Raw genomic sequence first — 49,426 nt, forward strand, 5'->3', positions numbered from 1 at the left:
GCGCCGAACTCGGTGATGTTGGCCAGGATTGGCGCTTTCACGCGCGAAGCGAACAACTTGTACATCTCAAGCTCGGTAATGGCTTCGGGGAAGACCATGTCGGCACCGGCCTCGATGCACGCGGCGGCACGCTCCAGCGCGGACTCCAGGCCTTCCACGGCCAGGGCGTCGGTGCGCGCCATGATCACGAAGCTGTCATCGGTACGGGCATCCACGGCGGCCTTGATGCGGTCGACCATTTCCTGCTGGGACACGATTTCTTTGTTCGGGCGATGACCGCAGCGCTTGGCGCCCACCTGGTCCTCGATATGGATCGCGGCAGCACCGAACTTGATCATCGACTTGACGGTGCGCGCCACGTTGAAGGCCGAGGAACCGAAACCGGTGTCCACATCCACCAGCAGCGGCAGGTCGCACACGTCGGTAATACGGCGCACATCGGTCAACACATCGTCCAGGCCGGTGATGCCCAGGTCCGGCACACCGAGGGAGCCCGCAGCAACACCGCCACCGGACAGGTAAATGGCCTTGAAACCGGCGCGTTTGGCCAGCAGGGCATGGTTGGCGTTGATCGCGCCAACCACTTGCAACGGCTGTTCGCTGGCGACCGCGTCACGAAAACGCTGGCCTGGGGTGCTCTTGTTTGTGGAACTCATGACTCACCTCTTTTATTGGGGAGTGCCGTCCGGGAAGTGACGGGCGATGTTGCGTTTGGAAGCGCCGATGTGCCGGCGCATCAACAACTCGGCCAGTTCGCCGTCGCGATCGGCAATCGCGTCGAGAATGCGCTGGTGCTCGGCAAACGTCTGGTGCGGGCGATTGGGGGTGGCGGAGAACTGGATGCGGTACAGGCGCACCAATTGGTACAGCTCGCCGCAGAGCATTTGGGTCAAGGTGCGGTTACGGGCGCCTTGAATGATCCGGCAATGAAAAGCGAAGTCGCCTCCCTGCTGGTAGTAGCCGACACCGGCCTGGAACGCTTCGTCGCGCTCGTGGGTGTGCAATACCTCGCGCAGTTCCTGGATTTCGGCATCGGTCATGCGCTCGGCGGCCAGGCGGCAGGCCATGCCTTCCAGGGGCTCGCGGATTTCGTAGAGCGCGATCAGCTCGGTATAGCTCAGGGACACCACCTGCGCCTCGACATGGGGCGCCCGCATCAGCAGGTGGATCGCCTCGCGCAGCGGGCCTCGGCGGATGCCGTAGGTACGCGCCAGTTCCGGCTCGCACATCTTGCTGCCTGGGGCGCTTTCCCCCTTGACGATGGCCGCTGGAATGTATCTGAAGACGTTTTCGAACAAGGTTTGCGAATCGTCCTGCATCACGGTGGGAGGATCGAACTGATTCGGCATATTGTCGACACCTTTAAGTGTAAGTCGACAAAAACTAGCCAATACCACTCTTTTAGTCAAAGAAAAAATCTATATTGTCGACAATGCGCTGATGGTTTCTGTTTTCGAATAGCGCGTGGGAGTCCATCAAAACGTCAGCCATTGGCCAGGGAGATGGAGAGGGCTGCTGGATGAACTGCGCTAATTGGAAAGGGGGGCGGGTGTTCTCAGTCTCTGAAGGTTGTTGGGCTGTGGGTAAAAAAGGCTCTTTACGGATTCCCAGAGAAGGCGACCTTGATTCTTAGACAGCAGTAGGCCCGCACGCCACAAACCATGTGCTTGAAGACTTTGATACAGTCGTTAAGCTTCAACTGTTCATTGAAGGCAACCATCGCAGTGGGTCGCTCATCGTCAGCTATTTGCTGATGCGCGCGGGGCAGCCGTCGTTCGTGTTGACGCTCGACAACGCTGAGGGCTACTTCAACCCATCATTGGTCATACGTAATTCCGCCAAGCCTGGTGTAAGGGCGTTGTACGAATTGCCCAAGATCGAGAAAAGATATGCCGCCTTTTTGGAGTCACAGGCTCCAGACCCAATAGAGTTTTTTCTGAGCGGCAAACCATTGTCCGCCTATCAGGGGAGAGCATGATGGGAAGGCGTCCAGCGTTTGATATCGACGGCACGTTGGCCTGCCTCAGCCCAGGCCGGCTACCTGCATTTGTGCATCGTTGGCTGGGCGAACCGTTGCCCGAGAGTTACGCCGCCAGGGATGCAGTATCTGGGTCTACACGTCGTCGGGTCGGACACCGTCCTACATCAGGCATTGGTTATTACTCTACGGTATCCACGTTGATGGTGTCGGCAACAGTGTTCGGCATAACCAACCATGCCTTGACGGTGCATGGACTTTCGAAGATCCCCTCGAAATTTCCGCCTGCATTCGATATCGACTTGCACGTCGATGATTTCGAGGGTGTGCAGGTTGAAGGTAATGATTATGGTTTTCATGTTGTAGTGGTTCATCCGCAGGATGAGCACTGGGTGCAGAGAGTTCTTGAGGCAGTCGCAGCAGTCCAGGTGCAACTCGCGAGGCAACAATCGGTTAGGCAATAAGGAGCCAGTGCAACAACACTTAGACGCCTTTTCCTCCTGGCGCCTCTCTTTTGATGTTAAAGCGAAATCCCGGGGCTCTCGGTCAAAGGCGAATATCTTCAGGCCCCTGGATTAGTGCTTCAATACGCGTCCCGGTGGCGCGCTCTTCGTTGCTGAATCCGTCGTAATCGGCCAGGTTGCCGAAACGAATGCCGGTCAACCGTTCGATCTGAATCACACTGCGCTGGTAGGTTCTGAGCTGGCCAAACAACAGGTCAAGCTGCCCTAGTTCACGGCTTTGGTCTATCATGTAGGCACTGGCGGAGGGCTTGCCGTCGTCGCTGAGGTAGGCGACCACTTTCCAGAACGCCTTGGGGATTTTAACGCCACGGTAAATACGGTCATCTTCGGCGAACACCGGGCCGGTGAACACCGTTGCTCGGGCTTTCCAGCGTTGAGTGTTGCCGAGGATATAGTCTTCGAGTTCTAGCCAGGTTTTTTGGTTGAAGCCGCTCATCTGCGGCGAGCAATTGGTGAAATGGAACGTGTCGACGTTGGCGATTTCGGCCTCGTCACCCCAATTAGGATCCTGGCGTCGTACCAGGTGGCCACGATCCAGCCCATTGCTGGCATAGAGGTCTTCGCCCACCTGCGCGCTGGTGGGCAGGCGGCCATCGTAGGCCCACACGTCGTTGCCGCGGACAATATCCACAGGCCGGCCGCCGTCGATATTGACCCCTACATAAAGCGCCAATCGTCGCGAGCGCGACATCGTTATGGAGAAATGCGTGTAGTCCAGGCGCTCGCCGCCGCTCTTCAACGGCTGCACGTCAGCTGCCAGTGCTTCATCCACTGTGGGCCATGGCACCACGAAGCTGTTGAGAAAATCCTCAGCGTAGCCGTGCCGGTTTTTCAGGTCCTTGGCGGGAGTGACCCGCAGCGTCGCCGCTCGTGCCTCTATAAGGGCAGGGCTGGCCGCGAGTAACGGCCGCAGGTCGGCGAGCCGGGGGCGGTATGAAAGGTCGACTTTGGCTTTACGTGCTGGCATCGGACATTCCTCGCGGGCGTTGAATAAACATGACTGCAACATAGGTTGATGACAATTGATGTCGCGCTAATCCACGGCGGCGATCCTAAAACGGTCGCCCGGACGTTCACCACTCGCCAACTGGAGCCAGCCAATGTGTGTTCGCCAACATCATCGCAATCCGATTTTCTGCCTAATCCCACCGTACATGCTCGATCAGATTGTACGCCACGGCGATAAAACCCAGCGGGAAGTCGCGTTACGGACACGCGCCAAGGACAGTACGTTCCGTTCGTTGCGCATGCTTGCTGTGCCAACCCAAGGCCCTGCTCATATGGTTCGGGCGATGGGGGCCGAGAAACGGCGGTCGATCTACAGCGCCGAAGGCACCGACAGCCTGCCTGGGAAGCTGATCCGTGGCGAAGGGCAGCCCGCCAGCCGTGACGCGGCGGTGGACGAAGCCTACGACGGGTTGGGCGCGACGTTTGACTTTTTCGACCAGGTGTTCGACCGCAACTCCATTGATGATGCGGGCATGGCGCTGGACGCCACCGTTCACTTTGGCCAGGACTACAACAATGCGTTCTGGAATTCGACCCAGATGGTGTTTGGTGATGGCGATCAGCAGTTATTCAACCGGTTCACCGTGGCCCTCGACGTGATTGGCCATGAATTGGCCCATGGCGTGACCGAGGATGAGGCCAAGCTGATGTATTTCAATCAGTCCGGTGCGTTGAACGAGTCGCTGTCGGACGTGTTCGGCTCATTGATCAAGCAGTACGCGTTGCAGCAAACGGCGCAAGACGCCGACTGGTTGATCGGCAAAGGGCTATTCACCAAAAAGATCAAAGGCACTGCCCTGCGCTCTATGAAGGCGCCGGGGACCGCGTTTGACGACAAGCTGTTGGGCAAGGACCCTCAGCCGGGGCATATGGATGATTTTGTGCAAACCTATGACGACAATGGCGGGGTGCATATCAATTCCGGCATTCCCAATCATGCGTTCTATCAGGTGGCCACAAAGATAGGCGGGTTCGCCTGGGAGCGCGCAGGGCGTATATGGTACGACGCTTTACGGGATACGAGGCTGCGACCGAACTCAGGGTTCTTGCGTTTTGCGCGTATCACCTACGACATCGCCGGTCGGCTGTACGGTGTGAACAAGAATGAGCAGAAGGCGGTCAAAAAAGGTTGGGAAGCGGTGGGTATTAAGGTCTGACAGCACTGCCAGTGCAGTGAGGAAGAACCATGCGAATTTCGCTCAAGGAAAACGGCGGTCCGGCGTTTTTTCCGGGCTTGGTCAAACCTCGTAGCGTCGAACTGGACGCGCTGCCCGAGCAGGACCAACAAGAGTTGCGGCAACTGATTGAGGCGGCAGACTTCTTTCATTTGCCGCAAAGCACGCTTCCAGAAGCCAGCAATCGCGGCCAGGTGCATTACACCCTGACGGTGACGGAAGGCGAACGTAAGCATACGGTCTGCGTGTTGGCGCCTGTGAAGTCGCAGGCACTGGACGGGCTGGTGCAGTGTGTGCGTCGACATACTCGGTGCTAAGGCGAGCACGATTCAGGCCAGTAAGTTTTGGCTTGGCGAAGTCATACTGCTCCTGGCGCAGGTCCTCCGGACAGGCATAGGAGAGAGGCACTTCATTGTTTAACACCTCAACACCCCACGTTGCGATGGGGGAGGCGCAATCGGCCAGGTCTGTAGTGCTGTGAACCACATTTTTGATGAGGCGTCAGGATCAAAGTCTCGAGTTCAGTGCTCAGGCGCGCAATAGAATCGGTCTCGGTACCTCTGCGAGGAAGCGCCAACGGGCTTTGATTCTTTCGTAGCCGATTAGCGGGCATCCAGTGCAAGCCGTACAACATCATCGCGAGCAGGCTTGGCAGGAAGGGGGAGCTGCTGAGAGGGGTTCAGCCAGGGGGGGCAAAAAAATGCCCCGCAGTAAACGTGGGCCGATCTACAAAGTAATTGACAGCCGCCACCCCCTCAAAGTGGTGGATTGCTTGGTCGAGAGCCTGAAGACGTGACGACTTATACAGGTCTGCACACTCTCAGTGTCGCGGTGGGTACCTGAGTGCTTCGATGATTACGTCGCGTGCACAACACCTGTGCGCGCAGTCGAGGTCTTTATCGACGAACTCGATTGGGTCAATCTGAGTGTCGATGTAATTGATTGGCCTGCTTCAGTGCAATTCAAGCGGGGGGGCAGTACCGATGTCCGGCAGTCACGTTCGTTGAAAAATAGGCGGCGCCCTTGCTCTGAATCCTCGGGCTTGAAAGGTGCTTTTTCCACACGCTCAAGTTCGAGCTGCGGCGGGTAGGTCAGAATAAAAAGGCCTCACGCGGCGTCAACGAGTTTTTCAGTTCTGTTCACTGATCAACGCGATGCTCAGGTCTATAAACGCCTGGTTATGGGTGAGCGTTTCAAGCGCTCCGTGCGCGTTCCTGACAGTCTCTACAGCGCCGCGATCACCGACCCATTTGGTCAGTTCTTTGACCGCTGCGGCCAATGCTAGGTGGTTTTCGTTGAGCGCTTTGAGTAATGGGGGGAAGGAGATCGTCATGTGGTATGGCTAGATACCAGCGAGGGAGGGCTCATAGGCTGAAATAATCAGTGGCTGTATGGATTCAGCTTTATCGTCGAATGAGCGTGGTTCCTTCAGCCTTCGCAGGCTTCATTGCAAACGATTACTGATCAACTCGGTGGTGACGAAGTGTAAGGGGGGTAAACGCTTGTTTTGCTTGGTTTTTATGTGTCGCAAGTGCCTGATCTGAGTTTCGCCAAACCCTGCCTTATGTGCCCAGTATTTTCTCCGATCGTGTACAGCGCACCACGGGTGTTTTCACCAACGTTTGGGTGGCCCTCGCGTTCAATGGCAAGCGTCAGTTCCATGATCGCGGCCTCTAAAGCCAGCTGGTTTTCGTAGATTTTCTCGAGTACATCCGGGAGCGAATATTGGCTTGGCATGGTGTCGATTCCATTCGAGGATGGCGTCAGTTTAGCAGGCAAAGAAAAGCCCGCAATGGGGACGGCGAGCTTAAAAATTAACCAGTCCACGGCTTTCGAAGAGAGGGCAGAGAACGCCATCATACTGCCATTTACCACGCCGGCTTGCAGGCCATCATAAGGGGGACACACGTAAAAACGCGGCAGCATCTGATCAGGTGTTACCCAGCATGCCGACGGCGGCACAGATCTTGCTGGATTAGAACCGCGTCATAGAAAGCGGCAGCCTTATCAAGATTGATTGTGCCAACAGTTAGCTGGCTGAACATCTGGATCTGATTCTTTGAGGGACTGGGGAGTTGGTAGCACTGCAAGCAAAACACCGCGCTTTTGTTGGGCGTCCTAGCAAGAGCGCTCTTTGTGATCAGGATCAGGCATATGGGGCGTTCGCCCGACACGTTATTGCTTAATGATCATAGGCGTATCTGGCGCGTCGTCGATGTTATTCGGCTCGGTAGGACAGGGAACCTACGTACCGAATTACCTGCAATTTATACCGCAATATCGGAGCTTGTACTGGCCAAGCCCGGTTATACCAAGCCCCTACCGAAGACGCTGCATCGCAGATCGTATTGCACAAAAAAGCCCAGGGAAATGCACGCAAAGCATTTTCCTGGGCCTGGGTATGCCATCCTCGCCGAGGGGGCGGAACGTCTATTGAGAGCACTTTGATCGTGCAGTTAGCGGCTGGTGTCGGGCAGTTCAACGCCTAGCATGGGTACTCTCCGACCAACGCTATAAGTAACGCATCAGGCTGATCCTGCTCAAGGAGCAAGTGTAGGCTCAGTTGCAACCGCGGGGCGTGGTGTGAATGTGGGGCTTCGAACACCACATAGCGCTGGTGTGGAGAGGTCTGGTGAGCTTTGAAAGCTGCGCGCAAGACTTCACTCAGTTGACTGAGCTGCAGTGCCTCTGGATGAGGTGAGTGTTCGAGCCCTGTTGCGTATTGCCAAGCGCCCGGGGTGAACACAATGGGTAATTGACGGGGATTCAGTGCATCAGGGTTAAATGAGTCGGACATGGTATGGCTCCGTTTAAAACGCGAACAAACCTGTCCCCTGCGGGAAAGGGTTTCCCCGCAGTGGGTTGAAGAAAAACAGGATGGGTTACCTGGCGAGCAGCGCTCGATAGGTGCTCAACTGAGCAGTAGGCGTTCATCACCGCGAAAGCGGTTACCGTGCGAGCCACCGAACGCTTATCGCACTTGGGAAGCGCCATCACCGAAGTGACGTAGTCTTTAAGGCGCTGACTACCTGGGCTGGGTGCTGTTAATCACAGCGTTCCATACCTTGTATTTATCCGGCCGACTTGTCTGGGTCAACCGTTGTTGAGGGAGACTTTTGGAGGGTGAGTCCACTGGCTTCCACTGAGGTTTTTTCAGCCGGAAAAACTGATCAATGGTCATGCATGGATAGCTTTCAGTAGTAGGCTGTTATTTCTGTATCAACCATGAGTGTGCTTAAAAAGGGGTGAGATCATGCCAACGCAAAACCCTGGTCAGGTTTCCCGCGCTCATCGCTGGGCATACACCTGTGGCATGTCGATAAAACGTGGTTATCGTAAGGTGAAAGCTTTTGAATCCTACGTTGCTGAGCGGGCGGTTAAGGCCGGTATGCCTGCAGGTAAGTGGCTCGTGCGTGGGGGCTTTCTCGTTGCCAAGTTGATGGTCGCTACTGGGCTACTGATTGTTAGTTTATGGCTAGCGGTATCCGTGATGATTCTCATGGTTTTGTGTTGGGCAATTGCTAATGGTACTTTTATCAAGCCTAAGGACGCTCTTCGATATAAGGCATATGGCGATCCATATGGCGAGTATGAATTTGGTCGTGCGCCCGGTCAGCCTGACTTAAAAGATCTTTAGTCATATTGATCAGTCCTACTTCAAGGCTTTTCCAGCAGACAGCAGTGCCCCGGCACCTTTTGCCCCTGCGTCCTGAGCTTGAGCTACTCCTTTACTTAGCATTCCATCGGCTATTGAGCCGACACTAAATCCTGCCCAACTCATCGCAGCCAAAAATATCATTGGAAGCACGATAAACATTGCTCCCATCACATACTCGATTACTTGCGCGGTGACTGTACCCTCCATAAACCCGGATGTGGGAAGCGATAACAGCAACTGATTGGATGCTGAAACCTGGTTGTACAGGGTGTCGAGCATGCTTGAGTCGACCCAGCGGGCCAGTTCCCACCAGAAGGTCAGCATGTGCAGGGTGAACAGTGCAAATGTCACCGTCATAACCGTCTTCAGCTGGTAAGTACTGACCAACAGAATCAGTGGCAAGCTGATGATGGTGCCCATGATCAGGAACGCCTGGACCATCGGCAGGGCGGCGCGCAACGCATTCATCGCCGGAAAATTACTAAACGAGCCAAGGGCCAGCCCGGTATTGGTGGCCAGGTTGTTGAGTCCCTGATTGATCGAGCCACCGCGGGCACTTGAGCCATAGTCCTGGTACACCTGACCGGGCGACATGGACATTGATTGCTGACGCGGACTGACCAACTCACGCAGAGTGGCATCCTCAATCTCGTTGCTCGAACGGCCCGTCAGCCAACCGTGAAGCTGAGTCAGTAACGAAGGATCGAGCTGCTGGATCAAGCGTTCGCGCAATCCGATACCGCTGTCGCTCCACCATTGCTTGCAGGTAGGGTAGCCGGCCCCTGTCTCAAGTTGAGGCAAGGATACATCGCGGCGTTCGTTGTACGGCCAGCTGATACGCGGGGTGCGTGAGCGATCCGTGTCGTAATAGCCGGGGGTGTCGAGCAAGTAGCTTGAGCCAATCCAGGCCGCATCATGACTTTGTGATTTGCTCAGTTGCGGGCGCTGAGTGAACAGCCGAGAGCGCGAATAGCCGTAGCAGTCGCGGGTGAAATCGGCGACTTCCTGTAGCAATACCTGACTGTCGATGCGCGAGCTGTCGATCGCCATGCGCATCTGGCGGATATCCGGTGCGCAAGGGATAGACGCGGTGGCCGATGCGGTGACCCCTTTGCTCAAGGCGTGAACCAGAAACCACCAGATCGGGACATTGGCAGAGCGTTCTCCTATGGTATTGAAGGTTGTACCCCAGGCTGTTTCTGTCGGCTGGGCCACGCTGACCCCGCAGCGCTGGCTGGCGGCATCATCGAACACCATCGAGGTAAGGCTCACTGGAAAGACCGGTGCGCAGCCAAACAAGACAACGGTGTAGGCCAGCCACAGCCGGTTTTCGATCCGTGGCACCGACAACAGCCCTTTGTTGCCCTCATCTGCACCTTGCTGGCGGGCCGACAGCCACTCTTGGAGGATGATCGCACCGAAGGGCGCGGCGAACAGACCTGTGTCGCAAAGAACGCTCCAGAGGCCGTTGTTGATGATCCAGGCCAGTAAAGAAAGGTAAAACTCCAGGTAGCTGTTAGTGCTCATAAGCATGGTGCTTACCTCACAGTCGAGTGAGTTCGACGCAGATCACGAGCACAAGCCCTAAAACCCCGAGACGTTTTAGGTGATGCTGATCCTGTGAACGGTGTCGGTAGCGCTGTAGCAGGTCCCACCAGAGCACACAGAGGGTGCCATAGAGCAAGGCGCGCCATCCGCGCAGATAGGGCCGTGCGGATTCAAGTGTGTGTTGCCAGGAGCCAAGGCTGCCCGCCAGCGTGCCCCCCATCCAGGCCGATACCAGGGCGGTCAGGATCATCACCGTGGCAATCCCTAGACCTGAAAGCAGCCGGAACAACCCTAAGCGTTTCATAGGTCTATTTGCGCTCGGTGTTAGCGTCATGAAGCCGACCGAGTTCAGGATCGCCTTGTTCGATACTGCGCGATGCATCGGCGCCACCAGCATGCCGATCGAGCACCAGGCTTGCGGTGTTGGTGGCCAACATCTGCCGGATTTGAAGTTCGGTCTGCAGCAGGCGAATTTCGCGCTCAAGGGCGTCGATGTTTTTCGTCAAGGCGGTTTGGGCAGGTTCCGCGGAGGCGATGTTCGGTTCGTGACTGCCTGCCAGCAACGTGCGCAGTAGCAGCAGCGCCTTATCGAGTACGCTGGACAGGGCGGTCTCACTGGCCAGGCGCCGTGCTAGCAGCGCCTGGTCGGGATCATCGCGCAGGGCTTCGACCACGCCCCGGGTGACAGGCAGCATCGGGCTGGAGGCATTGACTAGATTATCGGGGGAGGGGGGAAGGGCACCTGACAGTAGCCCCTGCAGGGCCTTGAGCTGTTCGCTATAGGCTTCCTGGATCAACGGCGTCAGTCCGCTGCCGGCGGTGGCTCGTAGGGTCTCACAGGCGTCACAGGTGGCGACTTCGGTTTCGCCCAATACACGAACCGCCCATTCCGAGGCTGCTTGGGGTGATCCCCAGGTCTGGCAAATACCTCCGCCTAGGCATTCGCTGTTGGAGACTGAGGCACTGTCTTCCACCGAGCGGTTATGCAGCAAGTTGTAGCCTGCGCGTACCACGTCGGCCGTGACCCGAATCGGTGGCTGAGCATCGCCGCCGGCTTTGGTGCCGCCGACCCAGGACAGTCCCTGATTCCCGTTATGGGTTTCGGTGTTTTTCACCGCCGCCACCGCGTCACCGCCGGTGTGCTCCAGATTGCCCTGCATGGCTTGGTTCTTGGCCAGTGCCCCCCAGCCGGCTTGATCGACCTTATCGGCCATTTTCTCGGCCATGGCCTGGCAAGTCAGTTTGGAGCGATCAAAATCGATACGACCCTGCATCACCCCGTTGCTCAACAACTCATAGAGACCAGGGTTGGCGCGTTGGATGATCAAGGCCGGCAGCGACATCACCGCCTGGGTCGCGTTCTGCACAATGCTGCCCATGATTTGTTGGAAACCTTCGGTGACGCCGTTCAACTGGTTTTGCAGGGTGTTGCTGAGGCTCATGTTTCCACACAGCATGTTGGCTCGCCAGGACACGCCGGCGCCGAGGCCACTGGGACGGTAGAGCGAGCTGGGTGAACCGACCGCGGAGCCGCCACCGAGGGTATACATCACCCGGTCATCGAGTACTTCGCCTTGAGTGCCCAGACGGTAATCGTTATCCGCAGAGTGCACATGAGTAACCGACAGCAGCAGTGCGCAGAGCAGCAGGAACGCCTTGTTCCGTCGGGGGAGTGAGAAACGCCGAGTCATGACGCGCCTTCCTCGAAGTCGATACTGAACAAGAAGGTCTGCCCTTCACGTTTGCAGCAGCTGTAAGGTCGCCACAGTGACCAGGTATAGCCGCCATCTGCGCTCTGCACCGGATTACTGGGGAAAATCGAGCACGTGGTCTGAACCTCAGGGGCGAGCAATTGCCACGTGTGGGTTGAGGCGTCGTTTTCAACAATCGGGCCTGGCGGCCAGTAACCATCACGTTGGCTGGGCGTGAGCGCTAAATACACATGCGCCTGTCCGCTTCGGGTGATGACATCGCCGGCCCGTTGCGCCATGACGGCGGCGGCCTTGAAGTCATCAGGCTGTACCAGAAACCCCTGTCGGGGGTAAACGTTACCCCACATATTTGCTGAGGCTTGACTGCCGATTTCACGGACCCCTGGCATCAGCGCCTCAGGGTATAGGCTTTCCGGTAGTCCATGACGCCAGGCCAGTGAGTCCAGGGTGCTCAGGTAGTAGGGCACAAGCGCTGTCGCGCCGCTGGCGCACGCGTAACCGGATTGCGAGGCCAGTTGTGTGGCGGCCCAACCGCCTGGATGGCCAATGGCATCGACGTTCTTGAAACGGGGCAGGTTGTCGCGGTGCAGGTTCGGCGTGATCAGGTTGCCGCCACCTTCTGCACCGCTAAGAGGGCTTGAGAGAGGGGCCATCTCGGCCCATGGATTGCTGCCGGTGGTGGTGTAGCTCGACACCACCAGTTCAGGAATGAAATGGCGGACCTTGGTCGAGGTTTTGACCGTACAGCCAAAAGGCGTGCAGAGGCGCCAGAAGCAAATGCCGACAATCTGATAGGCAAGGCAATGGGGTGAAAGCACTGAGGCGGTGATACTGGTGGTATCCAGGGCCAGGCTAGGTCCGCACGCAAGCAGGATACTGAGTGTCAACGGTCGTAATTTCTGGGGGGGCGGGCATACGGCAGGCATGGTCCAGACTCTTTGGGGTAAGGCCCGGACAGGTTCAATGATGGCGTGCGCACCGTCAGTGATAAAACCGAATGTACTGTTGTCGGTTTACACGGATTTGCAGGGCAATAAGAGGGTTGAGGTTTAGGGTGGCTTGTCGTCCTGAGGCGATTTATTCGGGTCTTAGCGCTCTTAGGGAGGCTGGAGGCCAGGTCAGGGCAGTTTAGATTGGCTGTTACGCGGTAGTCGGGTTTGCTTCCAGTTTGTGGCCGCAGGCCTCTGACGGGGTTTGGGGCAAGTAGCCCATGTTCTTTACTGCGCCGTCGGTACGACTTTGCACGGGCGCTCCGTATCAACGTCTGTCAGACCACGGGCAATCGAACCCTCTCGTGCAGCTGAATTCGTTTCTCGGCCCTGAGTCAACCGCACACCCTTATGTCCAAACGGATTTTCAAGCTTGGCACTGCTCATGCTACATCGTCCAAATGACCATTTAATAACCTACCTCCTTCTGGTGACGAACGGCCAAAACCGTCACAATTTCGGCATCGACTCGATAACGCGCGACATAGCCGCTATCACCGAAGTCAATTAACAACTCGTGATATTCGTTCGGTAGGTTCTCGACGGGTCGGCCAATACGAGGTTGCACACTCAGTATCCGCAAACTCTGCTTAATAGTTTCAGCGGCACGCTTCGCGGCGTCAGAATTTTTTAGGTGCAAAAAATCCCGCAGCCGCTGCAAATCACAAATTGCAGCCGGTGAAAAAATCACTTGTGGCATACGGGCGCCGGCAGTTCGTTTTCAGTTCCCCAGCTTGAAAGCCACCTATCGACCTCTTCACTTGTGGCGTGCAAGCCTGTTGCCTGGTACTCATCCCATGCCTTAAGCGCATCTTGTCGAAATGCTTCGTGCTTTTCTTCACGTTCGACATACTGCTCAATAGCCTCGCGCATAATCCAATGTGCCGACCTGCGACGGGCTTGGGCCAAATGTTGGATCCGTCCTTTCAGCTCGTCGTCGATCTTGATAGACGTTGCATTTGCCATAAATAGCCTCGAATAGTTAAAGGTAATACCTTTAGCCACCATCATACTTCATCGGTCACCTGTGTCCATAAACAGTTCATTAAACCCTGCCAACTTCACGAACCCTCGGCATCAGCGCATTAGGGTAAAGACTTTCCGGTAGGCCATGGTGCCAGGCCAGTGAGCCCAGGGTGTTCAGGGTGTTCAGGGTGTTCAGGTAATAGGGCATAAGCGCTGTCGTGCGACTGGCGCACGCGTAGCCGGATTGCGAAGCCAGTTGTGTTGCAGCCCAGTCGCCTGGATGGCTGATGGCATCGACGTTCTTGAAACGGGGCAGGTTGTCGCGGTGCAGGTTCGGTGTGATCAGGTTGCCGCCACCTTCCGCGCCGACAAGAGGGCTTGAGAGGGGGGGCCATCTCGGCCCATGGATTGCTGCCGGCGGTGGCGTAGCTAGACGCCACCAGTTCAGAAATGAAATGGCGGACCTTGGTCGAGGTTTTGACCGTACAGCCAAAAGGCGTGCAGAGGCGCCAGAAGCAAATGCCGACAATCTGATATGCAAGGCAATGGGGTGAAAGCACTGAGGCGGTGATACTGGTGGTATCCAGGGCCAGGCTAGGCCCGCACGCAAGCAGGATACTGAGTGCTAACGGTCATAGTTTCTGGGGGGCGGGCATACGGCAGGCATGGTCCAGACTCTTTGGGATAACGGCCTGGACAGGTTCAACCATGGAGCGCACACCGTCAGTGATAAAGTCGAAGGTGCTGTTGTCGGTTTACACGGATTTGCATGGCAATGAGAGGGTTGCCTGAGACTCAGTGTGCTGGCTCGCAGACATCTCCCTGAAAAGGTGAATAAGGGTCGCCCCTGGCTCCAGTCTGTTAATGAGCGGGTAACGTGAGTCTGCCTTCGGGTCTTTTTTCACCTGTCACCACTGTCTAACTCGAAGGCAAGAAAATCACGAAACATAGCTTGTATATCCATAGAGGTGCAGCATGGAACAAGGTTCAGTATTTCTAAGTAATCGCTCTCAGGCCGTGCGCTTACCCAAGGCCGCTGCGTTCCCCGACGATGTTAAGCGTGTCGATGTGATCGTCATTGGCAGAGCCCGAACTCTTACCCCGGCGGGTGAGTCCTGGGACAGTTGGTTTGATGGTGAAGGTGTTACTGCGGATTTCATGGCAGATCGTGAGCAGTCCACCGATCAAGAGCGGGAATCGTTTTGATGTTCAAGTTTATGCTGGACACAAACATCTGCGATTGCGTAATTGCATGGACTTGACCACTCAGTTGTATAACCACTGACCAGCACGCACGGTAGTGACGATCGGCAAGGAACGGCCAATAGCAGTCATTCTGTGTCTCTACAAAAGTAGGGGCGATTCACAGTTCCATATGCTTCTTGCCGCTGACGGTCTTGAGCAGGTCCTGCCAGTGAGTAGTTGGCTGCCCATACTTTTTTTCAATTGAGGGGAAGTACGACGCAGGCTCCTTTGTTTTTGTGTCGTCGGTCATGATGCAAACTCCCTTTTGGCTCAGGTGATAGTGCTCAGAGTAATACGATAAGAATGATCTCACTCCGGCGGCATTCGGGATTCGAAGGCCGCCCAGGTAACGTTACCCATTTACCGACACTGGGTCCACCGTCCGCCCCGACCCCGTATGGGGTCGGGTGCAGGAGTCAGGATGCTTTCTGAGCCGCCATCGTGCCCTCAAGACTGTCGATCAAGAGGCCATAAGGTGGGTAGTGTTCGTGGAAAACCTTCACCATGTCCTGGCCTGTTGCCCATGTCCAATTGCGCTGCAGCTCGGCCGCAATGGTGGTCCAGTTAACGGGAATAATCCCATGGTCGAGCATCCGGGCGACGGCGTTTTCGCGAACGCTCACCTCATAACCCCCTGATGCATCAATCACGCCGTAGACGTTGTAGCCCGCATCAACCGCCTGCATGGCGGCGAAGGCCAGGCAAATGTCAACCGTGGTGCCGGCCATGATCAGGTTTTTGCGGCCAGTTTTTTCGATTGCTGCGACGAAGTTGGGATCGTCCCATGCGCTGATAATGCCGGGGCGATCGATCAGTGGTGCGTCCGGATGCATTTTCACGATTTCCGGCAAGAGCGGGCCATTGGGGCCTTGGCTGTAACTGGAGGTCAGGACGGTTGGCAGATTGAAGACCTTGCCGACTTTGGCCAGGGCCACCACGTTATTACGAAACTCAGCAGGGGTGTAGTCACGTACCAGTTGCATGATCCCCGATTGATGGTCAATCAGGACCAGTGCAGAATCGTCTGCGCTGAAGCGGGTTTGGGTATAGCTCTTCTTGCTCATGTCTTGATTCCTTCTGAAGGTGAACACTGGAAAGCACTCGGGCATGAACGGGTTCATGGCAAGGCTCTTCAGGGTGGGTTGGAACACCTTCAGATTAGAATTGGGACGGTCTTGAAACAATTAGGCAAAATGGGAACTATCGTCTACATAATGGGACGATGAGTCCGTGCAATACGCCGGCCTCTTGCAGCAGGGGGTTGGTGATGCTCGATCTTAATGACGTTTATTTCTACGTTCAGGTAGTCGAACACCGGGGCATTACGGCGGCGGCTCGGGCACTTGACGTACCAAAGTCCAGCATCAGCCGGCGCATTCTTGCGTTGGAGGCGTCGCTGGGAGTACGGCTGATTCAGCGTACGTCCCGACGTTTTGTCGTGACGGAGATTGGCGCCGAGTTCCATCGCCACGCACTGGCCATGCTGGTGGAGGCCGAGGCGGCGGAAAGCGTGGTTCGGCGTCGCGCCGCTGAGCCCAGCGGTACCATCCGCTTCACCTGCTCGGTGTCCTATGCGCAGTTGGTGCTGGCCAAACTGATTCCTCGCTTCATGGCCGCTTACCCGCGAGTCCGCATCGTGCAGCACGCCACGAATCGCTGTGTGGACCCCGTGCAGGAGGGTTTCGACCTTTGCCTACGGGCGCACACCGAACCCTTGCCGGACTCTTCGTTGGTTCAACGCTCGATTGCCCGGACGTCTTGGTATTTGTTCGCGAGTCCCACCTATGTGGACCGCAAGGGCATGCCTGGCGAACCCAATGCGTTGTCGGAACACGACGGGATTGCACTCGGCAGTGCGCAGGAGAGTTACGCATGGCGCCTGCGTGAGGGACATCCCGGTGCGCCTGTCGTCGTGCAGCCGTTTACGCCCAATCTTGTGAGCGATGACATGACGACACTCAAAACTGCTGCATGCGAAGGTTTGGGTATTGTCGCGTTACCCGGTTTTGTCGGAGCGGCTGAGGTAGAGCAGGGCCAGTTAGTTCGCGTGTTACCTCAGTGGATTGCCGACCTGTCGACGCTGACCGTGCTGATGCCGTCTCGTCGGGGCTTGCTTCCCTCAGTATCTGCGTTTGTTGGGTATCTCTCGGAGCATGTGCCGACGGTTGTTCAGTGAAGTGATAGGCCAAAAAGCGAGTGTCTGTTTTTGGTCGATTCTGTTGAAAAAGTAGCTCCCCTGTCTGGCCTACGGCAAAATCTCTGCATTGGCCAGTAGGGAAGCACGCAGCATGATGGGACAGTTATCGAGTGGGCACCCGCATAGAGCTTGGCATAGCGGGATCTTCTACGGCGGGCAAGACTACGTGACGACATTGGAGGCCCGGCGAGCTTAGCGCCTTCTGGCTCTTGCCCATGATTGCAATACCTTGCATGGCGTACTTTATTTTCCACGTTCTAAAACTTACCCAGCATAGATTTGCCTATGTCGGCTCTATTCCTCGCGCTCTATCGATCCGCTCAGCGATCCGGTAAGCCGCTTCCAGCTCTGAGCAGCCAGTGTCCTGCATCAGTGCCCAGCGCTCGGCTTTTTCCTCGGGCTCGGTCATGGCCAGGGCAAGGTAAAGGCTGGGGGGCACTGCTCGAAACAACGTTTCGAGCTTTTTCGACAGCACCACTCCCTCGGTGTATTTACCTGACTCCTTGCTTGCAGAGAGCAATAGAGCCTTTTGCGCCGGGGTGAGCCTCTTGAAGCGCGCGATCTCTTCGATTTCAGCCGGCGGCATGTTCAAGCAAATCCACCACTCGATCATGTTGAGCATGGTCTGTGCGCTAGCGGGAAAGTCGGCAAGGTTCTGCGTCGCCATCCAAAACCAGGCACCCAGTTTGCGCCACATTTTTGTGCCTTTGACCACGAACGGTGCCAACAGTGGGTTTTTGGTGATGATATGGCCCTCATCGGTGACCATGATGATAGGCCGCCCCAGGTATTGGTCGCGCTCGGCCAGGTTGTTCACGGTGTTCATCAGACTGATATAGCTGATGGACATCTGCGCCTCATAACCTTCGCGGGCGTAGGTGGCCAAATCGACGATAGTGACATCGCTTTCAGGCCAGGGTGTACCCTGGCGGTCGAAGAGTTCGCCTTCGAAACCCTGGCAGAATAGATCGATGGACTCGCCCATTTCCTGAGCGCGCTCGCGACGTTTTCCCGGCAAATGCGGGTCAGTGGCGACGCGCAATAAGGCGTTGCGCACATCGCGGGTCAGTACCTGACGACCTGCCGACGTGCAGGTCTGCGCGGCCTCAAGGATGCACTCGCGAATCAGGCTGCGATCGGCGCGGCTCAGACGGGCTTCTTCCTTGGATTCACCGCCAGTAATCATCAAGCGCGCGGTGATTTCCAATTCGCCGAGAATATCGCGCTGAGCCTCATCAGGCACTGTGCCTTCATCATCCCACTCATCGAGCGACAAACTACCCACCTGACCCGGTTGCTCAACCAGGCGTCGGGCCTCGACAAAGGGCGCGAGGCTGACCGAGGTGCCAGGTTTTAATGGGACCTTGTTAACCGAGAGTCCCAGTGTCGAAAAATAATCGCCCTGCAAGCCGAATGAATTGCCAGCCTCGACGATAAATAGCCGTGGGCGGTACACCGCCATGACCTGCATCAGCAGGGTAACCAGCGTGGCCGATTTGCCAGCACCGGTGGGTCCGAACAACAGCAAATGTCCGTTCATGGCCCGGTCCAGTGGGGACAACGGATCAAAGCTCAGTGGCGAGCCACCCCGGTTGAACACGGTGATGCCAGGCTGACCTGTGCCTGTGCTTCGGCCCCAGACAGGGGCCAGGTTCGCCAGGTGTTGCGCAAACATCAGCCGGGTGTACCAGTTGCGTGGGTCGCGGGCCGGGTTGTACGTCATGGGCAACCAACGTAGGTAGCTGTTGCAGGCGGCGACTTCATCGCCTTCACGGACCGGTTGCAGGCCGGCACCGAGCAATGCATTGGCCAGGCTGATCGAGTGTTGGTGCAATTGCGGCTCATCGCGACCGCGCAGGTAAAAGGCCAGGGCGCCTCGGTACAGCTTGTGTTGACGACCGATGATCGCACGCGCTTGTTCGACATCCTGGCGGGTTTGGGTTGAGGCCAGGTTTTCACCGATGGCTTTGCGGGTCAGGCGGTTTAATTGGTCTTCGAGTACATCCTGAGGCTTGACCACCAGGGTCAGGCTCATCACCGTACCTTCGGGCAACTGGTCGAACAGGGCGTTTATGGCATCGCCCTTACGGGTCTCGCCGGTGACTTGGCCAATCGTTGGTGCCCGTCGCAGCTTGTCCACCACCATGACCCGATGGGGCTGATCATCGAAATACCAGAGCCCGCGTTGCGTATCTGAACGCGGCTCATTGAAGAACAGGCGTTCGGCAAAGTCGTGATCAAAGGGCAACTCCAGCGAATCACCGTCACCTGACGCTGGGTAGGCCACTTGGCGGTAGAGCGTTTCGGGCGTGCCTTGGGTGAGCGTGGGGGCTGGATTGAACCAGGGCAATAACCAGGCATAAAAATCGCGACCATCGATACGCGCTGATTGCACGCCACACGCCTGTAACGATGCCGCGATTCGCTCGCACGCGTGTTGCAGGGCTTGCACCGGCGTGAGTCCCGTCTCCTCATGGTCAGACTCCAGCCAGCGATAAATCACCAGACGCACCCGCCGGTTATTGCCACGCCAGGGTAGGCGCGTCACCACTTGATCCTCGAACAGTCCGCCGGTCTTGGCGACGGCCCTCAGATGACGACGGCTGAGCGCCAAATACGCCTCGGTAAAGACGGTGCCTCGCGCGTTGTCTCGAATATAGCCAGTCAACCGGTTCAGGTAGGGGCTGAAGTCGTTGTCGTCCTGGCAGAAAAACTGCACCACCCAAGGCGCCTGATCCCGCTCATCAAAACTGTCCTGCAAGGCATCTTCGAGGGCATCGCGTGCAGCCATCAACCAATCGGGTTCGCGCCCCTCTGTGCCAATGGGCAGTAACTCGAATACGCCGGCCACCGAACGATTGTCATCGAGCAGAAAACACTGCTCGGTGTCGAGGTATTCGACCCAAGGCAAGTGGTCAGTGAAGCTTGGGTGATGGGCATAACCTGCGGCCTCATCAGCCAAGGTGGCGCGAGGGCGGAAGGGGTGGCGCCAGGCTCTCCACCTGGGTGGGCGTGAGTTCGAATCGCCGGTATGCATTACAAGTCGTCCTGGCGTTCGCCCGGCAATGCGTACTGCACGCGTTGGTAAAATGGGAAGACCGTTGAATACCCCGGCACCGGTGCTTGCTCGGTGCCGCTCAGGTGCGGGTACACGTACAGCACCAGATCAGGATTGGGCAGACGAGGGAATAGATTGTGGATCTCGTTGAGCGCAGTGCGTGTGTAGGGCTCCTGCACAGCGGCTAAGGCCTCTGGCTCAGCCAACGGACGGCGTAGCTGTTGGCGAGCCTGTAGCAACGGCTGAGTGCCTGGTGAGCCGGCAGCATTCCAGATGTCCAGCATGGTGTTTTCACCATGGGGTAGAAGGGCCTCCTTATCGGTGGAGCAGCCCGTCAGGACGCAGCAGAACGCGCTAATCCAGGTCAGGCAGTAAGAAGGGGTCTTTTTCATGGCGGACGCTCCGGCCGTTGGGTTCGTAGTCGAGGGTGATCTCATGGTCCAGGTGCAGGGCAACCTGCGCCGCCGGCGGCACGTACACGGCTGCAAAGGCTTCGCCATACAGCTTGTTGACCCACTCGCGGATATCACTGACGCCGCCACTGAGTATTGAGTTGAGGGCGCTATTGCCACGACTGTTGGTGACCCCAAGCGTGCTTGCGCCCGAACTGACCACACTGCTGTTGTTGCGCTCATCCCCAAGCAAGGCGGCGACGCCTGCGCCGACGGCGGTGATCAAGCTTTGGCTGGCCAGGTACTGCTGGGCGTTTGAGCGACGCTCACCGGCAATGCAAGGAATGCCATAGGGATCGGACAGGTAACCAAGGCCACCGCGAATCTTGTCGGTGTTCGAACGTTGGGGAGTGGAGGCATTACGGCTGGCAACGGTTTTGGGTTCAGGCATGGTGCGAATGGTGCCATCGGTAAACACAAAGGTAATGGACTCCACTTGCCCGCGCACGCAAGACAAGGTCCAGTCGCCTGAGGCGGTGCCGCTCATCACGGCGCCTGCGACGTCTGGCAAGTCGATGCCGTTGGCGGTCAGGTTTTCAGGCCCCACCAGTACTTTGAAGGGGTAGGGGTCGTTGACCGTGCCGTCCACTGGCACTCGGCCAATCAGGGCGGTCATGGCCACCGACCCCATCAACGTGGTGTTTTCAGGCAGGGTGTAGACCGGTTTAGCGCCCTCAGTACGATCACGGGGGGGCGTCAGTTTGCGCTCGCCCTGAACGGCGGCCTGTAGCGGATGCTGGCTGCGATCATTGGCCTGATCTTGTAGGTTTTTCAGGGAGTGAAAGGCGTTCGGCAGGCTCGACACGGAGGCGCCGCTGAGGGGGGAGCGGACGGTGGTGGAGGGTACATCTAAAGGTTCAATCCACTGCAGCGCATCATTGACCGCACGGCGCCCTTCAAACTGGGCCTCGTCGCCTGGCTCAAGCCCCAAGCCAATCGGCAGGTCTTTATCTTGGCGGGTCAGCCCCGATAGCTGTGCTTGTAATTGCGTCAACAGACCGCGGGCCTGTCGATTGTCTTGTTCTGTTTTGAGCCGCGCCTCGTCGGCGTGTCGACGGCCTTCGTCAACCTGCTGGGTCACGCTGCCCAGCGCTGTCCGAATACGTGAATCGACGCTGTTTTCTCGCTCGCGTAGGCGCTGGTTGTCGGTTTGCAGTGCGTCATTGTGTTTTTTCAAGCTGAGCATATCGCTGCGCATCGCCTTAACCTGACCGACCAGGGTCGCGACCGTGTCACGCGGCGTATCGCCGGCAATACCGAGGGACTTGGCTTGCTCAGCGGATAGCTGAATGCTGCCTGGATCCTCCGGGCTGTTGGGGGCTGGTGGGCTGGCACCGGTTACCCAGGTTTTCACAATGATCAACGCCACCACCAGCAACGCCGCCGGCACCAGCCATTTGAGCAAGGCATTGGCCTTCATCAATCATCCCCTTGTGCGACCGGCAGCAGCAAGGCGTGCTCAAGACCCGCGCCGCGGGTGACCAGGTAGGCGATTGTGGTGTCTTCAGCACTGCCAGCAGGCCCGAGAAACGCATGTTGGAAGCTTGCAGCGTACAGGTTGGCCTCAACTCTGCGCGGATCGAGGCGTACGGTTTCTGAGCCGCGATTACGCAATATCACCGCAGTCACCCAAAATTGATCGAGTCGCCAGCTCGCAAGCGGGGTGCTGCTCAGGTGTTCGGTGGGCAGCAGGTTGGGCAGTTCGGTGTGCAGTTTGAGCGTAACGCGGCGTACCCCGGGCAGGGACTCGACCGTACGCAGTGGTGCATACAGGTTTTGTGCGGCGTAACGCGTCAATGCAACAGGGATTGGCGTACGTTCAGCAGAGGCAGTCTGACCGGTATCCGACTCGTCAGTGTGGCGCTGAGCATGCTTGAGAATACGCACGGGTTCCAGTGGTTGATCGCCAGGGGTCGTGACAATATCCAGTAGGACAATGTCGCCTGTCGTGACCGATTGCAGTTGCAGCCGGGTCGGTGCAATGGCTTCCAACGCGCGCAGGTACAGCGCCCCGCCAGTTGATTGCACACGCAGCTTGCCGGCCAGGCTTGAGGGCACACCGACGCGAATCGCCTCATCGACAAAAATGACCCGCTCCTGATCAATTACCAACGAGAGGGTGAGGGGTAAGCGTTCCCAGCGCATCAACTCGATGGCTGGCGCCGTTGCTCCCCACAGCAACAGCGCTACGGCGAGTGTCAGGGTGGACAGGTATTTCATGGCGCTCCTTCAGGCAAGTCGATTTTTTGCGGCGTACCCTGATAACAGTCCAATGCCAGCCCCCACTTATTGCGCTCGGGGTCCAGGTCAAAACGTACGACGCGCAGTGGATAACGCACCACCACCCGCTTTACCGGTTCGGCGGCGTAGTACTCATCGGCGTTGAGGTCGAGCACGACCTGCCAACTGTTGCGGTCCAGTTGCTTGACCCTAAGCGGTGGATCTTCGCTGTAGCCTCGGCCCAAAATTTCATAGACGCCCCGCACCCGCTGGCGCAGTTCGCCGGCGGCCTTGCGGTAGGCGTAGTCGCCGTCGAGAAAGGCCTGGCAGGCGGGGGTCAGGTAAGCCTGCAAACCATAGATGGCGCGGCGATAGTCCTGTTCGCCATCCGAGGGCCAGCGGTTCAGTTGGCCAAAGATGTACAAGGCGAAGGCATAGACATTTTCTGGGGGGATGTCCCACCATTTGCGGGTGCTGCCTGAGCGCAAATCCGGGGGGACATGCACCGTCAGCTCGCTGGGGGCTGCGTGCCAGCCATACCAGAGCCCGCCACAGAGCAGGGCGAGCGTGATGACCGCCAAACGCAGGCTGAAGATATGCGCCTGCTGGGCGTCCACCTTGTTTCGAAACCGGCTCATGGCTGACACCGAGACAGGGCAGGACGAATGCGGCGGGAGCGGCGTACCGTCCAAACACCAGAGTGCAGGATCAGATGGCTGCGACCGAGTCGCCAATGGCGGGCGAGTGTCCATTCGAGTTTGCGGTACAGCCAGGTGTCGGGGCGGGCCCGCTTGGCCCGGCGCAGCAGCGTGCCGCCGGCCAACACCACCAGCGCCATGCTCGCGATCATGCTGGTTGGTGCCACGGCAATTGAGGCGCTGGCAATGGCCAGGGGAATGCCCACGATCAGACCGATAAACGCGCCGCTGCCGAGTGCGATCCACATCTCGTCATTGGTCAAACCGCGCAATACCGCCGGGTCACGGTTGAGTCGCTCCGGCACAAAGGCCAATGTCTGGTCAGTCAGGCGTTCGAGGGTGTCGTTCATCGCAGCCTCACAGAATGTCAGCAGCCTTGGTCAGGAACCAAATGATGATCACCACCAGAATCGCGCCAATGCCTACGACCGCACCCAAATCCTTCCAGGTTTTGCGCTGGTTTTGCACGTCGGCGTAGACGGTCAGGGAGTGCCAGGCGACGCCCAAGAAGGCGAGCAGGGCGATCAGCAGGCCAAGCAGGATGCCGCCGTCGTAGGCGTAGTTTTTAATCGTATCGATCAACCCCGAGCCTTCACCGCGTGAAGGCGCTTCCATGGTCGGCAGATCGGCAAACACCAGCGTTGGTGCAAGCACCCAAAGCAAGCCGATCAGACGTTGATTGGTACGCGCTCGCAGGTTGTTTTTTAGGGGGATAAAGCACTTGAGCATGGTGGCGATCTCCTGCGTTAGGCCAGGGTGAAGAACATCAGAACCAAGAGGGCAAGCAAGACGCGGGCGGCGCTGCCGGCAAAAGCGCCAAAACGCACGCTGCCTATTGCCCATCCGCGATACGCCGTCCACATCGTCCAGGCGCACCAGAGCAACGCCAGCACCAACGTCAGGGAAATCCACAACGTGGAACTGCTCTGTGCTGAGAAACCTGAGGCATTTTGAAACGCTGAGACTTGAGCGCCGCTCATGCTCATGGCGAAGACTCCATGGACGAAGTGTCGAGGCGGTAATCACCGACCAGCTCACCGGGATCGTGAGGCTGCGCGCGCGAGGGCGAGAGGTAGTCCTGAACACCCTGACGAATGCGCTGAACATCCCGGTTCAGTTGGGGGTAGTCGAAGCGATAGCGCGCCTGGGGTTCAGCAACACTGGACGTTTCGGCCTTACGGGCTGAGATCACCATCGTGTCGAGTTGGCGCTGAATAAGGCTCAGTTGGCTTTGTTCATAAGGCGATGCGGCGTAGCTGGCGCCGTGAACGATGACCAGCAAGAGCAGTAACACGTGGCGAAAGAGGGTCATGAGCATGATGCGGATCCATAGGAGGCTGGAGGTAGCATCACGTAAGGAGGCGATGGCGTCAGTCGAAAACCTGAGGGAGGATCCGTCGCTTTTTCGAGTGATGGACTGAAGGGGCTGCAGGGTGGCTGACTGGGCAGGCGCTCGTTGCATGAGCGAGGGCGTCGGAATAAGAAGATACGCTGATGGTATCGGTGGCGGAGGCGTTAAATCAGAGGTGGGTCTTTATGTCTAAACGCATCGTGTCACTGCGTGCTTACGGTGAGTTTGCGCAGAGATAAACCGTGTCATAGGTGTAGGCAACCGTTAATGGATGCTGGGAGATGCCTTCTGCGATGATGACTTTGGTGGGCGGTTTGACGGAATGTAATTTCACGTCACCCTGACAGACCGATTCGGCTTTTTGCTTACACGGGGTAGCGTCTGTGGGGATGTTGCTGGAGCAAACCACGGATACTCGTCGAATGTATTCTTGGTGTGTTGCCTTGGGTGGTTCTTGAGCGCAGCCAGACAGGTACAACGCTATCGTTGTCAGCAATACAGTTGTTCTTGTGACTGTTTTAATCATACCGGGCACGTACCTCATGGTCACCCTCACTGAGTAATTGTCATGCTTGCGGTGGCTCGGGTAGAGCCATAACGAATCCGTGAATACAGTGGGTCGGCGTAGCTGAATTCGATGACGGTACCGATGACCCCGTATTGCCTAGCAAGGCAGGTGAAATTCACCATGACCTGGCCTCCGTAAGGAATAGCCCCAACGGCAATTTGAGCCGGCCCGGTCCACTCAACTCGGCAGCCCAGCGAACTTTCTGCAGGGCCAGCATTGTACCCGCGACAGTTCAACGTGGCGTTGCCATTGCTGGTGTCCGGAAAACCTGCCCATTTTGCAATGGCGATGTTGGCCGAGCAGGAGGTGTTAACGGATGCGGCGCCTGGATCAAGCTTGTACACCCCCGACGGTGGCGAGAGTGCCGCCGTAATAGGCGTCAGTGGCAACAGGGCGCGGGTCGAGACTGCTTGGTTTTCGACCACGGTTGTGGGGGACGGGGGGAGCCTGCACACCACTACGGCACCGACCTCGTCACCCTTTTTCAGCTCGCCTTGTGCTGTCACATCAGCGCCACCCTTTGACTCACACAAGAGTTTCCTTAACTGACTTTTTTCCTCTGCATCAGCCTCGGACGTGGCGTAGATCAAGGGTGAAAGTGTCAGGCCCAGGGTTCCCAGCATTAACAGGTATGAGGCGTTCATAATCAGTGCCTTTGTTGACGTGATACCTGATATGAACCTATCAACGATACTCGGCTGTTTTGTGACAAAAGCTCAGGTGTTTTGACGAAAGTGGGTGTGATTGGGCACCTATACAGTGGCTAGAGGTATTTTTTGAATGTGCTTGCAGTGATTGCGATGGTTGCGCCCAGTACGATGGCGCAAGGTAAAAGAATCGCCAGAGGATTAAGCGAAAAGGGCAGAGATAGGTAGAGAATACAGGGCACAAACAGCAGTGGAATGACTGCACGCTTAGCGCGGTGATAGACAAAACTGCTCTCGCGGCCCGCTCCAAATTTGCGCAGGTCACGGCGTATCAATCCATCCACAAAACCGGTGAGCATGGCCAGCACAAACAGCGGTGTGGCCAGCACCAAAATGCTCAAACGCACCGCGAAGGTAAAGGTCACGTACACCGCCGCCAGCACAAAGTCCTCGATACTCACGTAGAACTGGTTGATCCCACCCCATAAGCCGTTGCCCTGGCTCGCCGGGCGTGCCTGCTGGGCAAAATCTGCAATACCCGTGTTGATCAGCAGCCACTGATTAAGAGCGTCCAGCCACTGAACAAGGGTGGGTCCAGGCTGCGGGATCAACAGTGATGACTTGAAGTACTCGCTGAGCCAGCCCAACTCGTGACTGAACATGGCCTGGCTGTGTCGCCAGCCTTGATCCTCCCACCACAGCAGCAGGCCGCTGAACTCGATCAGTATCGAGAACAATAACGAGGCGATTAGCCAACCGATAAGGCGTAACACCCCGCCTATGGCTGAGGCAATTAAACCTGGGCGCTGGGGGGGATGTGGGGCTGAGTGTTGGGAGGGCGTTGCCATGGTTCACCTTGTTGCACAGCGCTGTGTGGTTGAATCAAATCCCGCGGTCGGGGTTAGCCCAATCGGTCCAGGTCGAAATTGAGGGTTGGGCCGCCACCGCTTGCGCTCCACCATGGGCCTGCCTGCTCGTTGTAAGCGGCCCGCATTCGTTGAGTCAGTTCCAGCAGGTCTTTGGGCATGACGTCATCATTGGCCGGTTGTGGCAGGGGCATGCGCACTTTCCAGAGTTGGCCTCCGGACTGGAAGGAGAACATTTGCCCTTTGGGCAAACTGACAATATGCGCCGGTTGGATCAGCGGCACGCTGGTGCTGCTAATCCGGTCTTGTGAGGAGGAGGTGAAGTCGGTGTTTGCCGTAGGATCTGATGTGTCTGTGGCCCCCGACACTAAGGTTTTGCTCAGCACGTTGACCGTGGGCAACTGGCGGGTGAGCAGTTCTGCGGTGGCAGTCTCGCGCACGCGCAGCAGTTGCAGGGTGTTGAAATTACCGATTACTTGGCCGGCCTTGGCACGGTTGCCAAGGCGCGCTTCGATATCGCTGAGGGTTTGGGTGTAGGCCGTCACCTGGATGCCGGCGCCACCGCCTTTGTTGATCAGTGGAATAAACTCATCCCCCATCAGCTCGTTGAACTCATCGGCGTGCAGGTTGATTGGAAGTTTATCGCGGCTGCTGCCCGAGGGCGGCAGGCCATGATCGACGCCATGTTTGTAAATGTGGCCGGCGACCGAGACCAGGTCCGCGAACATCGAGTTGCCCACCGCAGCGGCGACTTCAGGGTCTGTCAGCGCATCCAGGCCGACGTAGACGATTCCGCGTTTACGGATGATCTGCATCCAGTCGAAGATGGGCCGCGGATCTTCTAGGTCAGTGTAGTTGGGCGCCAGTAACTGGGCGGTCTTGCCGGTGGTGAGTTTCTCCAGCAGCGGCAGTAAGGAGGCGACGATTTTATCGAAATAGGTGCGGTCATAACGCACGGCTGAACGCAGCCCATCGAGCACCGGGTCAAAGACCCGTTTTAGCGCCAGGTATTGCTCGATGGCCACCACGCGCTTATCGCGTCCTGCCATATGCCGGGGAATGTTTTTCTCGGTGAGCTTGGCTTCCAGTTGGACGATCGCGTCCCAGGCGGAGGGATCGTTCTTGGCAAAAAAATGCTGGGCGTATTCGATAAATAGCGCATCGATGTTGACCACGTGCCGTTGGATTTGCAGGTAGTCCGGGCGTCGACCCAGCTCGATCAGGGCGCGGGCGATGATGTTGACAAACCGCCAGGCAAACTCGCGAAAGGCCGCCGAGTTGCCGGCGCCGCTCAGTTGGCCGGCAATGCGCGAGGCCACCTCCGAAATGCGCCCAAAACGGCCTACCGCGTTGTAGCGTGCCGAGATTTCCGGCCAGCCCAGGTGAAACACATAGAACTCCTGTTCCCGGCCGGCGCGTTTGGCCTCGACGTACATGCGTTTGAGCAGGTCGGCATCGCCCTTTGGATCGAAGACAATCACTACCTCGTGTTCGACGCGGTGGATGTCTTGGGTGATGTACACCTCGGCGAGCCGTGTCTTGCCCACCCGCGTCGCGCCCAGCACCAGGGTATGCCCGACCCGTTCGCCGAGCGGCAGGCTGACCTCCGTCTCATCAGGCTCGATCCCGTGCAGCAGGGGCGAGCCGCCTACCGGAGGCAGTGGGCGTAACGGATTAAACGCACTGTCCCAAGCCGTGAGGCGTGCCAGTGTCGAGAGCGGGAAGGGTGCGTGTTCCAGGCGGCGTTCGAGTTCACGGGCCAGTCGGTAGTGAGGGGGTGGCAGGACATAGTGGGCCACCGCAGGATCTTGGGCTTCGACCAAGCGCTGAGTGTGCAGGCCGGTCCAGCGAAAGCCGCGCCCCATAAACAGACGTGTACGGCTGACCGGGATCTGCCGACTGGTCAGTGCGTAGCGTGGCAGCCGGCGGACATTGCGTCGATAACGCAGCACGGCCCAGGCTTGTCGCAGACGTATTAGCCCGAACAGGGCATAGGCCAGTGCGGTCAGCAGACCGAATTCAGGTGACAGGGCCACAGCCCAAGGCGCGCACACGCACAGCAGCGCCGCCGCTGTGCAGACGGCCACGCTGTACAGTTCCACGGCAGGCCGCAGCTTGGACTCCATGGCCTGCGTGGGCATGGCCTGGAGTCACTGTGCCAGCGACGTGGCGGTAATCAAGACGGGGTAATGCTCGATCCGCAGGCGGGTGGCGATGTCATCGCCACTGACCGGTAGGATGGTAAGGCCCGGCGCGGCGGCTCGAATCAAGGCCAATGTGTGGTTGTCAGGGACCTCGACGGCCAGGCCTATAGCGCCCATGTTGTTTAGTTCGTCGACGCGTTGACGCAACCAGACCAAGGATAAGGGGTCACCACCGACCAGGAAAAACGGTTGTAAGCCCGGCATGTTCAAGGCGCGTGGTATGACCTGGCCGGGGCTTAGACGTGCACTGTGCACCGGCAGTACCCAGGTTTCATCGCCGCGTATGGGCAACTCTCTACGCACAGTCCCGTCAGCCATCTGCCGGTGAGGCGACGCCAGACCTGAGGGTAAGGCATTGTGCTGTGCGGCTTCAGTTGCATCCCAGGTGAGGGTGGTTGCGGCCTGGGTGACGGGTGTCAGTAGCGCGAGAAGATAGCCGATGCAAAGGCTATTTTTCATGGCACGGGGTCCTGGGTAAAGGCGACCTGCAACTGGTGCAGTTGCCGAGAAAACGCGACGCGGTAACGGGCGGCGGGCAGGCCGCCTGCAGGACGGTGATAGCGTCCGGCGGCCGCCACCCAATCACCGGTGGCGGTGTGATGCGCCTGCAGCAGCACGGCGGTAACGGCGAGATTAAGTTCGGGATCAAGGGCGGCGCAGGGGCTGGAAAAACGTTGCCCGTGGTAACCGAGGTTGATTTGTCCGAGCCCTGCATCCACTCGCTTGGCGTCATACTGGCTCAGCGCTTGAAGCAGCGCTTGGCAGGCTTTCTGGCGGGTGGCAAAGCGAGAGGGGCTTCCCGCAATATTTAGGGTCCAAGGCCAGGGCAGTCGTCGCCCTCGAAGGTGCACTCCGCTTTCTTGCAGGGCAATCGCAAACAGCACTGTCGGCGGTATACCTGTGTGGTGGGCAGCCTGCTGGTAAGCCGCAGGGACGCGCTCGCCGGCCTGGACGCTAAGCATCGTCAGCATCAGCGCCACTGCACTCAATTGAGGCGCTGCCATTGTCCGTCCACCTGTTGAAAAAACGCTGGCAAGGGGCCTGGAGCACCCAAGCCGAACCAGCGTCCCCGATCATGGTTTAGGGTGATTTGGCGCCGTTGCACCCGGGCAGGCTCGATACCGGCATGGCGCGCCCAGCGGCGAAGGCGTTCATCTTCGCCTTGGCTGCCCACCAGGTAGAGATCAAACGCGCTATCAGCGCTTTGCAAGCGTTGTACTTCGGTGGTGCAGTCAGGGCAGCCGTCTTCGACAAACAGCGCCGGGCGCGGCGCGAGGAATGAACTGACAGGCGTGGAGGAGGCCAGGCCCTGGATCGGCAGCAGTCCGGGGTACAGCTTGGCCCAGGCGGCGGTGTAGGCGTTTTGGTAGGCCAATTCGCGCTCGGTGCGCTGGGCTTCCAGTGCGACCTGCAGCTCGGCATAACGCTGGCGTTCTTGATCGGTCTGGGCCTCAACGCCCAGTGCGGTCAACGGGTCGAGGTGTGGGCTCCAGACCCCGCGTGGGCCGGCCTGGATCTGCTCAAAGCGGCGCCACTCCTGTTCGGTCAGCCCCCAGTTTTTTGCCTGTTGGGTGTGAGCCTGTCTGAGTGGCGTCATCTCTGTGGCCTGGACCTGTGAGGGGGCCGTGACGGACTCAGCCATGGCGGCGCCGGTGAGCAGCAATGAGGCCAGATAAGCCGCGCCAGACAAGAGCATTGTGTTCATGATTGCCTCTCAAGGCAGTGGCACGGTTTGGTCTGGCCGTGCAGCCACCGCGAACGTGGCAGAGTGGGTTCCCAACGTTTTTAGGCGCCAGGCACCGAATTGTTCGCCGCGACGCAGCAGGCGCACATCGCTCAGCGTGTGACTGCCCAATGGTGCAACCGCTAAAAAGCGCTCTTCACCGCGTGACTCGATGCTTAACACCGAGAACGGTGGTATGAGCGGGGCCGGTTTGGCAGGTGCGGGCTGTTTCGGATTGGCCGCAGCAGGCCTTACAGGTAGTGGTGTGTGTTTGAGCGCCAACAGCTGCTGCTCAAGGTGCGCCAGGCGTACGCTGAGCGCGGTTATGTCGTTTACGCTGGCACGGCCCGTCAGGTCGTCGCGCAGTGCCTGTAGCGCGGGTGCCCATTGATCCAACAGAGGATCGGGGTGGGTGGGCGGAGGGGTATCAACTTTTTGTGTTAAGGCGTTCAGCGTGGACTGCACCTGCTCGTGTGCATCCTTGAAGGCGATAGACTGCTGTTGCAGGCGGCTCAGCGTCTGGCGCTCTTGAGCGCTTTCGCTCTGCAGGTGGGCTACGCGTTGAGACAGGTTATACATACCCGCGCTCAGGCCCGCGACGGCCAGGCACAACAGCCCCATAATGAGGGTTTGAAACGTTGCAACTTTCATGGGTGCACCTGTGATGGGTGGTGCGCCAGGGTGGTGATCAGCGCGGCGCGGTGATCGGCTTGTTGCGGGTCGAAGCAGACCGAACGGTTAACTTCATTGGCTGTGAGCTGCCAGGCCGGGCCGCCGAGTACGTGCAGGGCGTCCCGCAGCGCCATCGGGCCGAGCCGGTAATGCACCGCAGGCAGGGGCCGGGTCAGAAGGACGGTGATTGAGGCGGTGGCAGGGCACAGTGTGTACCCGGAGCGTTGCAGCACGTATTGCAACGCCTCTTGCAGTGAAGGGTTCAGGTGGGAGGGGATATTGACCTCAATGATCTGGGCCAACAGATCACGTTGCGCCGAGGTGGGGGCGGTACTGACTTGTGTGTAGCGTCCATAACGCAGCGCCAGCGCCTGAGGGGCGTTGTCAGCGTTTTTTGCGGGCGAGACTTGATCGACGCCTTGAAGGGTTTCGGATTGAGGCTGCAGCGGGCTGTGCGCGGTGCAGGCGCTTAATAAGCCCAGCAGGGCGGCCAGTGTGAAAAAACGCGCCATGAAAAACACCTCATGTCAGATTCAGTGCAGAACCTGACATAAGGTGCGGGGGCGATACCGCGAGAAAGTTGATTCAAGGCGGATCCTGTTAGGAAAAAGCAGGGGATCACCCCATGGGTCAGCGCTGTCCGGTGAACCGAACGTAGGGCCGCCCTTTGGCGATTACAGCCAGCCATATTCGGCAAAGGACAACGGTGGGCCTTCACCGACGATAAAGTGGTCCAGGACGTGGATGTCGATCAAGGCCAGGGCCGCTTTCAACCGAGCCGTCAAAACACGATCGGCCTGGCTGGGGGCTGTACAGCCTGAGGGATGGTTGTGCACAAAGATGGTGGCTGCCGCGTTATGGGCCAGAGACCGTTTGACCACTTGGCGGGGGTAAACGCTGGCGCCCTCGATACTGCCGTAAAAAAGCACTTCGAAGGCCAGTACCCGGTGCTTGGCATCAAGAAAGACCACACCGAAGACCTCATGCTCGTGCTGCACCAGCTGAAGTTTTAGGTAGGCGGCCACCGTATTCGGTGAGGTTAGGGACGGGCCGCGGGTAAATAACCGACGATCCAGGATATGCAAGGCGTGATCAATCACCTGGTTTTCTTCGGTCCTGCGATCGGTCTCAAGCGTTGAGGTATCGACCTGCATCAGTGGGATGTTCATGGGAGTTTCTCCGTCGGGAATAATCAGGAGGCACTCCCCAGGGGAGAGGGCCCCTAAGGTGGATAAAGCGTCGTCGGCGATAGCCGATGATTCGTGATTTATAGCCGCGTAAAGCGGCAGCGTTGACTGCACCTGCGCGAGCCGCAAGCGTCGCAAGGCGATTCAGAAACCGCGATGATTCCAAGGCCTTCTTCTGCGTTGAAGTCGGCACTGATTGGCAGCAACCGAACCTGTTCGGGCGCCATCAAGGCCAGGCGTTGCTCGCTCTCATCGGCGGTGCAGTAAAGCGATACCGCGCTGTGGTCTTCGTATGCGTGGGCAAACACACAGTCCTCGCAAAGCCAGAAGCATTCCATACCAGTGCCCTTGTGCTGATGAAAGAAAAGGCGCTCAAAAGAGCGCCTTGTTAAGGATCCGCGTGCAGGGTTCAGACGGACTGAGCACTGCGGATGGCGTCACGGAAAACCGTGCGAGGGGAGGGGCGAGGTTCAGCATCAAGCGCTGTCTCTACGAGAGGTTCACCTGTCTCAACGTCGGACTCAGCCGATGGTGGGGAAAGCTCACCGTGTGGTACTGGCTCAGCAGGTGCTGTTGCTTCCTGCCTGGCGGGCGCTTTGTACTCGAGCATACCGTTGACCTTGATCCAGTCGATGAACAGCAAACGACCTTTCAGGCCCGCGCCGGGTTGGCCTTGTTTGAGGCCTTTTTTGTAGAGAAACGGATCGATCCAGATGTCACCAATACGAAACGACAGCAGGACCTTGTTCTCCGGGATGACGGCGTCCAGGTACAAACGAATCAGACGTTCAGCTTCACCTCCGACGACTTTGCAGTCGAAGCGGGTGTACTCAACGGCATCGTTAGCACCGTGTAGGGCAGAGATATCACAGGCCATAAATGACTGGCCGCGGCGGACAGGGACTTCACGGATTCGGTTGAGGTAACCGATGCCGACGGTGTGCAGGTTGAAGTACGTGGTGCCTTCTTGAGGGTAGTTGGCGTGGGCCATGGTGGTTCTCCTGTTTTAAGGAAAAACGGCGACACGCCACCCCTGACGGGGCAGTGAGTCCCCGTCAGGGTGGGTAAAGTAAGGCGCGCGATGAACATTCGCCAGCGGTCAGTCGATGGCAATCAACGCGATATAAGTGGGGCAATAGCCTGAGCAGGCGAGTGTCTGCAGGCACGGGGGAGTCGGCATTCATCACCGCGACGCGGTAACCGTGCGAGCTTCCGAACGCTGATCGCACTTGGGATAAACCACCACGGATGTGGCGTAGCCTTGAAGGTTCAAGCTACCTGGGCTGGGCTGTCAACGACAGCAAACCACGCCCTTTGTATAAGCCAGTAGAGGGCGAGCGTCAAGGCACTAATCGTCGGTTTTTGAGGCGCAGAACACTATGGACTTCAGTGGAATCAAAAAAGAGAAAAGGGGGCCCGACAAGGCGTCAGGCAAGGAAGAGAAAAGCCACCTTTGACGGTCTTACGCCTTTGAAGCGCATCTGGCACCGCAGGGTTCAAGGGCGTGAGTACCGGTCAACCAACCCGTGTCGTGGCCAGGGCTGGAAATTGCTGGCACGCATCCGCGCACAAATGGTGCCCCGTGTTTCCCCGGTGGGCTCCGGGGGTGAATACGATCACCGAAGCGGATGACCACTGTTGCCAACTACGGGCAACAGTGGTCATCCGCCACCGCGATCAGTCGTGCATGAAAAGGTTTTTAATTGTGCAGAAGAGAAGGCTCCGAACTCAATGAGTTCAACCGAACTACCCGGAGCGAATCGGTCTTGGGTCGCCAATGGCGGTACACCGGCACTAATACAGCAGAGCGCACCGGCGTGCGTCAAGCTTGAAGTCTTTTCAGGCGATGCACAGAGGCGTAAGCAGCAGGGCTATCGCCCAACGCTGCATCCGATCCCGATAAGTGGTGTTAAGCAAAACAGCAAAGGGCCAGGAGCACCTGGCCCTTTGCGACTTACGGCGTAACGGGGTCAGGTGGTGGTGAGGCCGAGTGAAGCTGCGCTAGGCGTTGCTGCACCCGTAGCAGAAACCCTGATTCAAATGCGTTGCGACAATCGCCGGCCCAATGCCGTCGGCGATGGTGGGACAGTACCCACCAGAGGGGTAAAGATGAGGCGTCGCCCAGCCAGTCCGTTGCGCACTTTACGCCGTCATCAATCACGAGGGCGTAGTCACTACCCCACGGCGTTCGTATGCCGGGCTGGCCATCTGCGGCGGGTATTGAGCAGTACTCTTTGTGTTTTTGTTTGGCGCGCTCAGGTGGGTTTCCAAGCAATCGTTGGAAGGCCATGTCATACAACACGGCGGCATCGTCTAGCAGTTCAACCACCAGATCTTGTTCGCCTGTGGCATGCAGTACCAGGCTCTGGGCGCCATTGAGGCGAAGACAGGCGGATCGGCGCAACGTTACTGCTGCTTCCTCCAGACTTAACGAGGAGGTGTCGATCGCTTTGGGTTTGGGGAGCTGAGACAACAATGAGTGATCAAGCATCAGGACGTCCTCCCCAATGGGTGAGGGGAGTAAGCGTTAGACAAACAAGGTGGTGCGCGAGCGTAAAAGGGGGATAGGCCATTTTCCTTATCTCCTTGGTTAGATTAAGGATTGCCATCCACCGTTCTGACTCGGTATGGGTGGCAAACCGTACGGGGGTCAGAAACCGGAAACCAAGGAACCCGGCCAGGCCGAAGCCTGCCCCGCACGGTTCGCCATAGAAAAGCAGCAGCTGGACATACGAAGCATCCGCTGTGCGAAATGACTACACCGTGTCTTGGTTGTTTTTCAGGTTCTGACGCCCGGCCACGGGATTGACCGCAGCGATGAAAGCCTAAACGCTAAACGTTACGGAAACAAGAATTTCGGCCGCATGCGTGCATCGAGTGTGATCATCTGTCGTACTGTGGTGTTGATTGTAGAGCGGTTGACCTCACGTACTGGCCGTAGTGACCTCACCGGCACAGCGCCGATGACCACGCCTGGTAAGGCACTGGGTTATCTGCGCTTGTTAGGTTTTGACATCGGTTCGCTGGCCTGGTCTATAGACGGCTCGACCTGCGTTGCAGAGGCTGCCGCCTTACTGGGGCGCTCCCGCATGAGCAGACTTTGCACCCGATGTGGCAGGATGCCGATCCGGCGGGCTTCGATCTTGAAGGTCACTCGCGGATTGTCTTTGCTGTCCTCCCACTCCTCACGCACGGTGCGCCCCTCGACCAGTACGCGCATGCCTGTTTGGTACAGGGTGCTCCACTGTTCAGCGTCGCGGTGCCAGAGCTCAACTGGCGCCCAATAGCCGCCTCGATCCTCATAGCTGCCCTCGCGGGGCACGGGGTTGTCGAAGTACACATTGAGTCGTAATAGACGCCGTGGTTCGTCATTGTTTGAGGGGAACTCGAGAAACTCTGGCGCACTGCCGATGTTGCCTTCGCCGACAAAAAAAGTACTCATCGTGTTACCTCCGCTGTGGGGGTGAAGAGACGCAGTAGGCGTTCGGCACTGGCCATTTTGGTGGCGCAGCTCGTGGCCTGGCGGTGGAGCGAATGCATCACGCTCATCTGCAGGTTCAGTGCTATGCGTTCAGATTCGAAATGACCCAACCCCTCGCGCACCCTCTGGGGCAAGGCATGGTTGCTGATCTGGCGCTCCCACACGACCACCCCCATCCGGGCGTAATCACGGGTGCGCCAACGCAAAAAACGGCTGCCTGCGCGAGTGTTTTGCAACACCAAACGCATGTCCAGCAGTGAGTAAGGGGGTTGACTGGCCCGCTGCACCAGCGCCTCCATCAACTGACCCAACTGCACCTGGATCACGCTTGCGACCTGCGCCAGCTGTTCGAGCTCCCCCTTACCCTTAAAGGGCTTTAAAAGGCCTTTTAGGGAGGTGGCGTGTTCGAGGTGCCGATAGGCCTCGGGTGTCAGCAGCTCAAGGCTCTCAGGTGGCGCAGGGCTGATCGGATTCATACTGGATCCTCGGTCTCGCCCATGGCTGCAGATGGCTCCTCAGTCTCCTCAGGCTGCGGCTCAGTGTCCGTTGTGGGGACCTCGTCCCTGTGAATGATCGGCGGGGCAAACTGGGAGCGACGAATGCCCTCAAGAATATCGAGCGGGGGAAAGCCATATTTTTCGATGGCCGCCTGGGCACGGGCGTTATTGGTCGCCATGTCCTTGCGGGTGACGCCGGAGTGGCGATAGCGCTGCGCTTGACCGAACAAGCTGCGCAGCAAGTGGGCGCCGTCGTCGATCCAGGCTTCCATGTCCACGCGGCCAATCAAGGCGGTGTGGTGAGCCAGCAAGGTCTGGCGTACCAGGGTGTCGTAGTCGGTCAGCAGGTAGACGGCGAGAAACCCCAACTGGCTGCCAATGTACAGCGGCAGGGTAACTGGGTGGATGTTGAGGTTATCGCCCATGTCGATCTGGGGCGGCAGGTCTTGCCTGATTCGGTCCAACTGCTGGGCCAGGTCCAACATCCCCGCCTTGGCTTGCATCAGCTTTTCTTCGAGCTGCACGATGGCCCAGTCGGCATAAGGATCGTCCTGGGCCGCCGTTTGTTTAATCAGGTTGGTGACGCTGATGTAACCGGCCATGCCCATGATCGAGTGGGCACCTTCGCGTGCACTGCGCCCCTGCCAAATCCTCGCCGCGTGATGGGTGTGTAAGGTCAGGGTGATGCTGCTGCGCAATGAACCCAGGTTAAGTTGGTAGTGATCGGCCACGGTGTTGTCCTCGCATAAGCTTGGACGGAACGTTGCGCTGAATCAGGCCTGAGGGCAGCCAAAAAGCTGAAGGTGCTCTGTTCGGTTTGGATCGTGAGGCGGTATCTCGTAGAAGCTCGCTTGGGACGGTACTGACAGCATTGCCAGGGGAGCGGGGGGATCGCACGCACAGGTATGGCTGTTTGCGACCTCACACCAGCCTCTGTAGAGGTGATGCCACTGGCATCACCTCTACAGAGGCCTCAGGTTATCCACCGCTGAGCTCGCGCGCGGTACTGTACTCATACGCTTTTTAGATACAGTACAGGCGCCGTTCGGATGGCGAACCGTGCCGTCAATCGGGGCGTGCAAGCCCGGTTCGGAGTCCGAACGAGGGCCTGCACGATACCGAACGGGGTGGAGATTTCCCCCGTTCGGAATCGTGAGTCGCCCCGGGTTTCGTCGGCAGTCCAAAGATGAGGCCACTTAGGCGTTGCGGTGAGCGGCCGGCGTTACCCCGAAGGACTCAAGATTGTTGCCGCACCCCCAGTAGGGTAGTTTTCAATTAGCGCCAACACCCTTATCGTTTCAAAACGAACAAGGATTAATCAGGTGCAAAATTGAGGTTCGGGTTGAATACGGAATAACGGTGTTAGGGATCATCGCCATCCCTGTTCTCCCTTGCCCTGTGTCCCTTATATAATCCTTTTCGGTGCCCACTATGGTTCGTTTTCCTGTTTGGAGCATCGTGTCCACGATGAGCTTTTTCTTTGCGATATCCGGTTTTGAGCTCGGCTCTACTGGCCAAATCTGCACGGCATAAGCGTGGGTGAATAAAAACAGATTCGGAGCGGTGTCTACCGGCGCTTGTAGGTGCGCACACATGACATCGCTGGCTTGAACTTCAACAATGGTTTTGTAGTGGGGCTTGTTGTAACTGGCCAGGATCAGCTTTGTCCGAGTCTGAACCGCCAGCGCTTCCTGGGAGTGGCAAGGCGTCACTTCTCCATAGGCGTAGGAGCACCAATTCACCTGGGTCATTGTGACAATTTCCTCAGGTTTTACAGACAAGTCTTTCTGGATGTTCAACTGGTCTTGTGGTTTGTCGTAGGGGATTGCTGCGCAGCCGGTGAGCAATGTGAGCGTGAGCAGAGCGATGAAGGAGCGAGGCATTGTTGTCATTTCCTATCAATGCAAAATACGGGAAATAATCGCTTCCCAACCGGGCCAATCACGGGTGCCAAAATCTCCGCTGCCAGTGACATGCGTTTTCTCCCACTCGGCCAGCGCGATTTTTTCCTGTTCGCTCATGACCGTAGCCGCCTTAATGATTCGCTCAAAACGTGCTATCTGAGTTTCGATTTTTTCGTTACCCATGCTGACTTTCCTTGAATTACATCGATTTGATAGAAACAACTTCGACAAATCGAAATTTTTTCCTAGCCGCCTTGGCAGCGTCTTGCTCTGCTAGGAGGGTACTCAACGTATCGACCTCATGGACCATCTCATGCGTCTTGCCTTCAAATTCATTGCCCACCCGCAGCGTGACTCTCAGCCTGGGAGTGAATGGTTTCGCGACTTTCTTTTTAGCTGGTGCCTTCGTCGACTGCGTATCCACGATATCTGGGAGAGGCTTTTGCACGGGGGCGCGCAGCCCTGCACAACTGGCTCGGCACCACCGAACAACGCACGGGGCATCTCTTCTTCAGCTAATTTCGTGTCCATGCTAATTTTTCCTCAGTGAACCCAGTCTTCGCAAGGCAGCCCCGAAACGCGGCTGAATTCACGCACATTGTTCGTGACCAACACACAACCCGAAGCTATCGCATGACCGGCAATAGCGGTGTCATTCTCGCCAATGATCAAGCCCGCTTTGGTGAGTTCGAGCTTCACCTCAACCGTCGCGTCAACCGCGCTTTGATCCCACGGTAAGACCTCATCCAGACGTTTCACAAACTCATCAAGCAGCGTTTTGTGCTTGTGCGATACCTGCTTACCAATCTGCCCGTAACGCATTTCGGTGTAGGTAATCGCAGAAATTACGATCCGGTTATTCCGCGCAACCTCTGCGGCCAAACGCTGCAAAACAGACTCTGGACGCTCGTGCATAATGAAAGAGCAAATGCAGGTATCAAGCATGTACGTGGTCACAGATTGAACCTGCCTTCATCGCTGATAATGCTCGGACGCTCTTGCAGAAAGTCCGCATCGGCCTTCGGCAATTCAGCCAGCGACAGCCAGCTCGGGCGCACGGGGCGCAGGGTAATAGTGTCGCCGCTGCGCGTAATCTCCAGTTCCCCGACACCCTCATAAGCCATGTCAGTGGGAAAGCGAATTGCTTGATTCTTGCCGTTCTTGAAAATTGAGACAGTGCGCATAACATCACTCCTGCATATGTCTGGCATGTGCTGTATAACAATGCCGGTATACATATGCAAGGCATATGGCTTCTCAAAGAACGATTGTTGACGCTGGCCTGCTTTTGACCCCCCCGCCGGTATTTCACTGAACCACCTCAGGTATCAAAACCAGTTGCTACTCCCTAGGTTGCGGGATGTTCAGGTGGATCAGTTAACGTTGATACCCGGGGTCAAAAGCGGATCGGCACCAACACCTTGGGGCTCTACCCCGTTAACACCGATACTTTTGAGCAGAATCACATCGCTCTTTACGAGATGTGATGCCGGTGGCATCCCATCTACTAACGTCCTGGGCGTCGGCCGCGTAGTTGACGTAGTTCACTCAGGCACGCCTGGGCGAGAGCAGAGGCGGGCTCGCGATGTCGGAGGGATGGGCGAGACGGGACCCTTTTGGGTGGGTCCATAGCGTGTGAGAGGGCTGTCTGACTGGCCCATGGGCGAAAGTCACCCTTCAGTGCGCGCTGGATCAGGCCCATCAAATAGGCCGCGGGTTTACGAATACCTCCAGCGGTACAACGAGCCCCTGCTTCGTTGAGCACTGCTTGACGGTCGGCAGGCGCCAGTTTGTAGAGCGCCATGGCGATGGCCTGACGCTCGCTATGGCTTACATGCAACGAGTCGGGCCAGTGCAGGTTCGCCGGCGCTGGGGTTATGTGCGGTGCAGTTTCCGTAGGTTTTTTCGAGACGGTATCTGCGGTGTTCAAAGGGCAAGTGGTGCTGTCAACACGAGTGCCGAGGTCCGGCCCTGAGTTCAAAGTCGGGGCGGCAGAATGCCGAACGCGGTGATCGCCATCGCGTTCGATATCTTGCGCAGCACTGTCGGTCGTGAGGTCCAGTCCTTGCTGTGCCCAATGATCGCCCCAACGCTCGAAGCGTGTCGGCAGTCGTTCTTGATCGATATCGGTGTCTTGGTAGATCTCTTCCACTCGATACTGGGCGACAAGGCGCACGGCCTTGGTGTGATGACTGAGGCAATGCCCGACGAGTTCGAGGTAGTTTTGGTCCAGCTCGATCGCTTCGGCGGGGGTTAACGGTTCATCGTGCAGGACGTACAGAGCGCCTTGCAGACGTCCACTCAGCGGATCACGCCCGCGGCTCACCAAGCTAAGCCACCCGGTGAGTCTGAGCATCGTCAAGACCCGAGCAATGGTTTCACGGGAGGCTAACGTACCGTAGGGGACGCTCGAGAGGTAAGGCTGCAGGTCCTCATAGCGCGGCATGACCAGGCCCTGGCCTTGTAGCAGCAGGCGAAACACCTGCCACGCGTTGCGCTCCAGGGGCGTCAGCCGCGCGTCCAGGAGCAAGCGTCGCGGCACCACGTCGTGCGATTGGCCACTGAACAGAAAACCTGCCTGCAGTACCTGGTTGGCGGGTTGTTCGGGGGACGGGCGCTGCCCGCGTTCATTGAGTTGGCGGGTGCATTGCGCCAATACACGCTGCCAGCGGCTGGGCGGGTCGGTGTTCATGGTTCTGTGCTGTAGTGGTCGATCTGTTGCCAGACACTGGTCAAGCTGATCTGTTGCTCTTCGGCCAGCATCATCATGGCATCCAGCTGATCCTCGCTACTGTCCTGCGTGCGCAGCTGGCACCATCGCTGCCAGAGCGCATGTTCCTGGGCCTCGCTCAGCTGTTGAGGGCGGCCCTTGCGGGTTTCGATTTTGAGCAGGCGCCGGCGTAAGGCCGTTTCCGAATGTGCCAAACCAAACCATTGGGACATGATCGCACTGCTGGCGCCAAGTTTTAGTGCACGGTTGATCAAGCGCTCGTTCTGCTCATCGCGTTCGGCTTGCTCAATCAATCGATGTAGCACCGGCGAATCAATCTTCACATCGACCCATGACACGCTGGCATGGGTCAGGCGCGACAATGTAGTGGGTGCTAAGGATTGGAGCAGGTAAATGTCATCCTCACTCAAGCCTAGCGCCTTGCAGCGTAGTGGATTACCCAGGCGCAGTTCGTGCAGCACCTGAGCCAACATGGCCTGATTGAGCACATTAAAGGACACGCTCATGAGCGTTTCTCCGGTGAGTTATCTTCAGCGCCAAGCGTTAAGTCGATCAGGCGGCGGGCCAAGCGGATCAGACGAAAGAGTACGAGTAGCAAGCGCTCGGGCAGTCGCTCCAGCCCGATATCCATGGCGGGACGGTCAGTCAGCGGCAGTTGGTAGACCCCAAGCAATAGTTGGCCGAACAGGGCAGAAGGCAGTTGTTGGCGATCGTCCCAGTTGACCTCATCGTGCGCGCGTAGCAGGGCCAACAGCAGCAGGTGAACGCCGGTAGCGCGCGGTGTTGCCAGATCCAATCGCGCCGGGTTCAGGCTAAAGCCCAGCCCCTGTGGATGGTCGATGACGCTGTCGGGATGGCCGGCATAGGCCGCCATTTCCCGGGCCAGCGCTGCGATAGCCAAGCGCAGGGGGGCGGGACTGTCCTGCGCCGGTGCAATGGTCCAGAGTGTCTCGAGCATGCCACTTTCGACACTCTGCGTGACACCAGAGAGCGTCTTGCAAGTAATCGGCGCCTGTGAGGCAGGGCTGATGGCAGGGGTGACACCGGTTTCGACAAGGGGGAGTAGCGCCTCATGTACTGTTACGGTCTGAAGGTTGGCCTTCGTTAATGCGGCGGTGACAGGGGGCTCGGCGGCGAGTTCGCCTGTCGCGGTTTCTTTAACCTCAACCCTTAGCAGGGGGCTGGACTCTGAGGCCTCAGTGACAACCGCATTGGACGTTGAAATGACCCGTTGTGTATCGCTCAACTCCAGGGCCAATAATCGGTGGGGCTGCCCCAGCAGGCGGCTCATGCGTTCAAGCAGCTCATCCTGAATGCGCTCAAGCGCGAAGGCCTCAGGTTCGGCATCGAAGTAACCCAGGGTCTCTAGCCACACCTCGGCGAACGCTGTGGTACCCGTTGGGTAATGGTTCCAGGTGCGCTCTGCCTGGCGACGCAGGCCGATCAGGCGTTCGATCTGCGGCTTGCCTAATCCTGCATACAGCACCTGTGGAATCGCCGGCAGCAGGTGTTCCAGGGTGTCGAGCATGCGGCTGATGTGTGACTGCGACACGGGATAGCCCTCAGCCGAGAGGCGCCGCGCCAGTTCGCGTTGCGAGAGCCCAATCCCATCGGGCTCAAGCATGGATTTGAGTTTGGCGATGGCCAACGCCCGCTCAATAAAGGTGAGTGGGCCGTGCAGGTCGCTTTCGGCCAGATGACCGAGCAGGGCCGTGAGCTCATCGCGCCACGGCCGGAACAGGCAGTGGATGCGAAAAAAACGCTCGTCGTGGGTTTCCTGCCACAGCTCGCCCAGAATCGCCAAGCGCGTATTGCCGCCGTTGCGGATGATGAAGTGGGGCTCTCCCGGGCGGCGGGTAATGGGTGGCGGTTGGTCCAGTCCACGCTCACGAATGGAGGCCTTGATCTCTTCATACAACGGATTTCGCAAAAAGCGCGGGTTGTGCTCATAAGGCCGCAGCTGCTCCAGCGTGACCCGCATCGGTGTGTCGGTGAGCGGGTCAGACAACGGCTCATGCGTTGACCCACGAGGGAAGGGGCCCTGGCGCAGCTTGTCAGTCATGGCCTCCTGACTGAGCTTTTTCATCGAATCACCCCCCCGTTAACAGCGGTTGCACAAGGGGTCGCCAACCCTGAGCTTGACGATCTCGGCTGTCGCTGAGCCTTCCACTTGTCGGGACAGTTCAAGGAGTAAGGCACCGACGGCGGTGCGTCCACCGGGCAGTCGAAAGACCACGGTGCAGTAAGCCTCGCATCCAATAGGATCTGGACTAAGGGGTGGGGAAACGATAGTGGGCGGTTGATCCAGCATTAAAGAACTCCCGAGCGCGAGTTAGGGGCATCAAGATTGATCAAACAACATGAGAGGCGAGCAATGCGCGTTTGGCGCGTTGTCCTATGGCACCGGCGGACATCGGGTCACGGCCGCGATGGCTGTGTGCCATTCAGGAAACAACTCGATGGCCAACGATTGCATGGTTTTAAGCGGCGAAGACGCGCTTCGCCCCGGTGAATGGCGCGTCCTCATGCGGTGGGCAGGCAGGCCCAGGGAGGCGGCATTGAGGTACACCACTCGATCGGGGACAGTGGTCTCCAGGACCGAGACATTGCAGGCGCCGGAAAAGGTTTTGCGCAGTCCCTGGATGATCATCCGGGTGTCCACCTGATTGGCATTGACCTGGTTGAGCAGCAGTTTTAGAGGGGGAGGGCTAATCCCCAGGTGATGCAGTAGTTCGAGGTCGCTGAGCAGTGTTAAGGTACCGCGGCACAGTTCGCGTGCGGCGAGCATTTCCGGTACGACCGGAGACAGCGCAAGATCGCACGCCAGGATCGCCATCTCCAGCAATACGCTGCGTGCGCCTTGGGTGTCGATCAACAACAGGTCATAGCGAGGACGCAAAGGCTCGAGCACATTGCGCAGGCGTAAACGCTCATCATCGGCGTGCAGCAATGCACCCAATCGGCTTTGATTGTCGTTGGAGAGGATCAGGTCAAGCCTATCGATCACCGTTCTGGAAATGATTTGGCCGGGCGTTGTCAGGTTGTGTGCGATGAGCTCGTACACCCCAGCATTAGCCTTTTGGTCCAAGGCGTAGTAACTGGAGAGGGTGGGTTGGCTGTCCAGATCAAGCAACAGCACACGCAGGCCGGCGTCGGCCAACAGGCCACCGAGATTGGCCGCGATGGTGGTTTTCCCCACCCCTCCTTTGGTCGATACCACTGAGACTACGCGCATGGCATCAGACCTGCTGACCGAGACGCTCAACCACCCAGCGCTCGATCTCCTGTGAATCCCAGCCGACTGCACGCTGTCCAATGCGTTTGGGCTGAGGGAATTTTCCGGCCTTCATCAAGCTGTAGAGTTGAGCCCGTTTAAAGCCAGTTTTTTGCTCCACCTCATCACGGCGCATGATGCGCCGTTGAGTCGGCGGTTGAAGCGGCTGGGCGATGTCGGAAAGGGGGGCGCTCATGATGGTCACTCCTGGCGTTGATCAACGCGTTGTGGGAAGTGACCTGAATTCAATCGCACATGGCCGCATGAGTCATTGCACTGCAAGCGCTACCCTTGCAGTGCAATGCGTCACTTAACTGGCGGCAAGACTGCGCCGGCCCGCAGCAAACTTCTGATCCAATGAGCGCTTACTTAAGCCTAAAACATGCCCATGGTGTGCCGTTATAGAGTCCACAATCGCCGCTTGGTTGTTGAACACCGAGTTGGGTTTTCCGGCGGGCGTGACGCCCAGCAGGGTGTCGACCAAAGCGCCGATGGTGTTGCTGTAGGCTACCTGGCTGCGCTCGCTCAGCGGGGCCTGGGCGTCGGCCAGCGCGTGCAATTGTTCACGCTCAAGCCCTGCGGCATTGAGCTCGTCCAGCAATTGACGGTGCGCCGCTTCCTGGGCCTTGAGCTGTATGTGCAGTGCATCTCGATCCGCGCGCAGTGTGAGGTAGGTGGTGTAACTGATGTGTTCGGTGTTGGGGGAGGGCGTCCCAAAGAGAAAGGCGGGGCGTTGGTCTGGGTAGTGATGATGCATCCACCCCTTAAGGTCGATATGCCTGACGGTAAGCAGTCGACAATCGAAGGGCGTTCCAGGTGCAACCGTGGCCCCTAACACACCGCATGGCAGTTCCTGATTTCGCACAGCGTCGAAGATTTTTTCTGTGTTGAGATGAAGACACGGCCACTGGGGAAAGGTTGAGGCCAGCAGCGAAGGGCAACACCAGGCTGACTCAAGAATCTGAGCCTCATGGGCCATCAGATTGCACCAGCGTATCGCCGCATCGATGGGACGATAAAAGACTTTTTCCTCAGGATGGCAACTATTGGGGGTGTACATAACAACGACCTCAAATCTGAGGGAGCCGATCCGCCAAGTACACATTGGATGACCATAATGACTTGTGCGTCCATGCGGTGACTGTCCCTTGTTTCGGGGCAGATTAATGTCAAGTTGATGTTTTTCTTCAAGGGCTAAGCGCCCAAATTATCGATAATTTTTTCTTCTATGGCGTTGATTTTTTTTTGCGCAAACCACTGTACTGATGCGTTGTGTCGTTTTTATGACCTGTGCGGCTCTGGAGCGATTCAATCTAAACAAGGCCGGAGGCGTAGTGCCCATCGCAGGCGCCTCAACGGACTTTGCTCGGAAGGGGTGAGTGCGTATTGGACGGCTACACTTGTGCTAAAAATGCACAGACTATGTGCTGGCCGTGATGTGTTCGAGTCTTAGGTATTTCCCTAACATTCCCTGACTCACTCAACGAAGAAGGAAATACCCATGCAACGTTTTACCCGTCGTTTTCTCGCCGCTTGTGCATTTTCCGGTGTTGTCGCCAGTGCTGGAGCCATGGCTGACGATCATCCCACCATTCGGGCCATGTCCGGTGCCAAGCCGGTCAGCGAGTTGCCGGCCGGCAAATCTGCATTGCTGGTTATCGATTTCCAGAATGAATACTTCACCGGCAAAATGCCGATCCCCGATGGCGCCAAGGCCCTGGCCAACACCCGTGAGCTGATCAAATTCGCGGATGATCACAACATGCCGGTCTATCATGTCCAACACATTGCACCGGCCGGTTCGGCGGTATTTGCCATCGATGGCGAAACCGTGAAGTTTCATCCGGACATGCAGCCGCGCGCCAATGACACGGTTGTGCAAAAGACCACCGTCAGCGTATTCGCCAGTACCGAGCTGGACAGCCGCTTGAAAAAAGCCGGCATCCAGAACCTCATTATCACGGGCCTGATGACTCACGCGTGTGTTGCCGGCGCCGCCCGTGACGCCGCCCCACTGGGTTACAACGTATTGGTCGCCTCCGATGCATCGGCGACCCGCGCGATTACCCGGGTCAATGGCGACAAGGTCGATAAGGACGCGTTGCATAAGGGCGCCCTGGCTGAAATCGAAGACACCTTTGGTGACGTGATGACCACTGCCCAGATCCTCAAGTTGCCGGTGCGATAAACCCATATGAATCAGATGCTCGCCATGCGTGTATTTCGTTGCATCGTTGAGGCCCAGGGGGTTTCAGCCGCCGCCGAGCGGCTGGACACCACCCACTCCTCGGTGTCGCGACACTTGCAGCAACTGGAATCCGCGCTTGGCGTGCGTCTGATCAATCGTAATACCCGGCGTATGAGCCTTACCGCGGCAGGTGAACGTTATTACGCCGCCTGCGTGGACATTCTGGATCGCGTCGATGCTGCGTCGCAGGCCGTCACTCTGGAGCAGGAGCGCCCCTCTGGACTGCTACGCATCAGCGCTCCCTTGGTGGTCGGTACCCTTGAGCTGGCCCATTGGCTGCCAGCGTTCCAGCAGCGGTATCCGGACATACACGTCGACCTGTCCTGCTCGGATTCTTTTGTCGACCTGGTGGCCGATGGCTTCGATGTGGTCATCCGCATCTGCGGCCCCTTGGCCGACAGCAGTCTGGTTGCGCGCTTGCTTACGGTCTCACCCATGGTGATGGTCGCATCATCGGCCTACGTCTTCAGGTGCGGCCTGCCACGGAGCACCACCGAACTCAGCGAGCATCGGCTGCTGACCTTTGCCTCGACCGATCAGTGGTCGCTGATGAACGACAACGACGAGCCACTTGTCGTGACTGCTGACGGCACCTTTCATACCGACACTATTACCGCGTTGTACGCCTGTGCCCTGGCGGGTGGAGGCGTTGCCGCGTTTACCCTGGCCACCGTGCAGGATGATCTGCTGGCTGGGCGGTTGGTGCGGATCCTGCCTGAATACACCCTCGGTGTGCGTCATTACTATGCGCTGTACCCACATGCTCGCAACCTGCCTGCGAAGGTCCGAGCGTTTGTCGATTTCATGGCCGAGTATTACGGGAGCAAGGCTCCGGAACTTATGTGCGGCTGACCCATTTGATCCTCTGTTTGCATTGAGCTTGAGCGGCCATTTGCATCGCATCTGATTTCATCGGATACGAAGCGCCAAGTCACATCTCCAAGGCTTTATGGGGCAGTCGGGTCAAAGTCCAACGCCATCTTACGGCGGAGACGAACATTCACGTGGGTGTTGGTCACCCGAGCCTTTGCTCTTTTTTATGCCCAATCTGGATTTTTGTTGTTGGCAGACCGATCAAATACACCCTCAATATGAATCGCCCCGGATTCTCTAGACACCTTGCAAGCTCATTGCGTAACGCTTTTCAAACTCTACCGGTGACAGCTGATTGTTGAAACCATGGCGGCGTTTTACGTTGTAGAACATCTCGATGTAATCAAACACATCACTCCGAGCATCTTCCCGCGTGGTGTAGATTTTTCGCTTGATCCGTTCCCGTTTCAGAAGCTGGAAAAAGCTCTCGGCCACGGCGTTGTCATGACAGTTGCCTCGGCGACTCATGCTGGCAACCAAATTGTTTGCCTTCAAAAAGCTGCGCCAATCGGAGCTGCTGTACTGGCTGCCTTGGTCGGAATGAACCATCACCTCTTGCTTCGGTTTACGCCTCCAAACCGCCATCAACAACGCATCAATAGCCAAATCACTGGTCATCTGCGACTTCATTGACCAGCCAACGACCTGCCGAGAAAACAGATCCAGTACCACCGCCAAATACAACCAGCCTTCATACGTACGAATGTACGTGATGTCGGTTACCCAAACCTTGTTGGGTTCCACAACATCGAACTGGCGCTTCAGCAAATTGGGTGAGACGACCGCTGGCTTACCGCCGTACTTTCCAGGGCGGCGTCGATAACCTGTCTGAGAACGTAGACCTTCAAGACGCATCAGCCTCGCCACACGATGACGACCACAATCCTCACCGACCTCGCGCAGATCGTCGTGGATTTTGCGATAGCCATAAACGCCGCCGCTCTCCAGCCAGGAATGCTTGATCAAACCCAGCAGTCGCTGGTCGTCTTTGGCGCGTACAGATTGCGGCTCAGACAGCCAGGCGTAATAACCGCTGGGATGGACTTTCAGCGTCAGGCAAAGCCGTCGAATCGAATAGTCGCCCGCGCGCTGCTTGATAAAGGCGTACTTCAGCCGCACTCCTTGGCAAAGTACGCGGCGGCCTTCCTAAGAAACACCCTCCGTTGGCTGAAGAGTGAAACCAAATTCGGCAGCACGGCGATGTAGACCCTTTACGACTCGCTCCCGATATCTCTGCTCGTACTGGTCTGCTCCGGGGTCCTGATAGTTCATACCGAAACGCATCGCGTTATAGAATAAAATCGCAATTTTTCGGGCGGTCGCGGTGACTGCTTTGGCTTTTCCGATTCGAGCTGCAAGGCGTCTATAGAAGGCCCCAAGCGCAGTACTCGTTCTCCCGACGGTGACAGCGGCCAAGCGCAGGTGGGCGGTCACTCGATTCTTGGTTTTCCGAGTATGAGCGGAAAGCACCTTACCTCCACTGATCCTACATCCCGGGGCAAGCGTTAGCCACGAAGTGAAATGATGACAAGTGCGCCATCGGCTCAGATCTGTACCACATTCGGCGACCAGCCGCAGTGCCAAAAAGGGGCCAATGCCATGTATTTGCGTGAGGTCTACACCGACCAACTGATAGAGCAAGGTGCGAACATCGAAGTTAAGCGCATTGGGTTGCCGGGTTTTATGGCGCGGTTTAGGTAATGGTTCTGACGGACGCACCTTTTCCTGCGAAAGCTTGATGAGCACTTGTGCAATTTGCTGATCGCAGATGA

At 57.6% G+C, this 49,426-nt stretch carries 55 protein-coding genes and 7 pseudogenes; 9 read left to right on the top strand and 53 right to left on the bottom strand.

Going from position 1 to position 49,426, the window contains the following annotated elements; genetic code table 11:
* Both prpB and BFQ03_RS14540 read right to left on the bottom strand, forming a co-directional pair.
* The coding region (prpB, locus tag BFQ03_RS14535) for a methylisocitrate lyase (RefSeq protein WP_065943407.1) at positions 1-656 on the bottom strand (656 nt) is incomplete at its 3' end.
* A gap of 12 nt (positions 657-668) precedes the next feature.
* Positions 669-1,349 (bottom strand): GntR family transcriptional regulator, encoded by a 681-nt coding sequence (locus tag BFQ03_RS14540; protein WP_065943408.1) that lies wholly within the window; start codon positions 1,347-1,349, stop codon positions 669-671.
* Positions 1,350-1,696: 347 nt separating this feature from the next.
* On the opposite strand from BFQ03_RS14540, the pseudogene BFQ03_RS14545 reads away from it, so the two are divergent.
* Together BFQ03_RS14545 and BFQ03_RS14550 are read left to right on the top strand one after the other, a co-directional pair.
* Positions 1,697-1,978 (top strand): annotated as a pseudogene (locus tag BFQ03_RS14545) (hypothetical protein); the annotation flags it as partial.
* Positions 1,975-2,458: pseudogene (locus tag BFQ03_RS14550) on the top strand (hypothetical protein); the annotation flags it as partial. The pseudogenes BFQ03_RS14545 and BFQ03_RS14550, both read left to right, overlap by 4 nt.
* 66 nt (positions 2,459-2,524) lie before the next feature.
* Here BFQ03_RS14550 and BFQ03_RS14555 read toward each other — a convergent pair.
* Complete coding sequence (locus BFQ03_RS14555) at positions 2,525-3,469, bottom strand: DNA/RNA non-specific endonuclease (RefSeq protein ID WP_065943409.1); 945 nt, start codon at positions 3,467-3,469, stop codon at positions 2,525-2,527.
* 133 nt (positions 3,470-3,602) lie between these two features.
* Between BFQ03_RS14555 and BFQ03_RS14560 the strand changes: the two genes are divergently transcribed.
* Both BFQ03_RS14560 and BFQ03_RS14565 read left to right on the top strand, forming a co-directional pair.
* A complete protein-coding gene (locus tag BFQ03_RS14560; RefSeq protein WP_065943410.1) occupies positions 3,603-4,667 on the top strand; it encodes a M4 family metallopeptidase in 1,065 nt (354 codons plus the stop codon).
* A gap of 29 nt (positions 4,668-4,696) precedes the next feature.
* Positions 4,697-5,002, top strand: coding sequence for a protealysin inhibitor emfourin (locus BFQ03_RS14565; RefSeq protein WP_065943411.1), 306 nt, complete (start codon positions 4,697-4,699; stop codon positions 5,000-5,002).
* Positions 5,003-5,814: 812 nt separating this feature from the next.
* Here BFQ03_RS14565 and BFQ03_RS14570 read toward each other — a convergent pair.
* The 3 genes from BFQ03_RS14570 to BFQ03_RS30645 all read right to left on the bottom strand — a co-directional run bounded on the left by BFQ03_RS14570 (position 5,815) and on the right by BFQ03_RS30645 (position 7,482).
* Positions 5,815-6,018 carry a hypothetical protein gene (locus BFQ03_RS14570; protein WP_065943412.1) on the bottom strand — a complete coding sequence of 68 codons (204 nt, stop codon included), beginning with the start codon at positions 6,016-6,018 and terminating at the stop codon, positions 5,815-5,817.
* A 185-nt stretch (positions 6,019-6,203) separates the two neighbouring features.
* Entirely contained in the window at positions 6,204-6,422 is a 219-nt protein-coding gene (locus tag BFQ03_RS14575; protein WP_065943457.1) for a hypothetical protein, read from the bottom strand.
* 748 nt (positions 6,423-7,170) lie between these two features.
* Positions 7,171-7,482 carry a hypothetical protein gene (locus tag BFQ03_RS30645; RefSeq protein ID WP_083204854.1) on the bottom strand — a complete coding sequence of 104 codons (312 nt, stop codon included), beginning with the start codon at positions 7,480-7,482 and terminating at the stop codon, positions 7,171-7,173.
* A 456-nt stretch (positions 7,483-7,938) separates the two neighbouring features.
* On the opposite strand from BFQ03_RS30645, the gene BFQ03_RS14580 reads away from it, so the two are divergent.
* Positions 7,939-8,322, top strand: a complete 384-nt coding sequence (locus tag BFQ03_RS14580) for a DUF3742 family protein (protein WP_065943413.1) — start codon at positions 7,939-7,941, stop codon at positions 8,320-8,322.
* Between the two features lie 15 nt (positions 8,323-8,337).
* Here BFQ03_RS14580 and BFQ03_RS14585 read toward each other — a convergent pair whose 3' ends face one another.
* The 7 genes and pseudogenes from BFQ03_RS14585 to BFQ03_RS29080 all read right to left on the bottom strand — a co-directional run.
* Entirely contained in the window at positions 8,338-9,876 is a 1,539-nt protein-coding gene (locus BFQ03_RS14585) for a conjugal transfer protein TraG N-terminal domain-containing protein (protein WP_065943414.1), read from the bottom strand.
* 10 nt (positions 9,877-9,886) lie between these two features.
* Complete coding sequence (locus BFQ03_RS14590; protein ID WP_065943415.1) at positions 9,887-10,195, bottom strand: hypothetical protein; 309 nt, start codon at positions 10,193-10,195, stop codon at positions 9,887-9,889.
* Between the two features lie 4 nt (positions 10,196-10,199).
* Positions 10,200-11,582, bottom strand: a complete 1,383-nt coding sequence (locus BFQ03_RS14595) for an integrating conjugative element protein (protein ID WP_065943416.1) — start codon at positions 11,580-11,582, stop codon at positions 10,200-10,202.
* Entirely contained in the window at positions 11,579-12,529 is a 951-nt protein-coding gene (locus tag BFQ03_RS14600) for a TIGR03756 family integrating conjugative element protein (protein WP_065943417.1), read from the bottom strand. Before BFQ03_RS14600 ends, BFQ03_RS14595 begins: the two co-directional genes overlap by 4 nt.
* Before the next feature lie 472 nt (positions 12,530-13,001).
* Positions 13,002-13,292, bottom strand: a complete 291-nt coding sequence (locus tag BFQ03_RS14605) for a type II toxin-antitoxin system RelE/ParE family toxin (RefSeq protein ID WP_065943418.1) — start codon at positions 13,290-13,292, stop codon at positions 13,002-13,004.
* A complete protein-coding gene (locus BFQ03_RS14610; RefSeq protein ID WP_065943458.1) occupies positions 13,280-13,558 on the bottom strand; it encodes a CopG family ribbon-helix-helix protein in 279 nt (92 codons plus the stop codon). The genes BFQ03_RS14605 and BFQ03_RS14610 overlap by 13 nt, the downstream gene beginning before the upstream one ends.
* An 85-nt stretch (positions 13,559-13,643) precedes the next feature.
* A pseudogene (locus BFQ03_RS29080) lies at positions 13,644-14,151 on the bottom strand (TraU family protein); the annotation flags it as partial.
* A 382-nt stretch (positions 14,152-14,533) separates the two neighbouring features.
* Here BFQ03_RS29080 and vapB (BFQ03_RS14615) point away from each other — a divergent pair.
* On the top strand, positions 14,534-14,764 hold the full coding sequence (gene vapB / locus BFQ03_RS14615; RefSeq protein WP_065943419.1) for a type II toxin-antitoxin system VapB family antitoxin: 231 nt from the start codon (positions 14,534-14,536) through the stop codon (positions 14,762-14,764).
* A gap of 160 nt (positions 14,765-14,924) precedes the next feature.
* Here the strand turns inward: vapB (BFQ03_RS14615) and BFQ03_RS29085 are convergent.
* Together BFQ03_RS29085 and BFQ03_RS14620 are read right to left on the bottom strand one after the other, a co-directional pair.
* Positions 14,925-15,053: pseudogene (locus BFQ03_RS29085) on the bottom strand (DUF4287 domain-containing protein); the annotation flags it as partial.
* A 166-nt stretch (positions 15,054-15,219) separates the two neighbouring features.
* Positions 15,220-15,867, bottom strand: a complete 648-nt coding sequence (locus BFQ03_RS14620; protein ID WP_065943420.1) for an isochorismatase family protein — start codon at positions 15,865-15,867, stop codon at positions 15,220-15,222.
* A 203-nt stretch (positions 15,868-16,070) separates the two neighbouring features.
* Between BFQ03_RS14620 and BFQ03_RS14625 the strand changes: the two genes are divergently transcribed.
* On the top strand, positions 16,071-16,979 hold the full coding sequence (locus tag BFQ03_RS14625; protein WP_065943421.1) for a LysR substrate-binding domain-containing protein: 909 nt from the start codon (positions 16,071-16,073) through the stop codon (positions 16,977-16,979).
* A 304-nt stretch (positions 16,980-17,283) separates the two neighbouring features.
* On the opposite strand, the gene BFQ03_RS14630 is transcribed toward BFQ03_RS14625, so the two are convergent.
* The 36 genes and pseudogenes from BFQ03_RS14630 to BFQ03_RS14790 form a co-directional block, all read right to left on the bottom strand.
* Complete coding sequence (locus tag BFQ03_RS14630) at positions 17,284-20,037, bottom strand: conjugative transfer ATPase (RefSeq protein WP_065943422.1); 2,754 nt, start codon at positions 20,035-20,037, stop codon at positions 17,284-17,286.
* Entirely contained in the window at positions 20,037-20,450 is a 414-nt protein-coding gene (locus tag BFQ03_RS14635; protein WP_065943423.1) for a TIGR03751 family conjugal transfer lipoprotein, read from the bottom strand. The genes BFQ03_RS14630 and BFQ03_RS14635 overlap by 1 nt, the downstream gene beginning before the upstream one ends.
* Positions 20,413-21,930, bottom strand: coding sequence for a TIGR03752 family integrating conjugative element protein (locus tag BFQ03_RS14640; RefSeq protein WP_065943424.1), 1,518 nt, complete (start codon positions 21,928-21,930; stop codon positions 20,413-20,415). Before BFQ03_RS14640 ends, BFQ03_RS14635 begins: the two co-directional genes overlap by 38 nt.
* Positions 21,930-22,730 (bottom strand): TIGR03749 family integrating conjugative element protein, encoded by an 801-nt coding sequence (locus tag BFQ03_RS14645; RefSeq protein ID WP_065943425.1) that lies wholly within the window; start codon positions 22,728-22,730, stop codon positions 21,930-21,932. Before BFQ03_RS14645 ends, BFQ03_RS14640 begins: the two co-directional genes overlap by 1 nt.
* Positions 22,727-23,368 (bottom strand): PFL_4703 family integrating conjugative element protein, encoded by a 642-nt coding sequence (locus BFQ03_RS14650; RefSeq protein WP_065943426.1) that lies wholly within the window; start codon positions 23,366-23,368, stop codon positions 22,727-22,729. The genes BFQ03_RS14645 and BFQ03_RS14650 overlap by 4 nt, the downstream gene beginning before the upstream one ends.
* Entirely contained in the window at positions 23,365-23,778 is a 414-nt protein-coding gene (locus tag BFQ03_RS14655) for a TIGR03750 family conjugal transfer protein (protein ID WP_065943427.1), read from the bottom strand. The genes BFQ03_RS14650 and BFQ03_RS14655 overlap by 4 nt, the downstream gene beginning before the upstream one ends.
* A 7-nt stretch (positions 23,779-23,785) precedes the next feature.
* Positions 23,786-24,157, bottom strand: a complete 372-nt coding sequence (locus BFQ03_RS14660) for a TIGR03745 family integrating conjugative element membrane protein (RefSeq protein WP_065943428.1) — start codon at positions 24,155-24,157, stop codon at positions 23,786-23,788.
* Positions 24,158-24,174: 17 nt separating this feature from the next.
* The gene (locus BFQ03_RS14665; RefSeq protein WP_065943429.1) at positions 24,175-24,414 is read right to left on the bottom strand and encodes a TIGR03758 family integrating conjugative element protein; all 240 of its coding nucleotides are present in this window, start codon (positions 24,412-24,414) and stop codon (positions 24,175-24,177) included.
* On the bottom strand, positions 24,411-24,746 hold the full coding sequence (locus BFQ03_RS14670) for an integrative conjugative element protein, RAQPRD family (RefSeq protein WP_065943430.1): 336 nt from the start codon (positions 24,744-24,746) through the stop codon (positions 24,411-24,413). Before BFQ03_RS14670 ends, BFQ03_RS14665 begins: the two co-directional genes overlap by 4 nt.
* 585 nt (positions 24,747-25,331) lie before the next feature.
* The gene (locus tag BFQ03_RS14675) at positions 25,332-25,991 is read right to left on the bottom strand and encodes a hypothetical protein (protein ID WP_065943431.1); all 660 of its coding nucleotides are present in this window, start codon (positions 25,989-25,991) and stop codon (positions 25,332-25,334) included.
* Between the two features lie 119 nt (positions 25,992-26,110).
* On the bottom strand, positions 26,111-26,842 hold the full coding sequence (locus BFQ03_RS14680; protein WP_065943432.1) for a TIGR03747 family integrating conjugative element membrane protein: 732 nt from the start codon (positions 26,840-26,842) through the stop codon (positions 26,111-26,113).
* Positions 26,843-26,895: 53 nt separating this feature from the next.
* Positions 26,896-29,001 (bottom strand): type IV conjugative transfer system coupling protein TraD, encoded by a 2,106-nt coding sequence (gene traD / locus BFQ03_RS14685; protein WP_065943433.1) that lies wholly within the window; start codon positions 28,999-29,001, stop codon positions 26,896-26,898.
* 9 nt (positions 29,002-29,010) lie between these two features.
* Complete coding sequence (locus tag BFQ03_RS14690; RefSeq protein ID WP_065943434.1) at positions 29,011-29,523, bottom strand: integrating conjugative element protein; 513 nt, start codon at positions 29,521-29,523, stop codon at positions 29,011-29,013.
* A complete protein-coding gene (locus BFQ03_RS14695; RefSeq protein ID WP_065943435.1) occupies positions 29,520-30,068 on the bottom strand; it encodes a lysozyme family protein in 549 nt (182 codons plus the stop codon). The genes BFQ03_RS14690 and BFQ03_RS14695 overlap by 4 nt, the downstream gene beginning before the upstream one ends.
* The gene (locus BFQ03_RS14700; protein WP_139115695.1) at positions 30,050-30,706 is read right to left on the bottom strand and encodes a TIGR03759 family integrating conjugative element protein; all 657 of its coding nucleotides are present in this window, start codon (positions 30,704-30,706) and stop codon (positions 30,050-30,052) included. Before BFQ03_RS14700 ends, BFQ03_RS14695 begins: the two co-directional genes overlap by 19 nt.
* 72 nt (positions 30,707-30,778) lie before the next feature.
* Positions 30,779-31,438: a chemotaxis protein gene (locus tag BFQ03_RS14705; protein WP_065943437.1), complete on the bottom strand. Its 660-nt coding sequence runs from the start codon at positions 31,436-31,438 to the stop codon at positions 30,779-30,781.
* Complete coding sequence (locus BFQ03_RS14710) at positions 31,435-31,971, bottom strand: PFGI-1 class ICE element type IV pilus protein PilL2 (protein ID WP_065943438.1); 537 nt, start codon at positions 31,969-31,971, stop codon at positions 31,435-31,437. The genes BFQ03_RS14705 and BFQ03_RS14710 overlap by 4 nt, the downstream gene beginning before the upstream one ends.
* Positions 31,972-32,133: 162 nt before the next feature.
* Positions 32,134-32,628 carry a RadC family protein gene (gene radC, locus BFQ03_RS14715; protein WP_065943439.1) on the bottom strand — a complete coding sequence of 165 codons (495 nt, stop codon included), beginning with the start codon at positions 32,626-32,628 and terminating at the stop codon, positions 32,134-32,136.
* Between the two features lie 98 nt (positions 32,629-32,726).
* A complete protein-coding gene (locus BFQ03_RS30650; RefSeq protein WP_083204857.1) occupies positions 32,727-32,984 on the bottom strand; it encodes a hypothetical protein in 258 nt (85 codons plus the stop codon).
* Positions 32,985-33,055: 71 nt separating this feature from the next.
* On the bottom strand, positions 33,056-33,637 hold the full coding sequence (locus BFQ03_RS14720; protein ID WP_065943440.1) for an STY4534 family ICE replication protein: 582 nt from the start codon (positions 33,635-33,637) through the stop codon (positions 33,056-33,058).
* Positions 33,638-34,600: 963 nt separating this feature from the next.
* The gene (locus tag BFQ03_RS29095; RefSeq protein ID WP_083204858.1) at positions 34,601-35,137 is read right to left on the bottom strand and encodes a LasR-specific antiactivator QslA; all 537 of its coding nucleotides are present in this window, start codon (positions 35,135-35,137) and stop codon (positions 34,601-34,603) included.
* A gap of 498 nt (positions 35,138-35,635) precedes the next feature.
* Positions 35,636-36,088: a single-stranded DNA-binding protein gene (locus BFQ03_RS14725; RefSeq protein ID WP_065943441.1), complete on the bottom strand. Its 453-nt coding sequence runs from the start codon at positions 36,086-36,088 to the stop codon at positions 35,636-35,638.
* Complete coding sequence (locus tag BFQ03_RS14730) at positions 36,085-36,603, bottom strand: DUF3158 family protein (RefSeq protein ID WP_065943442.1); 519 nt, start codon at positions 36,601-36,603, stop codon at positions 36,085-36,087. Before BFQ03_RS14730 ends, BFQ03_RS14725 begins: the two co-directional genes overlap by 4 nt.
* Positions 36,600-37,355, bottom strand: a complete 756-nt coding sequence (locus BFQ03_RS14735; RefSeq protein ID WP_065943443.1) for a PFL_4669 family integrating conjugative element protein — start codon at positions 37,353-37,355, stop codon at positions 36,600-36,602. The genes BFQ03_RS14730 and BFQ03_RS14735 overlap by 4 nt, the downstream gene beginning before the upstream one ends.
* A gap of 243 nt (positions 37,356-37,598) precedes the next feature.
* Positions 37,599-37,788, bottom strand: a pseudogene (locus BFQ03_RS30655) (hypothetical protein); the annotation flags it as partial.
* A 134-nt stretch (positions 37,789-37,922) separates the two neighbouring features.
* Positions 37,923-38,507 carry a hypothetical protein gene (locus tag BFQ03_RS14740; protein ID WP_065943444.1) on the bottom strand — a complete coding sequence of 195 codons (585 nt, stop codon included), beginning with the start codon at positions 38,505-38,507 and terminating at the stop codon, positions 37,923-37,925.
* A 15-nt stretch (positions 38,508-38,522) separates the two neighbouring features.
* Entirely contained in the window at positions 38,523-38,711 is a 189-nt protein-coding gene (locus BFQ03_RS14745; protein ID WP_065943445.1) for a hypothetical protein, read from the bottom strand.
* Between the two features lie 16 nt (positions 38,712-38,727).
* Positions 38,728-39,059: pseudogene (locus tag BFQ03_RS30660) on the bottom strand (hypothetical protein).
* 12 nt (positions 39,060-39,071) lie between these two features.
* Positions 39,072-39,485, bottom strand: a complete 414-nt coding sequence (locus BFQ03_RS14755; protein WP_065943446.1) for a type II toxin-antitoxin system VapC family toxin — start codon at positions 39,483-39,485, stop codon at positions 39,072-39,074.
* On the bottom strand, positions 39,482-39,712 hold the full coding sequence (vapB, locus tag BFQ03_RS14760; protein WP_065943447.1) for a type II toxin-antitoxin system VapB family antitoxin: 231 nt from the start codon (positions 39,710-39,712) through the stop codon (positions 39,482-39,484). The genes BFQ03_RS14755 and vapB (BFQ03_RS14760) overlap by 4 nt, the downstream gene beginning before the upstream one ends.
* Positions 39,713-40,035: 323 nt before the next feature.
* Entirely contained in the window at positions 40,036-41,220 is a 1,185-nt protein-coding gene (locus BFQ03_RS14765) for an STY4528 family pathogenicity island replication protein (protein WP_065943448.1), read from the bottom strand.
* A complete protein-coding gene (locus BFQ03_RS14770; RefSeq protein ID WP_065943449.1) occupies positions 41,217-41,765 on the bottom strand; it encodes a DUF2857 domain-containing protein in 549 nt (182 codons plus the stop codon). The genes BFQ03_RS14765 and BFQ03_RS14770 overlap by 4 nt, the downstream gene beginning before the upstream one ends.
* Positions 41,762-43,345, bottom strand: a complete 1,584-nt coding sequence (locus BFQ03_RS14775) for a ParB family protein (protein ID WP_065943450.1) — start codon at positions 43,343-43,345, stop codon at positions 41,762-41,764. The genes BFQ03_RS14770 and BFQ03_RS14775 overlap by 4 nt, the downstream gene beginning before the upstream one ends.
* 309 nt (positions 43,346-43,654) lie before the next feature.
* Positions 43,655-44,494 carry a ParA family protein gene (locus BFQ03_RS14780; RefSeq protein ID WP_065943451.1) on the bottom strand — a complete coding sequence of 280 codons (840 nt, stop codon included), beginning with the start codon at positions 44,492-44,494 and terminating at the stop codon, positions 43,655-43,657.
* Positions 44,495-44,498: 4 nt separating this feature from the next.
* A complete protein-coding gene (locus BFQ03_RS14785) occupies positions 44,499-44,729 on the bottom strand; it encodes an AlpA family transcriptional regulator (RefSeq protein WP_065943452.1) in 231 nt (76 codons plus the stop codon).
* Positions 44,730-44,843: 114 nt separating this feature from the next.
* Entirely contained in the window at positions 44,844-45,593 is a 750-nt protein-coding gene (locus tag BFQ03_RS14790; RefSeq protein WP_065943453.1) for a hypothetical protein, read from the bottom strand.
* Positions 45,594-46,034: 441 nt separating this feature from the next.
* Here BFQ03_RS14790 and BFQ03_RS14795 point away from each other — a divergent pair, with 441 nt between their 5' ends.
* Together BFQ03_RS14795 and BFQ03_RS14800 are read left to right on the top strand one after the other, a co-directional pair.
* Complete coding sequence (locus BFQ03_RS14795; RefSeq protein WP_065943454.1) at positions 46,035-46,721, top strand: cysteine hydrolase family protein; 687 nt, start codon at positions 46,035-46,037, stop codon at positions 46,719-46,721.
* A 6-nt stretch (positions 46,722-46,727) separates the two neighbouring features.
* The gene (locus BFQ03_RS14800) at positions 46,728-47,633 is read left to right on the top strand and encodes a LysR family transcriptional regulator (protein WP_065943455.1); all 906 of its coding nucleotides are present in this window, start codon (positions 46,728-46,730) and stop codon (positions 47,631-47,633) included.
* 258 nt (positions 47,634-47,891) lie between these two features.
* On the opposite strand, the pseudogene BFQ03_RS14805 reads toward BFQ03_RS14800, so the two are convergent.
* Both BFQ03_RS14805 and BFQ03_RS29105 read right to left on the bottom strand, forming a co-directional pair.
* A pseudogene (locus tag BFQ03_RS14805) lies at positions 47,892-48,800 on the bottom strand (IS3 family transposase); the annotation flags it as partial.
* Positions 48,801-49,426, bottom strand: a 626-nt coding sequence (locus tag BFQ03_RS29105; RefSeq protein ID WP_139115694.1) for a transposase, incomplete at its 5' end; no start/stop codon positions are given. It abuts the pseudogene before it with no gap.

Source organism: Pseudomonas sp. 25 R 14, from assembly GCF_900004755.1.
Taxonomy (GTDB): domain Bacteria; phylum Pseudomonadota; class Gammaproteobacteria; order Pseudomonadales; family Pseudomonadaceae; genus Aquipseudomonas; species Aquipseudomonas brenneri.

Coding starts and splice junctions, on each gene's coding strand:
- BFQ03_RS14540 (WP_065943408.1), bottom strand. CDS start 1,349: ATGCCGAATCAGTTCGATCCTCCCACCGTGATGCAGGACGATTCGCAA.
- BFQ03_RS14555 (WP_065943409.1), bottom strand. CDS start 3,469: ATGCCAGCACGTAAAGCCAAAGTCGACCTTTCATACCGCCCCCGGCTC.
- BFQ03_RS14560 (WP_065943410.1), top strand. CDS start 3,603: ATGTGTGTTCGCCAACATCATCGCAATCCGATTTTCTGCCTAATCCCA.
- BFQ03_RS14565 (WP_065943411.1), top strand. CDS start 4,697: ATGCGAATTTCGCTCAAGGAAAACGGCGGTCCGGCGTTTTTTCCGGGC.
- BFQ03_RS14570 (WP_065943412.1), bottom strand. CDS start 6,018: ATGACGATCTCCTTCCCCCCATTACTCAAAGCGCTCAACGAAAACCAC.
- BFQ03_RS14575 (WP_065943457.1), bottom strand. CDS start 6,422: ATGCCAAGCCAATATTCGCTCCCGGATGTACTCGAGAAAATCTACGAA.
- BFQ03_RS30645 (WP_083204854.1), bottom strand. CDS start 7,482: ATGTCCGACTCATTTAACCCTGATGCACTGAATCCCCGTCAATTACCC.
- BFQ03_RS14580 (WP_065943413.1), top strand. CDS start 7,939: ATGCCAACGCAAAACCCTGGTCAGGTTTCCCGCGCTCATCGCTGGGCA.
- BFQ03_RS14585 (WP_065943414.1), bottom strand. CDS start 9,876: ATGCTTATGAGCACTAACAGCTACCTGGAGTTTTACCTTTCTTTACTG.
- BFQ03_RS14590 (WP_065943415.1), bottom strand. CDS start 10,195: ATGAAACGCTTAGGGTTGTTCCGGCTGCTTTCAGGTCTAGGGATTGCC.
- BFQ03_RS14595 (WP_065943416.1), bottom strand. CDS start 11,582: ATGACTCGGCGTTTCTCACTCCCCCGACGGAACAAGGCGTTCCTGCTG.
- BFQ03_RS14600 (WP_065943417.1), bottom strand. CDS start 12,529: ATGCCTGCCGTATGCCCGCCCCCCCAGAAATTACGACCGTTGACACTC.
- BFQ03_RS14605 (WP_065943418.1), bottom strand. CDS start 13,292: ATGCCACAAGTGATTTTTTCACCGGCTGCAATTTGTGATTTGCAGCGG.
- BFQ03_RS14610 (WP_065943458.1), bottom strand. CDS start 13,558: ATGGCAAATGCAACGTCTATCAAGATCGACGACGAGCTGAAAGGACGG.
- vapB (WP_065943419.1), top strand. CDS start 14,534: ATGGAACAAGGTTCAGTATTTCTAAGTAATCGCTCTCAGGCCGTGCGC.
- BFQ03_RS14620 (WP_065943420.1), bottom strand. CDS start 15,867: ATGAGCAAGAAGAGCTATACCCAAACCCGCTTCAGCGCAGACGATTCT.
- BFQ03_RS14625 (WP_065943421.1), top strand. CDS start 16,071: ATGCTCGATCTTAATGACGTTTATTTCTACGTTCAGGTAGTCGAACAC.
- BFQ03_RS14630 (WP_065943422.1), bottom strand. CDS start 20,037: ATGCATACCGGCGATTCGAACTCACGCCCACCCAGGTGGAGAGCCTGG.
- BFQ03_RS14635 (WP_065943423.1), bottom strand. CDS start 20,450: ATGAAAAAGACCCCTTCTTACTGCCTGACCTGGATTAGCGCGTTCTGC.
- BFQ03_RS14640 (WP_065943424.1), bottom strand. CDS start 21,930: ATGAAGGCCAATGCCTTGCTCAAATGGCTGGTGCCGGCGGCGTTGCTG.
- BFQ03_RS14645 (WP_065943425.1), bottom strand. CDS start 22,730: ATGAAATACCTGTCCACCCTGACACTCGCCGTAGCGCTGTTGCTGTGG.
- BFQ03_RS14650 (WP_065943426.1), bottom strand. CDS start 23,368: ATGAGCCGGTTTCGAAACAAGGTGGACGCCCAGCAGGCGCATATCTTC.
- BFQ03_RS14655 (WP_065943427.1), bottom strand. CDS start 23,778: ATGAACGACACCCTCGAACGCCTGACTGACCAGACATTGGCCTTTGTG.
- BFQ03_RS14660 (WP_065943428.1), bottom strand. CDS start 24,157: ATGCTCAAGTGCTTTATCCCCCTAAAAAACAACCTGCGAGCGCGTACC.
- BFQ03_RS14665 (WP_065943429.1), bottom strand. CDS start 24,414: ATGAGCATGAGCGGCGCTCAAGTCTCAGCGTTTCAAAATGCCTCAGGT.
- BFQ03_RS14670 (WP_065943430.1), bottom strand. CDS start 24,746: ATGCTCATGACCCTCTTTCGCCACGTGTTACTGCTCTTGCTGGTCATC.
- BFQ03_RS14675 (WP_065943431.1), bottom strand. CDS start 25,991: ATGAACGCCTCATACCTGTTAATGCTGGGAACCCTGGGCCTGACACTT.
- BFQ03_RS14680 (WP_065943432.1), bottom strand. CDS start 26,842: ATGGCAACGCCCTCCCAACACTCAGCCCCACATCCCCCCCAGCGCCCA.
- traD (WP_065943433.1), bottom strand. CDS start 29,001: ATGCCCACGCAGGCCATGGAGTCCAAGCTGCGGCCTGCCGTGGAACTG.
- BFQ03_RS14690 (WP_065943434.1), bottom strand. CDS start 29,523: ATGAAAAATAGCCTTTGCATCGGCTATCTTCTCGCGCTACTGACACCC.
- BFQ03_RS14695 (WP_065943435.1), bottom strand. CDS start 30,068: ATGGCAGCGCCTCAATTGAGTGCAGTGGCGCTGATGCTGACGATGCTT.
- BFQ03_RS14700 (WP_139115695.1), bottom strand. CDS start 30,706: ATGGCTGAGTCCGTCACGGCCCCCTCACAGGTCCAGGCCACAGAGATG.
- BFQ03_RS14705 (WP_065943437.1), bottom strand. CDS start 31,438: ATGAAAGTTGCAACGTTTCAAACCCTCATTATGGGGCTGTTGTGCCTG.
- BFQ03_RS14710 (WP_065943438.1), bottom strand. CDS start 31,971: ATGGCGCGTTTTTTCACACTGGCCGCCCTGCTGGGCTTATTAAGCGCC.
- radC (WP_065943439.1), bottom strand. CDS start 32,628: ATGAACATCCCACTGATGCAGGTCGATACCTCAACGCTTGAGACCGAT.
- BFQ03_RS30650 (WP_083204857.1), bottom strand. CDS start 32,984: ATGGAATGCTTCTGGCTTTGCGAGGACTGTGTGTTTGCCCACGCATAC.
- BFQ03_RS14720 (WP_065943440.1), bottom strand. CDS start 33,637: ATGGCCCACGCCAACTACCCTCAAGAAGGCACCACGTACTTCAACCTG.
- BFQ03_RS29095 (WP_083204858.1), bottom strand. CDS start 35,137: ATGCTTGATCACTCATTGTTGTCTCAGCTCCCCAAACCCAAAGCGATC.
- BFQ03_RS14725 (WP_065943441.1), bottom strand. CDS start 36,088: ATGAGTACTTTTTTTGTCGGCGAAGGCAACATCGGCAGTGCGCCAGAG.
- BFQ03_RS14730 (WP_065943442.1), bottom strand. CDS start 36,603: ATGAATCCGATCAGCCCTGCGCCACCTGAGAGCCTTGAGCTGCTGACA.
- BFQ03_RS14740 (WP_065943444.1), bottom strand. CDS start 38,507: ATGCCTCGCTCCTTCATCGCTCTGCTCACGCTCACATTGCTCACCGGC.
- BFQ03_RS14745 (WP_065943445.1), bottom strand. CDS start 38,711: ATGGGTAACGAAAAAATCGAAACTCAGATAGCACGTTTTGAGCGAATC.
- vapB (WP_065943447.1), bottom strand. CDS start 39,712: ATGCGCACTGTCTCAATTTTCAAGAACGGCAAGAATCAAGCAATTCGC.
- BFQ03_RS14765 (WP_065943448.1), bottom strand. CDS start 41,220: ATGAACACCGACCCGCCCAGCCGCTGGCAGCGTGTATTGGCGCAATGC.
- BFQ03_RS14770 (WP_065943449.1), bottom strand. CDS start 41,765: ATGAGCGTGTCCTTTAATGTGCTCAATCAGGCCATGTTGGCTCAGGTG.
- BFQ03_RS14775 (WP_065943450.1), bottom strand. CDS start 43,345: ATGAAAAAGCTCAGTCAGGAGGCCATGACTGACAAGCTGCGCCAGGGC.
- BFQ03_RS14780 (WP_065943451.1), bottom strand. CDS start 44,494: ATGCGCGTAGTCTCAGTGGTATCGACCAAAGGAGGGGTGGGGAAAACC.
- BFQ03_RS14785 (WP_065943452.1), bottom strand. CDS start 44,729: ATGAGCGCCCCCCTTTCCGACATCGCCCAGCCGCTTCAACCGCCGACT.
- BFQ03_RS14790 (WP_065943453.1), bottom strand. CDS start 45,593: ATGTACACCCCCAATAGTTGCCATCCTGAGGAAAAAGTCTTTTATCGT.
- BFQ03_RS14795 (WP_065943454.1), top strand. CDS start 46,035: ATGCAACGTTTTACCCGTCGTTTTCTCGCCGCTTGTGCATTTTCCGGT.
- BFQ03_RS14800 (WP_065943455.1), top strand. CDS start 46,728: ATGAATCAGATGCTCGCCATGCGTGTATTTCGTTGCATCGTTGAGGCC.